The organism is Janthinobacterium psychrotolerans, assembly GCF_001677885.1.
Lineage (GTDB): Bacteria > Pseudomonadota > Gammaproteobacteria > Burkholderiales > Burkholderiaceae_D > Janthinobacterium > Janthinobacterium psychrotolerans.
This window is the reverse complement of the sequence record NZ_LOCQ01000045.1, coordinates 57,107-109,739: the sequence shown is the minus strand read 5'-3', so window position 1 is coordinate 109,739 and position 52,633 is coordinate 57,107. Positions and strand designations below refer to the sequence as shown.

General features: G+C 62.9%; 42 protein-coding genes, 1 tRNA gene and 2 pseudogenes (1 of these 45 only partly in view). 37 read left to right on the top strand and 8 right to left on the bottom strand.

Annotation, left to right across the window (positions count from 1 at the left end; translation table 11 throughout):
* Positions 1-491: 491 nt before the first annotated feature.
* From ASR47_RS26420 to ASR47_RS05660, 3 genes and pseudogenes are all read right to left on the bottom strand, one after another.
* Positions 492-620: pseudogene (locus tag ASR47_RS26420) on the bottom strand (Fe-Mn family superoxide dismutase); the annotation flags it as partial.
* Between the two features lie 205 nt (positions 621-825).
* Complete coding sequence (gene sodB, locus ASR47_RS05665) at positions 826-1,404, bottom strand: superoxide dismutase [Fe] (RefSeq protein ID WP_065306773.1); 579 nt, start codon at positions 1,402-1,404, stop codon at positions 826-828.
* A 145-nt stretch (positions 1,405-1,549) separates the two neighbouring features.
* Positions 1,550-2,569: a LacI family DNA-binding transcriptional regulator gene (locus ASR47_RS05660; protein WP_065306772.1), complete on the bottom strand. Its 1,020-nt coding sequence runs from the start codon at positions 2,567-2,569 to the stop codon at positions 1,550-1,552.
* A 408-nt stretch (positions 2,570-2,977) separates the two neighbouring features.
* Between ASR47_RS05660 and ASR47_RS05655 the strand changes: the two genes are divergently transcribed.
* The 6 genes from ASR47_RS05655 to ASR47_RS05630 all read left to right on the top strand — a co-directional run bounded on the left by ASR47_RS05655 (position 2,978) and on the right by ASR47_RS05630 (position 11,136).
* On the top strand, positions 2,978-4,264 hold the full coding sequence (locus tag ASR47_RS05655; protein ID WP_082988762.1) for an ABC transporter substrate-binding protein: 1,287 nt from the start codon (positions 2,978-2,980) through the stop codon (positions 4,262-4,264).
* Positions 4,265-4,273: 9 nt separating this feature from the next.
* Entirely contained in the window at positions 4,274-5,269 is a 996-nt protein-coding gene (locus tag ASR47_RS05650; RefSeq protein WP_245714267.1) for a carbohydrate ABC transporter permease, read from the top strand.
* Positions 5,266-6,111: a carbohydrate ABC transporter permease gene (locus ASR47_RS05645; RefSeq protein WP_171898897.1), complete on the top strand. Its 846-nt coding sequence runs from the start codon at positions 5,266-5,268 to the stop codon at positions 6,109-6,111. Before ASR47_RS05650 ends, ASR47_RS05645 begins: the two co-directional genes overlap by 4 nt.
* Positions 6,112-6,150: 39 nt before the next feature.
* Positions 6,151-7,521, top strand: coding sequence for a GH1 family beta-glucosidase (locus tag ASR47_RS05640; RefSeq protein WP_065306784.1), 1,371 nt, complete (start codon positions 6,151-6,153; stop codon positions 7,519-7,521).
* A 1-nt stretch (position 7,522) separates the two neighbouring features.
* Positions 7,523-8,563: an ABC transporter ATP-binding protein gene (locus ASR47_RS05635; RefSeq protein ID WP_065306770.1), complete on the top strand. Its 1,041-nt coding sequence runs from the start codon at positions 7,523-7,525 to the stop codon at positions 8,561-8,563.
* A gap of 110 nt (positions 8,564-8,673) precedes the next feature.
* A complete protein-coding gene (locus tag ASR47_RS05630; RefSeq protein ID WP_065306769.1) occupies positions 8,674-11,136 on the top strand; it encodes a TonB-dependent receptor in 2,463 nt (820 codons plus the stop codon).
* A 28-nt stretch (positions 11,137-11,164) separates the two neighbouring features.
* On the opposite strand, the pseudogene ASR47_RS05625 reads toward ASR47_RS05630, so the two are convergent.
* The 3 genes and pseudogenes from ASR47_RS05625 to xseA form a co-directional block, all read right to left on the bottom strand.
* A pseudogene (locus ASR47_RS05625) lies at positions 11,165-11,608 on the bottom strand (MocR-like pyridoxine biosynthesis transcription factor PdxR); the annotation flags it as partial.
* Positions 11,609-12,829, bottom strand: a complete 1,221-nt coding sequence (locus ASR47_RS26905; protein WP_150127698.1) for a hypothetical protein — start codon at positions 12,827-12,829, stop codon at positions 11,609-11,611.
* 78 nt (positions 12,830-12,907) lie between these two features.
* Entirely contained in the window at positions 12,908-14,275 is a 1,368-nt protein-coding gene (gene xseA, locus ASR47_RS05620; protein ID WP_065306767.1) for an exodeoxyribonuclease VII large subunit, read from the bottom strand.
* A gap of 660 nt (positions 14,276-14,935) precedes the next feature.
* Between xseA and ASR47_RS27375 the strand changes: the two genes are divergently transcribed.
* The 8 genes from ASR47_RS27375 (at position 14,936) to ASR47_RS05590 (ending at position 21,867) form a co-directional block, all read left to right on the top strand.
* Positions 14,936-15,286, top strand: coding sequence for a hypothetical protein (locus tag ASR47_RS27375; protein WP_171898896.1), 351 nt, complete (start codon positions 14,936-14,938; stop codon positions 15,284-15,286).
* A gap of 269 nt (positions 15,287-15,555) precedes the next feature.
* On the top strand, positions 15,556-16,158 hold the full coding sequence (locus tag ASR47_RS05615) for a MotA/TolQ/ExbB proton channel family protein (protein ID WP_065306766.1): 603 nt from the start codon (positions 15,556-15,558) through the stop codon (positions 16,156-16,158).
* A complete protein-coding gene (locus ASR47_RS05610; RefSeq protein ID WP_065306765.1) occupies positions 16,155-16,598 on the top strand; it encodes an ExbD/TolR family protein in 444 nt (147 codons plus the stop codon). Before ASR47_RS05615 ends, ASR47_RS05610 begins: the two co-directional genes overlap by 4 nt.
* Positions 16,599-16,723: 125 nt before the next feature.
* On the top strand, positions 16,724-17,773 hold the full coding sequence (lpxK, locus tag ASR47_RS05605; protein ID WP_065306764.1) for a tetraacyldisaccharide 4'-kinase: 1,050 nt from the start codon (positions 16,724-16,726) through the stop codon (positions 17,771-17,773).
* Positions 17,754-17,930 carry a Trm112 family protein gene (locus ASR47_RS26415; protein WP_082988760.1) on the top strand — a complete coding sequence of 59 codons (177 nt, stop codon included), beginning with the start codon at positions 17,754-17,756 and terminating at the stop codon, positions 17,928-17,930. Before lpxK ends, ASR47_RS26415 begins: the two co-directional genes overlap by 20 nt.
* A 3-nt stretch (positions 17,931-17,933) precedes the next feature.
* Entirely contained in the window at positions 17,934-18,695 is a 762-nt protein-coding gene (kdsB, locus tag ASR47_RS05600) for a 3-deoxy-manno-octulosonate cytidylyltransferase (protein ID WP_065306763.1), read from the top strand.
* Between the two features lie 239 nt (positions 18,696-18,934).
* A complete protein-coding gene (gene adk / locus ASR47_RS05595) occupies positions 18,935-19,591 on the top strand; it encodes an adenylate kinase (RefSeq protein ID WP_065306762.1) in 657 nt (218 codons plus the stop codon).
* Between the two features lie 155 nt (positions 19,592-19,746).
* Positions 19,747-21,867, top strand: a complete 2,121-nt coding sequence (locus ASR47_RS05590) for a sodium-translocating pyrophosphatase (RefSeq protein WP_065306761.1) — start codon at positions 19,747-19,749, stop codon at positions 21,865-21,867.
* Position 21,868: 1 nt separating this feature from the next.
* Here ASR47_RS05590 and ASR47_RS05585 read toward each other — a convergent pair whose 3' ends face one another.
* Complete coding sequence (locus ASR47_RS05585) at positions 21,869-23,896, bottom strand: TonB-dependent receptor domain-containing protein (RefSeq protein ID WP_065306760.1); 2,028 nt, start codon at positions 23,894-23,896, stop codon at positions 21,869-21,871.
* Between the two features lie 290 nt (positions 23,897-24,186).
* Between ASR47_RS05585 and ASR47_RS05580 the strand changes: the two genes are divergently transcribed.
* The 10 genes from ASR47_RS05580 to ASR47_RS05540 all read left to right on the top strand — a co-directional run bounded on the left by ASR47_RS05580 (position 24,187) and on the right by ASR47_RS05540 (position 37,183).
* Positions 24,187-24,612 carry a hypothetical protein gene (locus ASR47_RS05580; RefSeq protein WP_065306759.1) on the top strand — a complete coding sequence of 142 codons (426 nt, stop codon included), beginning with the start codon at positions 24,187-24,189 and terminating at the stop codon, positions 24,610-24,612.
* Between the two features lie 112 nt (positions 24,613-24,724).
* Complete coding sequence (locus ASR47_RS05575) at positions 24,725-25,975, top strand: hypothetical protein (protein WP_065306758.1); 1,251 nt, start codon at positions 24,725-24,727, stop codon at positions 25,973-25,975.
* A gap of 38 nt (positions 25,976-26,013) precedes the next feature.
* Complete coding sequence (locus tag ASR47_RS28130; protein WP_281218419.1) at positions 26,014-26,142, top strand: hypothetical protein; 129 nt, start codon at positions 26,014-26,016, stop codon at positions 26,140-26,142.
* Positions 26,143-26,244: 102 nt separating this feature from the next.
* Positions 26,245-27,003, top strand: a complete 759-nt coding sequence (locus ASR47_RS05570) for a 3-hydroxyacyl-CoA dehydrogenase (RefSeq protein WP_065306757.1) — start codon at positions 26,245-26,247, stop codon at positions 27,001-27,003.
* 60 nt (positions 27,004-27,063) lie between these two features.
* Positions 27,064-28,839: a gamma-glutamyltransferase gene (ggt, locus tag ASR47_RS05565; protein ID WP_065306756.1), complete on the top strand. Its 1,776-nt coding sequence runs from the start codon at positions 27,064-27,066 to the stop codon at positions 28,837-28,839.
* Positions 28,840-28,922: 83 nt separating this feature from the next.
* Complete coding sequence (locus tag ASR47_RS05560) at positions 28,923-30,095, top strand: patatin-like phospholipase family protein (RefSeq protein WP_065306755.1); 1,173 nt, start codon at positions 28,923-28,925, stop codon at positions 30,093-30,095.
* Between the two features lie 72 nt (positions 30,096-30,167).
* A complete protein-coding gene (locus tag ASR47_RS05555) occupies positions 30,168-34,394 on the top strand; it encodes a two-component regulator propeller domain-containing protein (protein WP_245714266.1) in 4,227 nt (1,408 codons plus the stop codon).
* Between the two features lie 91 nt (positions 34,395-34,485).
* Positions 34,486-35,193 carry a response regulator gene (locus tag ASR47_RS05550; RefSeq protein ID WP_065306754.1) on the top strand — a complete coding sequence of 236 codons (708 nt, stop codon included), beginning with the start codon at positions 34,486-34,488 and terminating at the stop codon, positions 35,191-35,193.
* A gap of 107 nt (positions 35,194-35,300) precedes the next feature.
* Positions 35,301-36,050 (top strand): PEP_CTERM-anchored TLD domain-containing protein, encoded by a 750-nt coding sequence (locus tag ASR47_RS05545; RefSeq protein ID WP_245714265.1) that lies wholly within the window; start codon positions 35,301-35,303, stop codon positions 36,048-36,050.
* Positions 36,047-37,183, top strand: coding sequence for an acyltransferase family protein (locus ASR47_RS05540; protein WP_065306753.1), 1,137 nt, complete (start codon positions 36,047-36,049; stop codon positions 37,181-37,183). Before ASR47_RS05545 ends, ASR47_RS05540 begins: the two co-directional genes overlap by 4 nt.
* A 27-nt stretch (positions 37,184-37,210) precedes the next feature.
* Here ASR47_RS05540 and ASR47_RS05535 read toward each other — a convergent pair.
* Positions 37,211-37,285, bottom strand: a tRNA-Arg gene (locus ASR47_RS05535).
* A 183-nt stretch (positions 37,286-37,468) separates the two neighbouring features.
* On the opposite strand from ASR47_RS05535, the gene ASR47_RS05530 reads away from it, so the two are divergent.
* From ASR47_RS05530 to ASR47_RS05470, 13 genes are all read left to right on the top strand, one after another.
* Positions 37,469-39,358 (top strand): ATP-binding cassette domain-containing protein, encoded by a 1,890-nt coding sequence (locus ASR47_RS05530; protein WP_065306752.1) that lies wholly within the window; start codon positions 37,469-37,471, stop codon positions 39,356-39,358.
* 165 nt (positions 39,359-39,523) lie between these two features.
* Positions 39,524-40,186 carry a CAAX prenyl protease-related protein gene (locus tag ASR47_RS05525; protein ID WP_065306751.1) on the top strand — a complete coding sequence of 221 codons (663 nt, stop codon included), beginning with the start codon at positions 39,524-39,526 and terminating at the stop codon, positions 40,184-40,186.
* Positions 40,187-40,225: 39 nt separating this feature from the next.
* On the top strand, positions 40,226-41,464 hold the full coding sequence (epsL, locus tag ASR47_RS05520) for an XrtB/PEP-CTERM-associated polysaccharide biosynthesis outer membrane protein EpsL (protein ID WP_082988759.1): 1,239 nt from the start codon (positions 40,226-40,228) through the stop codon (positions 41,462-41,464).
* A gap of 9 nt (positions 41,465-41,473) precedes the next feature.
* Positions 41,474-42,856 carry an undecaprenyl-phosphate glucose phosphotransferase gene (locus tag ASR47_RS05515; protein ID WP_065306780.1) on the top strand — a complete coding sequence of 461 codons (1,383 nt, stop codon included), beginning with the start codon at positions 41,474-41,476 and terminating at the stop codon, positions 42,854-42,856.
* Positions 42,857-43,402: 546 nt separating this feature from the next.
* Complete coding sequence (locus tag ASR47_RS05510; RefSeq protein ID WP_065306750.1) at positions 43,403-44,353, top strand: EpsD family peptidyl-prolyl cis-trans isomerase; 951 nt, start codon at positions 43,403-43,405, stop codon at positions 44,351-44,353.
* A gap of 53 nt (positions 44,354-44,406) precedes the next feature.
* Positions 44,407-45,195, top strand: a complete 789-nt coding sequence (gene epsE / locus ASR47_RS05505; protein ID WP_065306749.1) for a polysaccharide export protein EpsE — start codon at positions 44,407-44,409, stop codon at positions 45,193-45,195.
* Positions 45,196-45,237: 42 nt separating this feature from the next.
* Positions 45,238-46,644 (top strand): chain length determinant protein EpsF, encoded by a 1,407-nt coding sequence (epsF, locus tag ASR47_RS05500; protein WP_065306748.1) that lies wholly within the window; start codon positions 45,238-45,240, stop codon positions 46,642-46,644.
* A gap of 13 nt (positions 46,645-46,657) precedes the next feature.
* The gene (epsG, locus tag ASR47_RS05495; protein WP_065306779.1) at positions 46,658-47,533 is read left to right on the top strand and encodes a chain length determinant protein tyrosine kinase EpsG; all 876 of its coding nucleotides are present in this window, start codon (positions 46,658-46,660) and stop codon (positions 47,531-47,533) included.
* Complete coding sequence (xrtB, locus tag ASR47_RS05490) at positions 47,533-48,441, top strand: exosortase B (RefSeq protein ID WP_065306747.1); 909 nt, start codon at positions 47,533-47,535, stop codon at positions 48,439-48,441. The genes epsG and xrtB overlap by 1 nt, the downstream gene beginning before the upstream one ends.
* Positions 48,438-49,124: an exosortase-associated protein EpsI, B-type gene (gene epsI, locus ASR47_RS05485; RefSeq protein WP_065306746.1), complete on the top strand. Its 687-nt coding sequence runs from the start codon at positions 48,438-48,440 to the stop codon at positions 49,122-49,124. The genes xrtB and epsI overlap by 4 nt, the downstream gene beginning before the upstream one ends.
* 47 nt (positions 49,125-49,171) lie before the next feature.
* Positions 49,172-50,719 carry a lipopolysaccharide biosynthesis protein gene (locus ASR47_RS05480; RefSeq protein WP_065306745.1) on the top strand — a complete coding sequence of 516 codons (1,548 nt, stop codon included), beginning with the start codon at positions 49,172-49,174 and terminating at the stop codon, positions 50,717-50,719.
* Positions 50,720-50,729: 10 nt separating this feature from the next.
* On the top strand, positions 50,730-52,148 hold the full coding sequence (locus ASR47_RS05475) for an O-antigen ligase family protein (RefSeq protein ID WP_065306744.1): 1,419 nt from the start codon (positions 50,730-50,732) through the stop codon (positions 52,146-52,148).
* Positions 52,148-52,633: the 5' portion of a glycosyltransferase family 2 protein gene (locus ASR47_RS05470; RefSeq protein WP_065306743.1), read on the top strand. The gene runs 459 nt beyond the window's last position; the window shows 486 of its 945 coding nt (coding positions 1-486); it begins with the start codon at positions 52,148-52,150; its stop codon lies off the right edge, out of view. The genes ASR47_RS05475 and ASR47_RS05470 overlap by 1 nt, the downstream gene beginning before the upstream one ends.

Sequence of the window (52,633 nt, the reverse complement as noted above, 5' to 3'; positions counted from 1 at the left end):
AGCCAAAAAGGAGAGAAATATCGACCCATCGTGACCGCACCGACTACAATTTAACCGCGTAACACCATCTCATGCGCAAGTGGGCACGATAGACCGGAATGGGTGGGCGCGTTCACCGAAATACGCAGAAAGCCGCCATTCCTCAATGGACCGGGACTTTTTCCTGCTTCATAAGCACGTCAACGAAATAAGTCATCACCCAAGTCGCCAGCCCAGGCTCCCCGGGCCAAGCGGGCCTGAAAAATGTCGAGGGCAAGGCGCGGCGACGCAGACAGTACGCATGTACGGCAAGGAAGCCGCAACGCCGCCATCGGCATTTTCTCGGGCCCGCGTCTCCGGCCCGCCGTTTTTAAATCTTTCAATCTCCAAGACGAAAAAAAGAAGCCAGTGCCAAAGGCAAAGACTTCTTTTTCCAGCAACCGCAAAAGCCGGCGAGCCAGGCTCTTACGATTCCGTATCAGCTACTGAGTGACGTTGACAGAAACAATCGCTTACGCGAAGTTCCCGGCAACGAATTCCCAGTTCACCAGGCCCCAGAACGTTTCCACGTATTTGGCGCGCAGGTTGCGGTAGTCGATGTAGTAGGCATGTTCCCAAACGTCGCAAGTGAGCAGTGTACGGCAAGGAAGCCGCAACGCCGCCATCGGCATTTTCTCGGGCCCGCGTCTCCGGCCCGCCGTTTTTAAATCTTTCAATCTCCAAGACGAAAAAAAAGAAGCCAGTGCCAAAGGCAAAGACTTCTTTTTCCAGCAACCGCAAAAGCCGGCGAGCCAGGCTCTTACGATTCCGTATCAGCTACTGAGTGACGTTGACAGAAACAATCGCTTACGCGAAGTTCCCGGCAACGAATTCCCAGTTCACCAGGCCCCAGAACGTTTCCACGTATTTGGCGCGCAGGTTGCGGTAGTCGATGTAGTAGGCATGTTCCCAAACGTCGCAAGTGAGCAGTGGCTTGTCGCCGGTGGTCAACGGGCAGCCGGCGTTCGAGGTGTTGACGATATCAACCGAGCCGTCCGCTTTCTGCACCAGCCAGGTCCAGCCGGAACCGAAGTTGCCGACGCACGACTTGGTGAATTCTTCCTTGAACTTGTCGAACGACGACCATTTGGCGTTGATCGCGTCAGCCACGGCACCGGTAGGTGCGCCGCCGCCGGCTGGCTTCATGCCGTTCCAGTAGAAGGTGTGGTTCCATACTTGCGCCGCATTGTTGAAGATGCCGCCCGACGATTTCTTGATGATCTCTTCCAGCGACAGGTTCTCGAACTCGGTACCCTTGATCAGGTTGTTCAAGTTGGTGACATACGCCTGGTGGTGCTTGGCATAGTGGTATTCCAGCGTTTCTTTCGAGATGTGCGGCGCCAGGGCGTCCATTGCGTACGGCAGTGGTGGCAGGGTATGTTCCATGTGATGTCCTTTATGGTGGTTGTTCGGGTTATCCGGCCTGGGCCGGACAGTCGAGCCAGTTATTCTTGCTGAACGAGCCACTATTGTAAAGCGGATGCGCCTTTGCTGCTGCCGGCCGCACCGTAATGGTGTGTCAGCGCATGGATCAGCGCACCCTGCGCGTGGTTTCGCGCACCACCAGTTCCAGCGGCGGAATGGCTGCCTGCACGGCCTCGCCGTTGATCAGGGCCAGCAGCGCCTCGGTGGCGATGCGGCCGATGTCGTACAGCGGCTGGCGGATGGTGGTCAAGGGCGGCGTGGTGTAGGACGAGCCGGGCAGGTCATCGAAGCCCACCAGCGAGATATCGTCGGGCACGCGGATGCCCTTGCGGTACAGGCACAGGCGCACGCCATAGGCGGACAGGTCGTTGGCGGCGAACACGGCCGTGAACTGCTGCTGCGTGTCGAACAGATGGTTCATGGCCAGCATGCCGCTCGCTTCATGGAAATCTCCCTCCGCCATCAGCTTCGGGTCGAGCGCGATATCGGCCTCGCGCAGCGCCTTTTCGTAGCCGGTCAGGCGCTCGGCGGCGTCGCTGTTGTTGGAGGGCCCGGCGACAAAGGCGATGCGGCGGTGGCCCAGTTCGATCAGGTGGCGCACCGCCAGGTAGGCGCCGTATTCGTTGTCCATCTTGAAGCCGATCGCATTGTGCGTGGCGATCTGGCGGCCGGTCGAGACGATCGGGCGCTGCTGGGAAAAATCGAGCACGCTCTGGTCCGAAATGCGGCCCGACAGCAAAATGATGCCGTCGACCTTGCGCGCCAGCAGCAATCGGATGCGGTCTTCCTCTTCCTGCGCGTTCCAGTGGCCGCTGACGATCACCGACGCGTAGCCCGTGCCTTTCAGACCGTCGTCGACGCCGCGCAGGCTTTCGTCGAAGAACGGGCTGGAGATATCCTGCACCACGATGCCGATCGTCATCGAGCGGCCCTTCTTCAAACCCTGCGCCATCTGGTTGGGCGCGAACTTCATGTGGGCGATCGCCGCCAGCACCGCGTCGCGCTTGTCGTCCGAGACCCTGGCCGTGCCGTTCAGGATGCGCGACACGGTGCTGGGCGACACGCCGGCCTGGCGCGCCACATCGAGCAGGGTGGAGGGAGGGGCGGCGTGGTGGGTGTCGTTCAAGGTCTATCCTGGATCAAAGATGCCGGCTTTCAGTGCTCTGAAAACCTTTTCAACGCAAGATTACCATAAATGTGCCAGAGGGCTGTAGGTCGGATTAGGCCCTTCGGGGCCGTAGTCCGACAACACCACAGGCTGCGTCAACAATGTGGTCGGATTACGCGGCTTTGCCGCTAATCCGACCTGCGCTGCACTTTTTTGAAAACGTTTTCACAAAAAGCCACAGAAATTTGAAGCGCTGTTTCAGCCGTGTTTCATAGGAGAACAGTCCCTTTCGGCGGCATGCAAATCTTGGCCTTTGAAATAAAAGACAACTTTTTCGGTTGACTTCATTTTCTTTGCGGTGTTAAATGGACGCATGTTGTGAAAACGTTTTCAAGATAGAAGACGCTCAAAAACGGAGACGAAACAATGAAGTCAATCACCCTGGGCGCGGCCGCACTGGCCACGTCGCTGCTGGGCACCTGCGCCACTGCGGCAGCACCGGCCACGCCGGCTGGCGCGCCGCCCGCGCTGGCGCCCGCCACCATCACCGTCGCTTCCTTCCCCGACCTGGACCGCGCCGTGAAAACCGCCTTGCCGCTGTGGGAAAAGCTGTACCCGCAGGTAAAGGTCAAGCTGGTCAGCCTGCAGATCGACGACCATCACAATTCGATGACCACGGCGCTGGCCGCCGGCGCGCGCCTGCCTGACGTGATGGCGATCGACTTTCGCTACGTGGGCAGCTTCGCCGAATCGAAAGGCATGGAAGACCTCTTGCTGCCACCATACGGGGCAGGGCAGTACCGCGACCAGTTCGTGCCGTTCACCTTTGTGCAGGCGACCAGTTCGCGCGGCACCCTGGGCGCCATGCCGGCCGACCTGGGGCCGGGCACCCTGTTCTACCGCAAGGACCTGATGGACAGGGCCGGCATCAAGGAGGCCGACCTGACGCAGTCGTGGGAGTCGTATATCGCCGCCGGCAAGAAGCTCAAGGCCGCCACCGGCACTTATTTGCTGGCCGGCGCCAGCGACCTGGCCGACATTTATATTCGCGCCAACCTGAAGGACGGCGAAGGCATTTATTTTGGCGACAAGGGCCAGGTGCTGGTCGACTCGCCCCGTTTCGTCAAGGCTTTCGAACTGGCGAAAGCTGCGCGGGTTGCCGGCATCGATGCGCGCACCGTGGCCTGGACCGGCGAATGGGCCGAAGGCTTCAAGCGCGACAAGGTGGCCAGCCAGATGATGGGTTCGTGGCTGAGCGGCCACCTGGCCAAGTGGCTGGCGCCCGATTCGAAAGGCCAGTGGCGCGCGGCGAATCTGCCGGCCGGCGCGCTGGCGTCCTACGGCGGCTCGTTCTACGGCATCCCGAAAAAAGCGGCGAACAAAGCCCAGGCCTGGGAATTCATCAAGTTCATGACAGTCAACAAGGAGATCCAGCTGCACTCCTTGAAAGAGATCGGCGCCTTTCCGGCCCTGAAGGCCGCCTATGCGGACCCGATGATGGACGAGCCGCAAGCGTATTTCGGCGGCCAGAAAACGCGGCTGCTGGCGCGCGAGACGGCGGCGAAAATCCCCGTCATCCGGGTCGACAAGTTCGACGCCGTGGCGCGCGATATCGTCAATATGGAGCTCGAAAGCGTGCTGGCGCAGAACAAGGATATCAAGACCGCGCTGGCCGACGCCAAGGCCCTGATCACGCACCGCGCGCGCCGCTAGGGAACCGTCATGAGTCTGCATAGTTCATCGGCCATGGCGGCGCAAGAGGCGCCGTCCGAAGCGCGGCCGCAGCCCAAGCGCTTCAACATGAAGAAGTGGGCGCCGTATATCTTTATCAGCCCCTTCTTTATTTTGTTCGCCATTTTCAGCCTGTTTCCGCTGCTGTTTTCCATCTACCTGTCGTTCAACCAGTGGGAAGCGGCCAGCGGCGTCGAGGCGATGGAATGGGTGGGGCTGGACAACTACAAGTATGCGCTGAGCGACCCGTGGTTTTTGCGCTCGCTGGGCAATACCGTGTGGCTGGCGCTGGCCTCGGGCGTGCCGCAGCACCTGGTGGCGATCCCGCTGGCGGCATTCATCCACAACAGCTTCAAGCGCTCGCGCAACCTGGTGATCGGGATTTACTTTTTACCGTTCATTACCTCCAGCGTGGCCATTGCCATGGTGTTCAACACCCTGTTCTCGCGCGACTATGGCCAGATCAATGTGCTGATTCAATGGTGCGCCAGCCTGCCGCTGGTCGGCGGCCTGTTTCCAAGCGAATCGATCGACTGGCTGGGCAGTTCGCTGTTCATCAAGCCGGCCGTCGCCTTCGTGATTTTCTGGCGCTATCTGGGCTGGAACCTGGTGCTGTATCTGTCGGCGCTGCAGGTGATCCCGAAGGACCTGTACGAGGCGGCCACGATAGACGGCGCGTCGAAACGCCAGCAGTTCTGGTACATCACTTTGCCGCAATTGAAACCCATGATCTACCTGGCCGTCACGCTCACCATCATGGGCAACCTGCAACTGTTCGAGGAACCGTTCGTGCTGGTGGCCGAGTCCAGCGGCGTGAGCCAGTCGGTGATGACGACCGCCATCTTTGTCTACAAGACAGCGTTTTCCTCGGGTGACTTCGGCACGGCGTCGGCGATTTCCTGGCTGCTGTTTTTGATCATTGCCAGCACCACCTGGGTCAACAACCGCGTCTTCAGCCGCAATGAACGCAAAGAGGCAAACCGATGAGCGCAAACAGCATTTCCGCGACGGCGGCCAGCGCGCGCTGGTCGGCCTATGCCATGGTGGGCATCGGCGCCATGATCATGGTCGCGCCGTTCTACTTCATGTTCGTGTTCGCCACGCACACCAGCGCCGAAATCTACAGCCTGCCGCCGCCGCGCTGGTTCGGCACGGCTCTGCTGAACAACCTGGAACTGTTGCAGGAGCGCCTGCCGTTCTGGCGCAATATCGGCATCAGCCTGTACGTGGCGCTGATGACGACGGCGCTGACCTTGTTTTTCTGTTCGCTGGCCGGCTATGCGTTCGCCATGTACGAGTTCCGTTTCAAGCGCCCGCTGTTTACCCTGGTGATGGCCTCGATGATCATTCCGTCGTTCATGAACATGATTCCGACCTTCATGCTGATGGATTTCCTGGGCTGGCTGGACCAGCCGCGCGCCCTCTATGTGCCGGGCGCGGCCGGCGCGCTGGGCATCTTTTTGATGCGCCAATATATCGGCACGGCGATTCCGAAGGACCTGATCGAGGCGGCGCGCATCGACGGCTGTGGCGAGTTCGCCATCTACTGGCGCGTGGTGCTGCCGCTGATCGGGCCGGCCATGGGCACCCTGGGCCTGATCACCTTTATCAATTCCTGGAACAACTTCATCACGCCGCTGGTGGTGATGCGCTCGGTCGAGAACTACACCATACCGCTGGCGTTGCGCAGCATGCAGGCGCCGAACAACACGGAGTGGGGCGCCCTGATGACAGGCGCGGCAATCGCCGTGCTGCCGCTGCTGCTGATGTTTTTTGTCGCTTCAAAACGTTTGATCGAGGGACTGACCCAGGGCGCAGTCAAGGGTTGAACCTCGGTTTATTAACCTTCACCACCAACACATATGATCATGCACAACGACGATTTGGACACTAACTTTCCGGCCACCTTTACCTGGGGCGTGGCCACCAGCGCCTACCAGATCGAAGGCGCGGCCGCCATCGATGGCCGCGGCCCGTCAATCTGGGACACCTTCAGCCATACCGAGGGCAAGATCACCGACGGCAGCAATGGCGACGTGGCCTGCGACCATTACCACCGCTATGCCGAGGACGTCGAGCTGATCGCCAACCTGGGCGTCAATGCCTACCGTTTTTCCATGTCCTGGTCGCGCGTGCAGCCAACCGGTTCGGGCGCCTGGAACGAAGCCGGCTTCGACTTCTATGCGCGACTGCTCGACGCGCTGGCTACCAAGGGACTCGACGCCCACCTGACCCTGTACCACTGGGATTTGCCGCAAGCCCTGCAGGACGAGGGCGGCTGGCTCAATCGCGCCACCTGCTATCACTTTGCCGCCTATGCCGCCGAAGTGGCGCGCCGCTTTGGCCACCGCGTGACCAGCATCGCCACCCATAACGAGCCGTGGTGCACGGCGGTGCTCGGCCACGGCACGGGCCAGTTCGCGCCCGGCATGGCCGACCCGGCCGCCGCCGTGCAGGTGTCGCACCATCTGCTGCTGTCGCACGGCCTGGCCATGCAGGCGATGCGCGCCGTGGCGCCGTCGGCCATGCTGGGCATCGTGCTCAATCAGTGGACGGCTACGCCGGCCACCGACAGCGCGCGTGACCGCGACCTGGCCGAACTCGAATATGCGCGCTCGGTGCAGTGGTATATGGACGCCATCTTCAAGGGCCGCTACCCGGCGCTGGCCCTGAAACATGTCGACGCTTCAGCTTTGTCGATCTTTGAAAACGATTTCAAAGAGATCCAGCAGCCCATCGATTTCCTGGGCGTGAACTACTACACGCGCGCCTTTGTCAGCGGCGAGACGCCGCCGCGCAAGCCCGAGTGCAAGCTGGGCGTGAACGACATGGGCTGGGAAACCTATCCGCAAGGGCTGACCGAACTGCTGGTGGGCCTGCACCGCGAATACCCGCTGCCGCCGGTCTACATCACCGAAAACGGCATGGCGGTCGCCGACAAGCTCGATGGCGGCAAGGTCCACGACCAGCCGCGCATCGAGTACGTGCAGCTGCACCTGGACGCCTTGCGCGCCGTGATCGCCCAGGGCATCGACGTGCGCGGCTATTTCTACTGGAGCCTGCTGGACAACTTCGAATGGAATTCGGGCTATGCCAAGCGCTTCGGCATGGTGTATGTCGACTACGCCACCCAGCAGCGCAGCCTGAAGGACAGCGCCCTGTGGTACCGCGACTTTATCGCCACGCACAAGGCCAGCCATGCGAGCTCGCCGGCACTGGCTGCGGCGGGAGGGCACTGAGATGGCCGCCATCTCGCTGCGCGGCATCCGCAAGACCTACGGCGATGGTCCGGAAATCGTCAAGGGCCTCGACCTCGATATTCATGACGGCGAATTTATGGTCTTTGTCGGCCCGTCCGGCTGCGGCAAGTCGACCCTGCTGCGCATGATCGCCGGCCTGGAAGACATCAGCGCCGGCCAGCTGCGCATCGGCGACATGCTGGCCAACGATGTGCCGCCGGCCGAGCGCGGCATCGCCATGGTGTTCCAGAGCTATGCGCTGTACCCGCACATGACGGCGCGCGAGAACATGGGTTTTGCGCTCAAGCTCGCTGGCAAGCCTGACGGCGAGGTGCGCGCCGCCGTCGACAAGGTGGCGGCCATATTGCAGATTACGCATCTGCTGGAGCGCAAGCCGAAGGCCTTGTCGGGTGGCGAGCGCCAGCGCGTGGCGATCGGCCGCTCCATCGTGCGCCAGCCCAAGGTGTTTTTGTTCGACGAGCCGCTGTCCAACCTCGATGCATCCCTGCGCGTGCAGACCCGCATCGAGCTGGCCAAGCTGCACCAGGAGCTGGGCACGACGATGATCTACGTGACCCATGACCAGGTCGAGGCGATGACCCTCGGCGACCGGGTCGCCGTGTTCCATGGCGGCCACCTGGAGCAGGTCGGCGCGCCCCTGGAGCTGTACCGCCATCCGGCCAGCCAGTTCGTGGCCGGCTTTATCGGCGCGCTGCGCATGAACTTCCTGCCGTGCGCCGCCGTGCCGCAGCTGGCCGCGCAACTGGGCGGCGAGCCAGGCATGCTGGTCGGCATCCGTCCCGAGCATCTGCGCCTGGCAGCTCGCGGCGACGGTTACGGCGCCACAGTCACCCTGATCGAGCAGCTCGGTGACGCGCAGATCGTCCACGCGACGGTGGACGGCAGCGGCCATGCCCTGGCCATCAAGCTGCATGGCGAGACCCGCCATGCGCTGGCACAAGGCAGCGCCATCGGTTTCGTGCCGGAAGCAGGGCACGCTTTCCTGTTCGATGCCGGCGGCCGCGCCGTGGCCCGGCACTGAAGCGATGGAGGCGTCATGAATTCAAGCTGACAACGGCTTTGAAAAGAAAGGCAATGGCCGCAGAGCCATGCCATCATTATCCAACCAGTGGCAGGTAGAGGAGACACATCATGAAACAACCAGCACGCAACACCATCGCCAGCAGCCTGGCCCACGTCACATTCGCCCAACTGATTTTGCTGGGCAGCGGCGCCGCCATGGCCCAGCAGGCCGATACAGCAGCAGCGCCAGCGGCGGCAGCCGACACCGCGGCGGCGCCGATGGAGCGCATCGTCGTCACGGCCACGCGCCGCAATACCTTTGTCCAGGAGACGCCGCTGGCCGTCACGGCCTTCAACCAGGACACCTTGCAGAACAACCAGGTCAAGGACCTGGCCTCGCTGGCCACCATGGTGCCGAGCCTGGTGGTCGAACAGCATGGCGACTCGGGCGGCGTGCACGTCTACATGCGCGGCGTGGGCTCGGCCAACCACACGGAGCTGGGCGACCCGGCCGTCGCGTTCTATGTCGACGGCGTATATTCGCCGCGTCCGCAAGGCGCCACGGCGCTGATGTATGACCTGTCGCACGTCGAGGTGGCGCGCGGTCCGCAAGGCACGCTGAACGGCCGCAACTCCACCGCCGGCGCCGTCAATCTGGTCTCGGCCGCGCCGAATACCACCAAGCTGATGGGTTCGGCCGGCATCACGGTCGGCGACTACCGCCACCTGCAGACGCAGGCCATGCTCAATATCCCGTTTTCCGACGACGTGGCGCTGCGCATCGCCGCCATCAAGGACAGCCACGACGGCACGGTGGATTTCCGCCGCGGCTCGAACGTGATGCCGGGCGCGGCCAAGTATGGCGCCGGCGACCAGATGGGCGTGCGCGCCTCGCTGCTGTGGAAGATCACGCCGCAGCTGCGCGGCACCTTTATCGCCGACTACTTCCTCGACGAAGGCGCCGGCAATGTCTACCTGGCGGCCGAACCGAAACCGGGCGAAAAACTGCGCTCGGCCCTGATCGACACGCCGGGCACCCTGGACCAGTCGATCCTGACCTACAAGGGCAAGCTCAATTACAAGCCGACCGACGCGCTCGACTTCACTTACCTGGGCAGCTGGAGCCGCTACAAGCGCCAGAACAGCAACGATGCCGATGCCGGCCTGTTCCCAGGCTTCAAGTCGGAAAACCGTACCGACTGGGCGCAGTTCGACAGCTATTCGCACGAGCTGCAGGCGCGCTCGGACGACGAGGCGCCGTTCCAGTGGGTGGCCGGCGTGTTCCTGTTCAACGAAAAGAACAAGGTGCGCTTCGATATCGACCGCAGCCAGATTTCGCAGGCGGCGGTGCAGCAGGATATCGCCAACGGCGCCGTGATTTTCGTCCAGCCCACCGTCGGCCAGTATGCCTCGTCGATGTCCTTTATCCAGGGCAACCGCCAGCTGAAATCGAAAGCCGTGTTCGGCCAGGTCAGCCAGCAGGTGACCGACCAGATCAAGCTGACGGCCGGCGCGCGCTATACCAAGGACCATAAATTCGATATCGGCGGCCAGAACTGGGCCTGCCCGAACTGGCCGGCCAATACGCCGCTGGGCACCACCGTGCTGACGCCCGACCAGATGGCGCAACTGGTCCGGCCGGGCACGGGCCTGGCCAACACGCACAATATCGGACCGGGCGGCGCCATCACGGCGGCCAGCTGCGGCAATACGCCGGGCGACAACTCGGCCGACCTGAAGTACGGCCAGGCCACCTGGCTGGGCCGCATCGAATACAAGCTGCGTCCCGATATTTTGCTGTTCGGTTCCGTGACCACCGGTTTCCATTCGCCGGCCATCGGCGACGGCGGCGCGACCACCAAGCCTGAAAAACTGACCAGCTATGAAATCGGTTTCAAATCCGATCTGCTGAACCGCCAGCTGACCCTGAACCTCGACGCCTTTTTGATGAAGTACAAGGACAAGCTCGAATCGCAAGTGGTCAACAGCGTGCTGGCCAACTTCAACGCCGCCGGCGCCACCGTCAAGGGCCTGGAAGCGGAATGGGTCTGGCGTCCGACCAATGTCGACCGCCTGACCGGCAACGCCACCTGGCTCAAAGCCGTGTATGACGATTTCCTGTCCTGCGACGTCGACGCGGCGCGCGCCCGGGGCCAGGTTTGCGGCAGCACCGCGCCGCTGGTGAACGTGGGCGGCAGCACCATGAAGCACGCGCCGAAGTTCGCCACGACGGTCCAGTACGAGCATGACTTTAACGTGGCCGGCGGCCAGCTGACGCCGCGCGCCTCGGTGCACTACGAAACCATGACCTATGTCGGCGCCGGGGCATTCAACGGCGACGTGCCGGGCCACGCCGGCGTCAAGCGCCAGGAGGCCTACACCACGCTGGACCTGAGCCTGCGCTACCAGCCGGCCAACAAGGCCTACACGGTCGAAGCGTTCGTGCAGAACGCCACTGACAAGGCGGTCAAGCTCGACGTCAATGAAATCTGCACCGACGTGGGCATGCCTTGCCAGCCGACGCAGCAGATCTACGGCGCCTTCTACAACGCGCCGCGCACCTTTGGCGCACGGGTCTCGATGAAGTTTTAAGCAGCAAAGGGCAGGGTAGCGCAGGTCTTCAGCAGCATGTTTTGGCCGGGTGGCGACACCCGGCCTTTTTTAGTTTGCGCAGCACTTGCGCCAGTGTGACGACGGCCAGCTCCAGTTCATGCGGCGCGTGGGCGGCAAAGCCCATCAGGAAACCGGCGCGCTGCGCGCTGGCCGCATGCAGCGGCGTCATGCCCAGCAGGTCGATGCCGGCCCGCCGCGCCGCTGCCACCGCCTGCGCTTCGTCGATGCCGCCCATGAGCAGGCAGGGCATCTGCATGCCGCCGTCGGGCACCCGTGGTTCAAGGAACTCGGCCAGGTGTTCCCGCACCAGCTGCGCCAGCACGTCGCGCCGCCGCGCATAGACGGCGCGCATGGTGCGCACATGGGCGCCGAAGTGGCCGCCGTCGATAAAGCGCGCCAGGAACATTTGCGCGATTGTGGCGCTGTGTCCGTCAAGCAGGGTGCGCGCTAATCAATCTTCCTTTTTTTGAAGGTTTATTATTCTCAATAACGTATCTATTTTGTCTGATATTTGAGGTTCAAAGCCTGCAGGATTTGCTTTTGAGAATGCACTTTCACTTGTAATATTCCAGTTTTCAAAAATATCTATCAACTCTTTTCGGTCTACTGAGTTTCCGTATATTTCCAGGTATAGCTTCCCAAAATTGATGGCGTGAGCCCTATCGGAACGTTTTATGGATTCATGCATATATGCATTACTAACTGTGAAAGCATGCTTCGCCCATAATCCTAACACGCTAAGTATAATCAGTCCTTTGAAGGTTACAAATAAAAGTGCTTGCCACGGTAAACTTTCCAGTGAAGCTCCTAACCCTGCTCCGTATAAAGATATCGCTGTTGCTGATATTATAGCTGCGGATAACACTAGAATTCCTTGTATGCCCCAGTTGAAAGCTTTTTTTCTATAAAGAATTTCACGATCGTCTAAAACTTTTAAAGCTTCTGCAACATATTCAGGAACTTTTATTTCTATTCTTTCTTGCACTTGTTTTCTCGTTTCCTCCTCAAACTCGAAAATTCTCTCTGCAAGCTCTTTTTCTTTCTTCTCAATCTCTTTTAATTTTGAGTTTAACTTTGACTCTTCCTCTGTTGCTAAGCTGGAATAGTGTGCTATTTTTATTTTTGACTCATGCTCTAAGTTTTCCAGCATAGTTTCTCTTGTTTTTATGGCATCATCCAAATCTATGAGAAGTCGTTTTCTGTCTTCAAATAATGAAATCGATGCATCATCAGCCCTGCTTCGTGTTTCGTTGAATTCATTCTCTGTAGTGCGAACGTAATCAATCCATAATTTCTTCCGCTCAAGTGGGAGAGATTTTGCAACACCAATTCTATATTTGTAAGATGGAGCGGAGTCTATTATTTTTTTTATTAACTCGTTGTTTGAATGGCTAAGAATGCTTGCTATTTGAGATGGTTGTATTAAGCTCAAAAAATGTAGAAGTGAATCTTTGCTAAAAATCTTTAATATTTTAATTATTTGTGCTATTGATAATAGCGAGAGCATTCTTGATGCTAGGTTATGATTTAATGATTCTATTATTCTATTGGTTGTGCTTGTGTTGTTCTTTGTTAGAGCTATAATGAATTCATGGTCTGGTAGATTGATCAGCTCATTCTGTAAGTCGGAGTTCTTTAATATATTCAATTCTTCCAATTCACGATTTGCCATTTTAAAATCTTTCTTTTTTTTTAAGAATATTTTTCAAAAATTAAATTTTTGAAAATAATATTATTATATTAATAATTTTTATGGCATTTTCAGACTCGTCTGCACGCTGGCAATGGCCACGTGAGCGCTGCCGTCGGCCAGGCGCACATGGATGGCCTGGCGCGCCTGCAGCTGCGCCGGCGAGCGCACGATCTGGCCTTTTTCGTCGCGCACGATGGCGTAGCCGCGCTCGAGGGTGCGCTGCGGATTGAGCAGTTCGAGCTGCGCCGCCAGCGCGCCCAACTGGTGGCGCCGCCGCGCCAGCAGCTGATCGATGGCCGCGCCGCTACGGCGCTGGGCTTCCTGCAGGCGCGCGCGTGGCACCGTCACGTCGGGGCGCAGGGCGGCCCAGCGGTGGCGCAGGCGGTCCAGCGCGTGGAGCGACTGGTTCAGCGGCGCGCGCGTGGCGTGCGTCATGGCGGTCGACAGGGCCAGCAGCTGCAGGCGCTGCTGCCGCAGTTGCGCTTTCGGGTTGAGCAGGCGGCGGCTGTGGCGGTCCAGTGTTTGCGCCGCGTCGTCGAGGCGCCGGCGCATGGCGCGGCGCAGGTCGGTCGCATCGGCGCGCAATGAGGCCAGCCAGTCGGCGCGCGGCGTGGCGGCCAGTTCGGCGGCGGCCGTCGGCGTGGCGGCGCGCAGGTCGGCGGCGAAATCGGCGATCGTGAAATCGGTCTCGTGGCCGACGCCGCTGATCACCGGCATGCTGCAGCCGGCGATCGCATGGGCCACGCCTTCATCGTTGAACGACCATAAATCCTCGATGCTGCCGCCGCCACGGCATACCAGCAGCACGTCGCATTCGGCGCGCTGCGAGGCGGTGCGGATGGCCTGGGCGATTTTTTCCGGCGCCAGCTGGCCCTGCACCGGCGTCGGGTAGAGAATGATCGCTACATGCGGCGCGCGCCGCTGCAGGGCCGTCAGCACGTCGCGCAGGGCGGCCGCCTGCGGGCTGGTGACGATGCCGATGCTGCGCGCGAACATCGGGATGGCGCGCTTGCGATCAAGATCGAACAGGCCTTGCGCCGACAACTTGTCTTTCAGGCGCTGGAAGGCTTCATACAGGGCGCCGACGCCGGCGCGGCGAATCGCTTCCACATTGATCTGGTAGTCGCCGCGCGCGCCGTACAGGGTGACCAGGGCGCGCACTTCGACCTTGTCGCCTTCGCGCGGGGTAAAGCCGGCGTACTGGGCGCGGCCACGGAACATCACGGCGCGCACCTGGGCCGCGTCGTCCTTGAGGGTGAAATACCAGTGGCCGGAACTGGCGCGCGTGAAGTTGGAAATCTCGCCCGCGATCCAGGTCAGCGGAAACGAGCGTTCGAGCAGGCGCGCGACGGCCTGGTTCAGGGCGGTCACGGTCAGTACGGAGGGGGCGGCAAAGCCGCTGTCTGGAGCAGGTTCGTTCATCATGGTCGGGCGTTCCACAGGGGCGGGCAGGCTAGCTGTCCACATCTTATCGGCGAGGTCATGCTTATGTCATATATCAGGCAAAACAACAAGTTTTATTTCCAAGTCATTGATTTTATGGTGCTTTTAACCATGCCTGATTTGCGTGCAGCAGGAAAAAGTCCTTATGGATCAAGTACATCAGCAACACGGGCGGCAGTTACGCACAAAGTTATCCACAGAAATTGTGCGAAACTATCGGGCGCGCATAACGGCGCCCTGGCCAGGCCGGGCCGGGGTCGAAAAACTGGCTGCCATATTTTTGCGCATGGAAATAAAACCCTTGTGTATCAATGACTTGAGCGGACATGCATGGCCTTGCGCACAATCTTATCCACAAAAAATGTGCAGAACTTGTGCGCGCCACCGATTTTACCTTGCCTGGCTGCGCCAAGGCGCGCTTGCCTGATTTTTGTACAATGTAAGAATAGTCTTACAAATCAAGGACATGAAAACAGGGCTGGCGGCTTGCGCACAATCTTATCCACAGAATATGGGGAGAACCGCCCGTATCGTTTTCGGGAACGCCGCTGTTTTTTCTAGTTGCATGAAGGAAATTAACTGCCATATTTTTAGGCATTTTAAAAAAACCCTTTAAAATCAAAGGCATTACATAGAGCCAAGATGTTTGCTCACAATCTTATCCACATTTTTTGTGCGGAACTGCCGCCGCGGTGGAAAACGGCCCTGGACGCGCGCTTTCCAGCCCGGGATGGCGCACCTTCGGCGCTGTGCCTGTTTTTTAAGCGGTTCAATAAAAACGATATAAATCAATGTACTTGGCGTCTAACTTTGCGCTTGCACACAATCTTGTCCACAGATTGTGTGCAGAACTTGTGGCGCCGCTGCGGCCTCGTTTTGGCAGGCGCTGCGACATTTTTAATCATCGAAAAATTATCCTTTAAAATCAATGGCTTGACATTCATTCACGGCTTTTCGCACAATCTTGTCCACAGTAATTGTGCAGAACTTTGATTTTATGATTTATTTGACATTGACTCCTTGTGAATAGCTGCTATGCCTGTATTTTGCGCAGCGAATGAATTATCCATGAAATCAATGACTTGGCCTGTATCGATGCCGCTTGCACACAATCTTATCCACACAATATGTGCAAAACCCGAGCAGCTGGTCGGTGCGGTGCTGCGGCGAGCGCCACTTGCCGACTGCGCTGCAACGCGCTACATTGCGCCATTCGCCGTTTGGCCTCCGCTTCACACCATTCATTCTTTCCGGGAGTTCCTTTGCTCGCTATATTCCAAGCCGCCGGCTGGCCTGCCTGGCTGTTGTTGATCGCTTCCATCGTCGCGCTGGCCCTGATCATCGAGCGCCTGCTGTATCTGCGCCGTCCGCGCATCCTGCCGCGCAAGCTGTTCGATGAAGTGGTGCAGGTTTATCGCAGCGGCAAGATCACCCCCGACACGATCGCCAAGCTGGAAGCCAATTCGCCGCTGGGCGTGGTGCTGGCCGCCGCGCTGCGCAATGTCGACGCGCCGCGCGAGGTGATGAAGGAATCGATCGAAGAGGCCGGCGGCGGCGTGGCCCACGCACTGGAACGCTTTCTGACCACCCTGGGCACGATCGCCACCCTGGCGCCGCTGATGGGCCTGTTCGGCACCGTGATCGGCATGATCGAAATTTTTGCCTCGCCCGGCGCCACCGCCTCGAACGCGGCCCTGTCGCACGGTATTTCGGTGGCCCTGTATAACACCGCCTTCGGCCTGGCCATCGCCATGCCGGCGCTGATCTTCTACCGCCACTTCCGCGCCCTGGTCGACAGTTTCGTGATCGACATGGAGCAGCAGGCGGTCAAGTTCGTCGACCTCGTGCACAGTGGCCGCCAATGAATTTTCGTAAAGGCAAGGGGAGGGAAGACCCCGAAATCAATCTGATCCCGTTTATCGACGTGCTGCTGGTGATCCTGATCTTCCTGATGGTCAGCACCACCTACAGCAAATTTACGGAGCTGCAGATCACCTTGCCGACGGCCAACGCCGAGCAGGCCAAGGACAAGCCACGGCAGATCGACGTCACCATCGACGCCAAGGGCAACTACACGGTCAACCTGCAGCCGGTGTCGTTCCGCGACGTGGCCGGCCTGGCCGACGCGCTGCAGGATGCGGCCAAAAAAGCCAACGGCGGCAAGGCGCCCGCGCAAACGCCGGTGGTGGTGGTCAACGCCGACCAGCTCGCCATGCACCAGATGGTGATACACGTGATGGAAGCGGCGCGCCTGGCCGGCTATGAAAAGCTGACCTTTGCGGCCCAGGCCGGTGGAACCAAATAACGCTCGCTGCTGCCCGTAGGTCGGGTTAGCCGGCACGGCGTAACCCGACAACACCGTTGGCTGCACATGTCGGATTACGCTGCGCCTGGCGGCACAGCTAATCCGACCTACATCACTCATACTTCATGCCCCAACCAGCAAAAATCGAAACTACCTTGACCCGCGCCTGGCTCAAACGCGGCCCTCTGGCCTGCGCCTTGTGGCCCGTGTCGCTGCTGTTCGGCGCCCTGAGCGCCATGCGGCGCGGCCTGTACCGCGCAAACCTGTTGAAATCGCAGCGCCTGCCCGTGCCCGTGATTGTAGTCGGCAATATCTTTATCGGCGGCACCGGCAAGACCCCGCTGACGATCTGGCTGGTGCAGGCGCTGCGCGAAGCGGGCCTGCATCCAGGCGTGATCTCGCGCGGCCATGGCAGTGCCGACCGCGCGCCGCGCGCCGTCACCAGCGGCTCCACGCCGCAGCAGGTCGGCGACGAGCCGCTGCTGATCTTCCAGCGTGGCGCTTGCCCGGTGATGGTGGGGCGCGACCGCGCGCAAGCGGGCCGGGCGCTGCTGGCGGCCCATCCCGAGGTCGACGTGCTGGTCACCGACGACGGCCTGCAGCATTACGCCTTGCGGCGCGACGTGGAAATCGTGCTGTTCGACGGGCGTGGCGTCGGCAATGGCTGGCTGCTGCCGGCCGGCCCCCTGCGCGAGCCGCCGCGCCGGCGCCGCGATGTAACGGTGATCAACACGGCCGAGCTATCACCAAAGCTGGCGGCCACCGTGGCGCCAAATCAGGGCCTGGTGGTGCAGATGCGCCTGGCCGGCGGCGTGGCCGAACAGCTGCTCGACCGCCGCCAGCAACAGCCGCTGGAACAACTCGCAAGCAGTGGCCGGCGCATCGTGGCGGCCGCCGGCATCGGCAATCCGCAGCGCTTTTTCAGCATGCTGCGCCAGGCCGGATTGCGCTTCGGCGAGCTGCCCTTGCCCGACCATCATGATTTCCTCGACCAGCCCTTTGCCGCACTCGACACCGATGTGATCTTGATCACGGAGAAGGATGCAGTAAAATGTGCGCAAATTGAACATCTCAAAGACGACCCGAGACTGTGGGTCGTCCCGGTCAGCGCGCATATAGACAGTGCGCTGGCCCAACAAATTGTGGAGAAATGTCGTGGACGCTCGACTGCTTGATATCCTGGTCTGCCCTGTTTGCAAGGGCCCGCTTGAACACGATAAAAAGGCGCAGGAACTGATCTGCCGCCCTGACCGCCTTGCCTATCCCATCCGTGACGGCATCCCCATCATGTGGGCCGACGAAGCGCGCACCTTGCAAGACGCCGTGGAATAAACGATGTCCTTCGTCGTCATCATCCCCGCCCGCCTGGCCTCGACCCGGCTGCCCAACAAGCCGCTGGCCGACCTGGGCGGCAAGCCGATGGTGGTGCGCGTGGCCGAGCAGGCTGCCTTGTCGGGCGCGGCGCGCGTGATCGTCGCCACCGACCACGAGGACATCCGCGCCGCCTGCGCCGCGCATGGGGTGGAGGCGTGCATGACGCGTGGCGACCATCCGTCGGGTACCGACCGCATCGCCGAAGTGGCGCAGCTGCTGCGCTTGCCGATGGACGCGGTGGTGGTCAACCTGCAGGGCGACGAGCCGCTGATCGACCCGCGCCTGCTGGCCGCCTGCGCCGCGCAGATACGCCCCGGTGTGCCGATGGCGACCTGCGCCCATCGCCTGCACGAGGTGGCGGACGCCTTCAACCCGAACGTGGTCAAGGTGGTGCTCGACAAGGCGAACCGCGCGCTGTATTTTTCGCGCGCCACCATTCCTTGGCACCGCGACCGCTTCGCGCAGTCGCGCGACAGCTTGCCGCCAGATTACGCGCCGCTGCGCCATATCGGCTTGTATGCCTACAGCAATGCCTTCCTGCAGTCCTATCCCGCACTGGAAGCGTCGCCGCTGGAACAGATCGAAGCCCTGGAGCAGCTGCGCGTGCTGTGGCATGGCCATGCGATCGCCGTGCACGTGACCGACACCGCACCGGCGGCCGGCGTCGATACGCCGCAAGACCTGGCCCGGGTGCAGGCGCATTACCGGGTCGACGGCAGCTAGGCATTACCCGCAAAATGGCAGGCGTGCAAATATAATTTGTACTTTTGCGACAAATACCACATTTTCAAACGCCAACTTTCATAATTGCTGGCTTCGATCAATCTGCCCATGCCAAATTGCTACCAAACTGGCGTTCCGGCGATTTTTTGTGGTAAGTTTCGTAGGGAAAGATAGTCAAGACTGCACCATCTAATAATAATTACACGTACCCATCCAAAATCTGTTTTTTAGGAACTTCAATGCGTCTCATACTGTTAGGAGCACCCGGTGCCGGCAAGGGCACCCAAGCTAACTTCATCAAAGAAAAATACAATATTCCGCAAATTTCCACGGGCGACATGCTGCGCGCGGCGATCAAGGCCGGCACCGAACTGGGCCTGGCTGCCAAAAAAGTCATGGATGCGGGCGGCCTGGTGTCGGACGACATCATGATCGGCCTGGTCAAGAACCGCCTGCAGGACGCCGATTGCGCCAATGGCTATCTGTTCGACGGTTTTCCGCGCACCATCGCGCAAGCGGACGCCATGAAAGACGCCGGCATCAATGTCGACTACGTGCTGGAAATCGACGTGCCGGACGAGTCCATCATCGAGCGCATGGATGGCCGCCGCAGCCACCCCGGTTCGGGCCGCGTCTACCATGTCAAGTTCAATCCGCCCAAGGTCGACGGCGTCGATGACGTCACCGGCGAGCCTTTGATCCAGCGCGACGACGACAAGGCGGAAACCGTCAAGAAACGCCTGGACGTGTACCACAATCAGACCAAGGTCCTGCTCGGCTACTACAACGAGTGGGCGCAGTCCGGCCTGCCGGGCGCACCGAAATACCGCCGCATCGCCGGCGTCGGCCCGGTCGAGCAAATCCGCGACAGCGCATTTGCCGCCCTGGCGGAATAAGGCAGCACAAAAAGCGGACACGAGTGTCCGCTTTTTTCATGGTGATTGGCTGCCCCCGTTTTCAGCAGTGTTTTTTTGCAGCTCGTGTTTTCCTGGCTGCGGGTCTTGCCCGCGGCTGTAGGCAATAACGTCGTATAAAAACAGAAGGAGACGATATGGCAGCCAGTCTGTGGTTTGCGGTAGCCTGCGGCGTGGTCGCAGTCATTTACGGTTTGCTCTCGCGCAGCTGGATCCTGCGACAGGACCCGGGTAACGCGCGCATGCAGGAAATCGCGCTGGCCATCGAGCAGGGCGCGGCCGCCTACCTGGCGCGCCAGTACCGCACCATCGCCATTGTCGGCGTGGTGCTGCTGGTCGCCATCTATGCCCTGTTGGGTGTGCACACGGCCCTCGGTTTCCTGATCGGCGCCGTGCTGTCTGGCGCCTGCGGCTTTATCGGCATGAATGTGTCGGTGCGCGCCAATGTGCGCACGGCGCAGGCGGCCACCCTGGGCATCAACCAGGCCCTGAACGTGGCCTTCAAGGGCGGCGCGATCACCGGCATGCTGGTGGTGGGGCTGGGCCTGTTGGGCGTGACCCTGTTCTACTGGCTGCTGGCCTCGACCGGCGCGGCCGGGCTGTCACAGCATGATCTGATCAAGCCCCTGATCGGCCTGGCCTTCGGCGCCTCGCTCATTTCCATCTTCGCACGCCTGGGCGGCGGCATCTTTACCAAGGGCGCCGACGTCGGCGCCGACCTGGTCGGCAAGGTCGAGGCGGGCATCCCCGAAGATGACCCGCGCAACCCGGCCGTGATCGCCGACAATGTTGGCGACAATGTCGGCGACTGCGCCGGCATGGCGGCCGACCTGTTCGAAACCTATGTCGTGACCCTGATCGCCACCATGCTGCTGGGCGCGCTGCTGCTTGGGGAGGCCTCCAGCACGGCCATCGTCTATCCCCTGCTGCTGGGTGCGGTATCGATCCTGGCGTCCATCGTCGGCTGCTCGATGGTGAAAACCGCGCCCGGCAAGAAAATCATGTCGGCCCTGTACACAGGGCTGTGGTGGGCGGCCGGGCTGTCGCTGGTCGGCTTTGCGGTGGTCACCTGGCTGCTGTGGCCAAGCGACGCCATGCGCTACAAGATGATGGGTTCGAGCGTGGTCGGCATCGTGCTGACCGGCCTGATGGTCTACATCACCGAATACTACACCGGCACCGACTTCAAGCCGGTGCGCCATATCGCCGAAGCGTCGACCACCGGCCACGGCACCAATATCATCGCCGGTCTCGGCGTATCGATGAAGTCGACCGCGTATCCGGTGCTGGCCGTGTGCGTGGCGATCCTGGTGTCGTATCAGCTGGGCGGCCTGTACGGGATTGCGATTGCGGCCACGGCCATGCTGTCGATGGCCGGCATTATCGTCGCGCTCGACGCCTATGGCCCGATCACCGACAACGCGGGCGGCATCGCCGAAATGTCGGGCCTGCCCGACTCGGTGCGCGCGATTACCGATCCATTGGATGCGGTGGGCAACACCACCAAGGCCGTCACCAAGGGTTATGCCATCGGCTCGGCCGGCCTGGCCGCGCTGGTGCTGTTTGCCGACTACACGCATGCGCTCGAATCGGTGGGCCAGCACATCACGTTTGATCTGTCGAACCCGATGGTGATCGTCGGCCTGTTTATCGGCGGCCTGATCCCCTACCTGTTCGGCGCGATGGCGATGGAAGCGGTGGGGCGCGCGGCCGGCGCCGTGGTGGTGGAAGTGCGGCGCCAGTTCCGCGACATCAAGGGCATCATGGAAGGCACGGCGCGGCCCGAATACGACAAGGCGGTCGACATGCTGACGGCCTCGGCGATCCGCGAGATGATCGTGCCGTCCCTGCTGCCGGTGGTGGTGCCGGTGGTGGTCGGCATGCTGCTGGGGCCGGCCGCACTGGGAGGCTTGCTGATGGGCACGATCGTGACGGGCCTGTTCGTGGCCATTTCCATGACCACCGGCGGCGGCGCCTGGGACAATGCCAAGAAATATATCGAAGACGGCCATTTTGGCGGCAAGGGTTCCGACGCACACAAGGCGGCCGTCACCGGCGACACCGTCGGCGACCCCTACAAGGACACGGCCGGGCCGGCCGTCAATCCCCTGATCAAGATCATCAATATCGTGGCGCTGCTGCTGGTGCCGCTGCTGCCGGCCACCGGCTGGCTGGCCGTCAGTGCGCCGGCGCCCGTGACAGCTGCCGCGCCACCGATACTGGCGCCGGCCACGCCAGCGCCAGTGACGCCAAACTAGCTTAGAAGCGCGAAGTCAGGCCGACAAACAGGCGCCGTCCCGGCACATAGTAGTCGACCTGGCCATCGGCCATCGGCCCTTTCTTGAGCAGGTTTTCCACGCCGCCGCGCACGGTACAGTGCGGTGTTGCCTTGTACGACACCACCGCGTCGACTATCGTATAGGCCTTGTTGGCCAGCGCGCCCGCATCGAGTTCCTTGCCGGTGTACTGCGCCGACACTTCGCCGAACAGCCGGGGGCTCACTTGCCAGCCCAGCGCCGAATACCACGACAGTTTCGGCGTCGACAGCAGGTTGGCGCCGGTGGTGAGGTTTTTCGCCTCGCGCATATAGGTGACATTGTTGCGCCAGCTGAGGCTTTTCGCCAGCGGAGCGGTCAAGGTGCCTTCCAGGCCGCTGGTGCGCGCTTTCTGGATATTGGTCATGCGGGTCCACCAGATGCCCTGGAACTTGCCCAGCGGCGCGTAATCGATCTTGTTCTTGAAGTCGGTATGGAAATACGTCAGGCCGATATCCCAGCCGCTGTTTTCATAGGCCACGCCGATCTCGCCGGCGGTGCTGGTTTCCGGCTTCAGGTCGGCATTGCCGGCCATATAGCAGGTGCCGCTGACATAGCCGAGCGGACGCAGGCTGGTGCAGCCGCGTCCACCGGAATTGGTGGCGGCCGACGGCGAGTTTTCCTTCAGACTCGGTGCGCGGAAACCCTGCGACACGCCGCCTTTGATGGTCCAGGCGGGAAGCGGGTGGTACACCAGGTACAGGCGCGGACTGTAATGGTTGCCGAACTTGCTGTGGTGGTCGAGCCGCAGGCCGGCCGTGGCCGTCAGGTCTTCGCGCAGGAACAGCTGATCTTCCGCGAACAGGGCCGAGGTGGTGCCCGACAGCGACGCGCCCGTCACCGGATTGCCCAGGTAGTCCAGCGCAATGGTGCCGATGGTGTCGGTATTGGTCAGCTCCTGGTGCTTCCACTGGCCGCCCATCACCAGCAATTGCTCGACGCCCCAGTCCAGGCGTTTTTCCAGGGTCGCGTCGAGCGTGCTGTCCTTCGATTTCGCGACCACGCCGGTGACCTGGTTGTCGTAGTCGTTGTGGTACAGATTGACCCTTGCCTTGCCGAACTCCAGCTTGCCTTCGTAGCCGAGGCTGATACTCTTGCGTATCAGCTTGCTGGCGCCCCAGGCATAGAACAGCGGATCGCCGTCGGCGTCCAGCGCCGGCGAGTCACTGGCTTCCTGGCGGCCAAGGCTGGCGTCGAGCGACAGGCTGTGCCGCTGGTTCAGGGCCCAGTTCAGCTGGCCCGTGATGCTCTGGTTGCGCTCGCCGCCGATGCCGCCCGCGTTCCTGATGATTTTCTCGTCGGCGTTCTGTTTCGACTGCGCCACACCCAGGCGCATGCCGATGGTGTCCGACAGCGGCCCGGCCAGGTTCAGTCCCAGCTGGTGCGCCGCGCCGCGGCCGCTGTCCTGCGGTTCGATATGGTTGGCGGTGGCCGAACCGTTCCATTTGCCCGGTATTTTGCGCGTGATGATATTGATCACGCCGCCCATCGCGTCCGAGCCGTACAGCGACGACATCGGGCCGCGCACCACCTCGATGCGCTCGATCATCTCGGGCGAAATCCAGTTCAGGTCCTGGCGCCCCAGGTCGGGGCGGTAGGCGGTGTCGGCCGAACTGCCCATGCGCTTGCCGTCGACCAGGATCAGCGTGTATTTGTCGGGCAGGCCGCGCAGCTTGATTTTCGACTCTTCGCCGACCGGGCTAGTGCCGCCCGTGACGCCGGGAATGCGGCGCAGCAGGGTATTGAGGTCAACCACGGGCTGGCGTTCGATTTCCTCGCGCGTGATGACGCTGATGCTGGCCGGCGCATCCTTGATATCGATGGCCGAACCCGAGGCGGTCACCACCACGGTGGCCAGGGTTGGGTCGGCTGCGGCCGGCGCGCCTTCGGCCCAGGCGCTGCCGACAGCCAGCGACAGCAAGCCGGGCAACAACATGGTGAAAGAGGGGGAGGCGGTACTGCGCTTGAGCATATGAAATGTTCCAGGAAAAGGTTATTCCTGGCTGCCTGCGGGTGGCTTGGAGATCGAAGGATGGTCGCATTCAAATAATGCGAATAAGAATCGTTCACAGTATAGTGCCAGGCTGGCAATAAAGAAAGAGCATGCTGGCAATAAAAACAATGTTGCAGCTTTTTTAGGCCGGCGCGCTGGCAGGCAGGGTGACCAGGCCGCGCCGGCAAACGTAAAAAAGCGTTACCTTCACTGGCATCTGGCGCGGCGCGGACCGATAATGCAGGCATGACCGCTTGCGGGAGTACCACATGAAATCCGTGCTATTACTTTGTTTGTTTGCCGGCAGCGGCGCCTGGGCCGCCGGCCAGGAAGCCGTCAGCGTCCCGGCGCCCGCCGCCGGTCTGCCGGTCTGCCGCCTCGACCCGCAGGACCCGGCCAGGCTGGCCGTCGAGCCCTGCGCCACCGCGCCGCCGGTGGCGCCGCGGCGCGCCGTGCCGCAGGTGATCGGCCGCATGCCGGCCACGCAGATGCCGCCGCCGGTGATCCGCCATGAAACCGTGCCGCCGGCCACCCATGCGCCGGTGCCGGGCGCGCCGCTGCCGGTCAATTCCTGCGACAGCGGCGGCTGCCGCGATGCCTCGGGCATGCGCCATGACGGCGGCGTCGGCAATGCCACGCTCGATGCGAATGGCCGTGTCTGCCACCGCAATGGCGCTTTCCTGCAGTGTTTTTAAGGCGGTTGCAAGAACCGGGTCGGGATATTTCAGGTTTTGTTTGTGTACATCATAAGACATCAAAAGTGTCAATTTTATAATGTGATGACACACAAACTTCCCGGTATCGCCCATGAACCTCGACCGCCTTCGCTGGCAGCTGCTGCTTTTCTCCCTGTGCGTGGCGGTGCTGCTGGCCGCGCTTTTCCTGGCCGGTGGCACGCTGCTGGCCCAGATGTACCACGGCCAGTCGCTGCCGGCCCTGAACCGGCTGCTGGCGCGCGCCGGCCGGCATCCGCTCGATTTTTACATCGACAAGTTTGACACCGTGCTGGCTTTTTGCCTGATCCTGTGGACGATCTTCAGTGCGACCGCCGCGCTGGCCGTGCATCGTTTGCAGCGCCCATGCAAGCGGGGCAGTGACTGGCTCGATTACCTGATCTTTGCCTTCTACACGGCGGCCTTCCTGGTTCTCCTGGCGTATTTCGGCAGCGAGGAGCGCTGGTATGTGATCGACCGCATCATGGCCTACGAAGGCCGGCCGCCCTTCCTGCACCGCGTGCTGTTCATCTTCCCGGCGCAACTGATGCAATACGCCGTGCCGCAGCTGGGCGCCATCCAGGCCTACCTCGGCGCGCAGCTGCTGGCCGTGGTGTTGTTGCTGTGGGCGGTACGCCGCCTGGCCAGCCTGTTCATCCGGCGCGACCTGGCGTTTATCGGCCAGGCGCTGGTGCTGTGCATGTGGGCGCCGACCCTCAGTTACTACACCTTTTACGATATCGGCATCATCTTTGTGTTTGCCTTTTGCCTCTATCATCTGTTGCTGCGCGAATGGCTGCCCTATCTGCTGATGCTGGTGGTGGGCACCTTCAATCACGAGATCACGCTGTTCCTGGTGGTGGTCAGCGGCTTGGTGTTTCTTGGCACCATGCGCTTGCGCACGCTGGCCGGCTTGCTTGCCCTGCAATTGGCCTTGTACGCACTGGCGCGCCTGCTGCTGTTCCATCTGCTGCCCACCTATCAGGCCTGGGAAAGTGGCAAGCCGATGTTCAATCTCCATCTGCTGCAAAACGAACCGCGCGTCCTGTTCTACAGCCTGGCGCCCTTGCTGCTGTGGTATGCGCTGGCAGCCACCGGCTATCGCCACGCGCCGCAACCGCTGCGCCGTTGTCTCATATTGTTGCCTTGCCTGCTGGTGATGACGACGGTCGTGGGGCAATTCAACGAGTCGCGCCAGTTCGACGCTTTTATTCCGGTCGCCATGGCACTGATGCTGTGCTCGCTTGGCGCACGCCTGGGGGTTGCCGCAGTGCCCTCGCCGCTTGAGGACAGCGGCTGGCGCCCGGCCAGCTTGCCGGTGCCGGCCGCCAGGCAGTCACCTTGACTGATCAGCGATGAAGCTGGAAAAACTGCAGATCAGTCATGGCCTATCCGGCCATGACGGTCATCACCATGGCGCTGGTTACCGTGCTCGGTTGCGTGCTGCCGCAGGAGGTGCTGATGACGCCGAAAACGCCTGGCATGGTCTTGCAGCGTTCAATCTTGCCGTAATGCTGGCCATGGCGCAAAAAGTCGCTACAATTGATGTCGACATGACGTTAACGTAAACGTAAATTAGCGTCAATGCGATCATCAAACCCATCAGGAGACTTCATGCAAATTCAGGACAATGTATTCATCATCACCGGCGGCGCTTCGGGCCTGGGCGCGGCCACGGCGCGCATGCTCACGCAAGCTGGCGCCAAGGTCGTGCTGGCCGACCTGCAGGTCGAGGCGGGCCAGGCGCTGGCGACCGAATTGAACGGCGTGTTCGTGCAGTGCGACGTGACGTCCGAGGAAGACGGCCTGGCGGTGGTGGCGGCGGCGACCGAACTCGGTACCCTGCGCGGCCTGGTCAACTGCGCCGGCGTGGCACCGGCCGTGAAAACCGTCGGCAAGGATGGCGCGCACCCGCTGGCGCTGTTCCAGAAAGTGGTCAACATCAACCTGGTGGGCACCTTCAATATGTGCCGCCTGGCGGCCGACGCGATGGCCAAGCTCGATGCGACCGGTGAAGGCGAGCGCGGCATCATCATCAATACCGCCTCGGTGGCGGCATTCGACGGCCAGATCGGCCAGGCCGCGTATGCCTCGTCGAAGGCGGCGGTGGTGGGATTGACCCTGCCGATGGCGCGCGACCTGTCGCGCAGCGGCATCCGCGTGATGACCGTGGCGCCCGGCATTTTCGAAACCCCGATGCTGCTCGGCATGCCGGCCGAAGTGCAGGATGCGCTGGGCAAGATGGTGCCGTTCCCTTCGCGCCTGGGCAAGCCCGGCGAATATGCGCAGCTGGTCAAAGCCATCGTTGAAAACGTCATGCTCAATGGCGAAACCATCCGCCTCGATGGTGCGATCAGGATGCAGCCGAAATAAGCGTACCTGGCGGGCTGGGCCATTGCTGTAGGATATCCGTATCGATTGATCGGAGCATCCATGTACAGTTTCAAGCCGCTGGCCTTGCGCCTTGCCCTGCTGGCCGCCTTGTGCGCCAGCCCCGCCTTTGCCGAGGTGCCGCAAAAAGCGCCCGAAATCGCCACCGCGTATGCGGAAAAGCCGGGCTGGACGGCCAAACAGTTCATGGTGGCGGCCGCCAATCCGCTGGCCGCCGATGCCGGTTACCGGATGCTGAAACAGGGCGGCGGCGCGATCGATGCGGCCATCGCCACCCAGCTGGTGCTGACCCTGGTCGAGCCGCAGTCGTCGGGCATTGGCGGCGGCGCCTTTTTGCTGTATGCCGACGGCCAGCAGGTGCAGGCGTTTGACGGGCGTGAAACGGCGCCGGCCGGCGCCGATGACACCCTGTTCCAGAACCCCGACGGCAGCCCCGTCTCGCGCGCCACCGGCGTGGTCGGCGGGCGTTCCGTCGGCGCGCCCGGCGTGCTGCGCATGCTCGAACTGGCCCACAAGCAGCATGGCAAGCTGGCCTGGGCCACGCTGTTCGGCCCGGCCATCAAGCTGTCGCAGGACGGCTTTCCCGTCAGCCAGCGCCTGCATGGCCTCTTGAAATGGGACCAGGCCCTCAAGCGCGACCCGGTCGCGGCCGCGTATTTTTATGATAACGATGGCCAGCCCCTGCCGATTGGCTATACGCTGAAAAACCCGGAATTGGCGCGCACCCTGCGCGAGATCGCCGCCGGCGGCGCCGACGCGTTCTACCACGGCCGCATCGCGCGCGACATTGCCGCCAAGGTGGCCTCGCACCCGACCAATCCGGGCAAGCTGACGGTGCGCGATATCGCCGGCTACCAGGCAAAAGTGCGCACGCCCGTGTGCAGCCACTACAAGGCCTGGACCGTGTGCGGCATGCCGCCGCCGTCGTCGGGCGGCATCGCCATCGCGCAGATGCTGGGCATTCTTGAAACCAGGGATATCAGCCGCTTTCCGCCGGTCGGCGGCGTGCCCGACGCGCGCGCCATCCACCTGTTCACGGAGGCGGGGCGCCTGGCGTATGCCGACCGCAACCGCTACGTGGCCGATACCGACTTCGTGCCGCTGCCGGGCGCCGGCATCGCCGCCTTGCTCGACAAGACCTACCTGGCGCAACGCGCGGGCCTGATCGGCGACAAATCCATGCGCCGCGCCGAGGCCGGCACGCCGCCCGGCATGCAGGTGGCGTGGGGCCTGGACAACGCCCTGCAGCGCCCGTCGACGTCGCACCTGGTGGCGGTCGATGCGTTTGGCGGCGGCCTGTCCATGACCACCAGCGTGGAAGACGCGTTCGGCGCGCGCCAGATGGTCGACGGTTTTTTGCTCAACAACCAGCTGACCGATTTTTCGTTCGATGCGCGTGACGCCAGTGGCCCGGTCGCCAACCGGGTCGAGCCTGGCAAGCGCCCGCGCAGCGCCATGTCGCCCACGCTGGTGTTCGAAAAGGGCACGCAGAAGCTGGTGCTGGCGACCGGTTCGCCGGGCGGCTCGTCCATCATCAACTATGTGGCCAAGGTGCTGGTCGGCACCATGGACTGGGGCCTGAACGTGCAGCAGGCGATCAGCCTGCCAAACTTCGGCAGCCGCAACGGCCCGACCGAACTGGAACAAGGCCGCATCCCGGCCGCGCAAGTCGATGCGCTGCGCGCCATGGGCCACGAGGTGCGCATCAGCGAACAGAATTCGGGCCTGCAGGGCATCATGCGCCTGAACGCGCACGGCCAGGATTTCTGGTTCGGCGGCGCCGATCCGCGGCGCGAAGGCATGGTGCGGGGCGACTGAGAGAACCAGCCGATAGGGCGGCGCAACAACAGTGCGGTGATGAACTTTTCCACAAAGCATCTTGAGCCTGCTAATCTGCCGGCATGGGAACGGAAAACAATAAAACAGGCTTGATACTGTCAGGCGGTGGGGCACGCGCGGCCTACCAGGTGGGGGTGTTGCAAGCGATATCGGCGATCCTGCTGGAAGCGGGCTGGGCGCCCGAGCGCAACCCCTTCGACATTATCTGCGGCACCTCGGCCGGCGCCATCAACGCCACCGCGCTGGCCTGCCGCGCCGATCACTTCGGCGAGGGCGTGCAAAAACTGCTCGACGTGTGGGAGCACATCAAGGTCGAGCAGGTCTACCGCGCCGATTCGCTGGGCGTGATCCGTTCGGGCGCGCGCTGGCTCTCGCTGCTGTCGTTCGGCTGGCTGCTGCGCCAGTGGCATGCGTCGCCGCCCAGCTCCCTGCTCGACAATACCCCGCTGGTCAGCCTGCTGCACCGCATGCTCGACCTGCCGCGCCTGGACGCTGCGCTGGCCGACGGCCGCCTGCATGCGCTGGCCGTCACCGCCTCGTCGTATTCGGGCAGCCGGCACATGACGTTCTACCAGACCGGCGCCGAGATCGCGCCGTGGGTGCGCACCCAGCGCCTGGCATTGCAGGACCAGATCGGCGTTGAGCATCTGCTGGCCTCGGCCGCGATTCCGTTCATCTTTCCGGCCGTGCCCCTGTATATCGGCGGCCAGCGCGAGTATTGCGGCGACGGTTCGATGCGCCAGCTGGCGCCCATTTCGCCAGCCATCCACCTGGGCGCGAACAAGGTGCTGGTGGTGGGCGCCGGGCGCATGACGGAGCCGGCGCCGGGCAAGGCCGATGCGGCGCGCTACCCGAGCCTGGCGCAGATCGCCGGCCATGCGCTGTCGTCGATCTTCCTCGACGGCCTGGCGGTCGATATCGAACGCCTGAACCGCATCAACCTGACCTTGTCGATGCTGCCGCCCGAATTGCTGGGCAAGACGGCATTGCGGCCGGTCGAGCTGCTGGTGATCGCGCCGTCCGAGCGTCTCGACGCGATCGCCAGCCGCCATATCGGCAGCTTGCCGCGGCCGATACGCACCATGTTGTCGGGCATCGGCGCGGCCGAAGCGCGCGGCGCGGCGCTGGCCTCGTATTTATTGTTCGAATCGACGTATACTGGCGAGCTGATTCGTCTTGGACAGCGCGATACGCAGGCCCGCAAGGACGATGTACTGGCGTTTTTCGCCGCCTGACGCGCCACGGTGCGTTTTTTTGACTGGACGATCGTGCGGGGATTTCGACGGCTTTTGAGTGTGGCGTGGTGTGTGTGGCTGCTGGCGGTCGGCTGCATGGAGGCGCAGGCGGCGCCGGCGCGCACCTTGCGTTTCGACCAGCTCAGCGTCGAACACGGCCTGGCGCAGGAATCGGTGCTGGCCATCGCCCAGGACGCGCAAGGCTTCATGTGGTTCGGCAGCCAGTCGGGCCTGAGCCGCTACGATGGCTACCGGGTGGTGGTCTACAAGAATATCGAGGGCGACGCCACCAGCCTGGCCGACAACTGGGTCGGCGTGCTGCATGTCGACCGTGGCGGCCAACTGTGGATCGGCACCGACAATGGCCTGGACCGTTTTGATTCGGCCAGCCAGACCTTTATCCATTACCGCGCCCCGGGCAAAGGCAAGCGCGGCAATGGCGGCCGGCACATCAACGCCATCCTCGACGACGGCGTGCACGGTTTCTGGATCGGCACCAATGACGGCTTGCAGCATTTCGACCGGACCACTGGCGCCTTTCGCAGCTGGCACCATGAAGAGGGCAATCCCGACAGCCTGGCCGACAATGAAATCAAGAGCCTGGCGCTCGACGCCCAGGGCCGCCTGTGGATCGGCACGGTGACGGGCCTGGACATGCTGGCGCCGGGCCAGGCGGGCCAGGCAGGCAGCGCGCGCTTCGAACACTACGTGATCGACCCGTCGCCGGCCTCGAAATACAATCTGATCCATGCGCTGATGGTCGACCGCGAGCAGAACCTGTGGATCGGCACGCGCGCCGGCGCCGAGCGCTGGCGCCTGGGCGCCAGGGGCCAGCCGCCGGTCTCGCGCCAGCGCCTGGGGCCGCAGCAGGACTTCGCCGCCTTGCGCGTGTCGAGCCTGTACCAGGACGTCGACGGCACGGTCTGGCTGGGCAGCAATGCCGATGGCCTGCTGCGCTGGCAGCGCGAGAGCGATACCTTTTTGCAGTTCCGCCACCAGACCGGCGACAAGGTCAGCGTGGCCGACAACCAGCTGGCCTCCTTGTTCCGCGACCGCGCCGGTACCTTGTGGGTCGGCACCTGGTACAACGGCGTGAGCCGGGTCGACCTGGGCAGCGGCGGTTTTTCGCGCATGGTGCGCGCGCCCGGCGACCTGGCCGCGCTGGCCGACCGCAAGGTGCGCGCGCTGGCCGATGCCGGTGCCGGCAAGCTGTGGCTGGCCACCAGCCGTGGCCTGAAGCTGTATGACACGCGCGACGGCGCCACCGAACTGTTCGATTTCCAGACCACGCCCGGCGTGTCGCGCGACGAGCAGGTCACTTCGCTGTATGCGCGCGGCGACGGTGCGCTGTGGGTGGGGGGAAGTTCGGGCCTGCACCGTTTTGATTTGGCCACGCGGCGCTTTACCACCACCCGCTTTGCCTTGGGCGACCCGAACAGCGACACCATCCGCAATGTGGCGGCCGAACGCAGCGGCAAGCTGTGGGTTTCCACGCGCGGCGGCGTGCACCATTTCGATCCGGCCAGCGGCCAGTTCACCACCTACCGCCACGATCCTGTCAGGCCCGACAGCCTGTCCGACAACACCGTGCGGCCGGTGCTGGAAGACCGCCAGGGCCGCATCTGGATCGGCACCTTCCATGGCCTCGACCTGCTCGACCGCGCGAGCGGCACTTTCCGCCATTTCCGCCACGATGCGAAGGATGCGTCCAGCCTCAGCCACGACGAAGTGCATTTTTTGCATGAGGACCGGCGTGGCGTGCTGTGGGTGGGCACGGCCAGTGGCCTGAACCGCATGGACGTCGACGCCCGGGGCGCAGTGCGTTTTCGCCGCTTCCTGCGCAAGGACGGCATGGCCGACGACGCGATTGCCAGCATCCTTGGCGACGACCGGGACCAGCTGTGGCTGAGCACCAACAGCGGCATCACCCGGCTCGACATGCGCAGTGGGCAGTTTCGCAACTACGACAGCGCCGACGGCACCGCCGAAGGCTCCTACTTCGACGGCGCGGCGCTGCGGGCCGATGACGGCACCATGTATTTTGGCGGCTTCAACGGCATGACCGCCTTCGTGCCGGCCGAGATCCACGACAACCGGGTGCCGCCGCTGGTGGCCATCACCGAACTGCAGGTGTTCAACAAACCCGTGCTGGTAGGGCGTGGCGAGTTTGCCCACCTGCTGCGCACGGCCATCGACCACACGCGCAGCCTGACCCTGACCAGCCGCGAGAGCGTGTTTTCGCTGGAGTTCTCGGCCCTGCATTTCGCCGCGCCGCAGCGCAATATGTTCGCCTACCGGCTGGAAGGGTTTGACCGGGACTGGGTCATGACGGACGCCGGCCGGCGCTTTGCCACCTACACCAATCTCGACCCGGGCGAGTATGTATTTCGCGTCAAGGCGGCCAACAAGGACGGTGTCTGGAACGAGGCCGGCACCACGCTGGCCATCACCATCCTGCCGCCGATGTGGAAGACCTGGTGGTTCCGTACCCTGGGCCTGGCCTTGCTGCTGGGCGCCATCTACGGCGCCTACCGCCAGCGCATGGGCGCGGTGCGGCGCCAGCAGGGCAAGCTGGAAAAACTGGTCAGCGCGCGCACGGCCGAAGTGTCGCAAAAAAACCTGGAATTGCAAGGCAAGGAGATCGAGGTGCGGGCCCAGGCCGACGAGCTGGCGCTGGCCAACGCCAGCCTGACGCAGAACGAGGAAAGCCTGCGCCTGGCCAAGCGCAAGGCCGAAGACGCCACGCGGCAGAAATCGGAATTTCTGGCCAACATGAGCCACGAGATGCGCACCCCGCTGGCCGGCGTGATCGGCATGCTGGGCTTTGCCTTGCGCGACGGCCAGCTGCACGAAGCGACGCGCGAACAGATCCTGCGCGGCCAGGCCAATGCCCAGTCGCTGCTGGCCATCATCAATGACCTGCTCGATTTTTCGAAGATCGAAGCGGGCAAGCTGACCATGGAACACATCGATTTCGCGCTTGGCGCGACGATCGAAAACGTGGCCAGCCTGTTCGAGGAGCAGGCGGCCGCGCGCAGCATCGGCTTTGCCGTCGAGCTGGCGCCCGATTTGCCCGGCTTCGTGGTGGGCGACCCGACGCGCTTGCGCCAGGTGCTGGTCAACCTGGTCGGCAACGCCTTCAAGTTCACCCGGCGCGGCGGCGTGCGCGTGCGTGTCGAACGGGCCGGCCTGGCGCCGGCCGGCGACGGCGCGCCACGCGCCAGTCTGATCCGCTTTACCGTCAGCGACAGCGGCATCGGCATCGAAGCCGACGCGATGGAGCGCCTGTTCGAAAAATTCGAGCAGGCCGACGCCAGCACCACGCGCCGCTACGGCGGCACGGGGCTGGGCCTGGCGATCTGCCGCCAGCTGGTCGAGCTGATGGGCGGCGATATCGCCGTTTCCAGCGTGCCGGAGCAGGGCAGCACCTTCATGTTTACCGTGCCGCTGGCCGACGGCGTGGCGCCGCCTCTGGTGCCGCAGGTGGCGCTCGAACCGCACAGCCACCAGCTGCGCGTGCTGTGCGCCGAGGATTTTCCGACCAACCAGATCATCATCCGCGTGATGCTCGAAGACCTCGGCCACCGGGTCGAGGTGGTGGCCAATGGCGTGCTGGCGCTGGCCGCCTGCGCGCAGACGCGCTATGACCTGGTGCTGATGGACGGGCGCATGCCCGAGATGGATGGCGCCACGGCCACCCGCTGGATACGCGCCGGCGGCCTGCCGGAGCAGCCGGTGTGCGACCAGCAGGTGATGATCGTCGCGCTGACGGCCAACGCCAGCGAGGAAGACCGCAGCCGCTACCTGGGCGCCGGCATGGACGATTTCCTCAGCAAACCGATCGACGAGACGGCGCTGCATTGCCTGCTGGGCCGTGCGATCGCGCGCCAGCTGGCGCGCGGCCATCTGCTGCCGCGCCTGCCATCGAGGCCGCCACCGCTGCTGGCGCGCGGCCAGACCGAACTCAATGCCCTGTTCGGCGTGGCGCCGGCCACCGTTCCTCCCGTGGCAGGGCAGGGCGCGCGCGGCGACAACTTGCAGCGTCGCCTGCGCGACGCCTTTGCGCACGACCTGGCCGGCCGGCTGGCCGAGCTCGACGCGGCCCTGGCCGCGCGCGACAGCGACAGCGCCGGGCGCTTGCTGCATGGTTTCAAGGGCAGCGCCGCCTATCTCGACGAAGCCGCCTTGCACCTGCTGTGCACCGAACTGGAGGAAGCGGCCGATGGCGGCCATTGGGCGCGCGTGGCGCTGGAGTTGCCGCGCCTGCACGCCCTGCTGGCCGAGATCGCCGCCAGGTGAGATGTATTTAAAGCAATTGCTGCGGCGGCAGCGATGAAGTTCGGTAGAATAAGTATCAGGCGTGTTACACGCGCCAGTGACGGAGGCGGCAATGAAAGTACTGGTGGTCGATGATGATGTGGTCTCGCGCATGGTGCTGATGCACCTGATCGACAGTTGCGGCGTGCACGATATCGTGGAAGCGGAGGATGGCGCCGCCGCCTGGGAGCAGCTCGAAGGCGGGCTGCGCCCGTCGCTGTGCTTTTGCGACCTGCGCATGCCGCGCCTGTCCGGCATGGAGCTGCTGCAAAAGGTACGCGCCGACAGCGCGCTCGACGCCATGCCGCTGGTGCTGGTGTCGTCGGCCAGCGACCACGATACCGTGCGTGACGCGGTGCGGGCCGGCGCCGCCGGCTATATCGTCAAGCCGTTCCAGCAGGAACAGGTACGCGAGCATCTCGATGCCTGTTTCACCGCCGATGACGTGCCCGAGGCCGAAGCGCCCGGCTTGACCCTGCGGCGGCTCGGTATCGATGCCGAACGCCTGCTGGCCTATCTGGCCGGCTTCCGGGAGCAGGCCGGTGCCTGCGCCAGCGAGGTCGAAACACTGCTGGCACGCGGCGAGCCAGCGCTGGCGCGCCAGCAGGTCGAGCGCCTGCACCTGGGCTGTACTACCCTCGGCCTGCATGGCGCGGCCGGCAGCCTGGCCGCCGTGCTGCAGGCGCCGGCGCTGGACGGCGCGACGCTACGGCAGGCGCTTGCCGCCCTGGGGCGCAGTGCGGCCTGGCAAGCGCGCCTGCTGCAGGCGGCGTGCACCTGAGGCGTGGTATTTTGTCCACGTTAATGTCGCCGAATCAATATAATTAAGATATCACATTGTGTTATATTGTTATGCTTTTGCATGTGCGGTATTTACTCCAGGGGACAATGATGCAACAAGCAAACAAGAAGTCCGTGCCGGCCGCTGCCGCCGTGCTGCTGATTGCGGCCACGACGGCCGTCGCCACCCCTGCCGCCATGGCGCAGTCCTTGTTGAACAATGCGCAGCAGGCCCAACTGGCCGGCTGGCTGGGCGAAGGACCGCTGGACCTGACCGCCATCTACACCAAGGCCGCCGGTGACACGTCGCGCGACTTCCACCTGGCCAGCGACGGCAAGGGCCGCACCTTCTCCGTCATGGAAGCGAGCAATGGCAGCGGCCAGACCTGGCTGGTGGGCGGCTACAATCCGCAAAGCTGGAATTCCAGCAGCGGCTTCAATGTGACCCAGGACGATCGCGCGCGCACGGCGTTCCTGTTCAACCTGACCACCGGCGTCATGCTGCCGCAGCTTAAGCAATATTTCAGTGGAGATACGATAGGCAGCCGGCAGACCTTCAACGATATCGGCTACGGCCCCACCTTCGGCAGCGGGCACGACCTGTATGTGCCGTCCGACCTGACGCATGGCGGCTATTCCTTGCTGTACACCTATAATTACCTGAACCAGCCGCCAGGCAATATCAGCCTGGTCGATGGCTCCGTGTTTACGGCACCGAACATTACTTACGGCGCCATGCAGGTCTTCAGCATCAGCGCGGTGCCGGAACCGGCGAGCTGGGGCATGCTGCTGCTGGGCCTGGCCTCGCTGGCAGGCGCGCGCCGCGCCCGCGCCTGCCGAGGCGGCCTGAGACGATGATCAAGTCTTTCGAAGGCAGCCGTGGCGTGGCCGCCTTGCTGGTGGCACTGTTCCACCTGAAGCTATTTGCCCCGCAACTGGCGCTGATACGCAACGGCTACCTGCTGGTCGACCTGTTCTTTGTCATGAGCGGTTTCCTGATGTGCCTGCTGTACAGCCAGAAGCTCGAACGGCCCGGGGCCATGCCGCCGTTCCTGCTGCGCCGCTTCGGCCGCCTGTTCCCCCTGCTGGTATTTGCCAGTGTGGCCTATGTGCTGGTGCTCAATCTGAAAAGCGCACTGCGCAACCTGGCCATGGCCCATGGCTACCTGGCCAGCCACGGTACGCCGGCCATGCTGGCCCAGGACTGGCCCACCTGGGGCGAAGTCGCCTCGACCCTGACCCTGACGCATGGCATGGGCCTGTTCGACCACCTGATCCTCAATCCCGTCAGCTGGAGCATCAGCGTCGAATTTTATGCCTATGTGCTGTTCGCAACGCTGTGCCTGCTGTTCCGCGCCCGCCTGCGCACAGCGGCGTTTCTTTTGTTCGCCATCGTTGCCGGGGCGCTGCTGGCCTGGGCCGGCGTCGTCTGGCGTGATTGCCTGGCTGCCGGCCGCTGCCTGGACGTGACATATGACTTCGGCTATGCGCGCTGCGTTGCCGGCTTCATGCTCGGCGCCCTGATGGTGCACCTGCGCCTGTACCTTGACCGCTGCGGCGCCCGCTTGCGCGACGGCATGGACAGCGCTCCGGTGCAGCTGGCCTTGCTGGCCCTGCCGGGCGCCGGCCTGTTGCTGGTCGAGGCCTGGCCGGCGCTGGGCTTTGCTTTCCCGGCCCTGTTCGCGCTACTGATCCTGTCGCTGTGCCGCGACCGCGGGCCGCTGTCGCGCCTGCTTGCCGGCCGCCCTTTCCAGCTGCTGGGCGAGCGCTCGTATTCGGTCTACATGCTGCATCCGGTGCTGTTGCTGCTGATGGAGCCGCTGCTGCGCCGCGACCATGGTGTCGCCGCAAGTGTGGCCATGATGGCCGGCTATGTCGTGCTGCTGGTGTGGCTGTCGGGCCATACCCTGGCGTGGATAGAGCAGCCTTGCCGCGACTGGTTCAACGGCTTGCTGATGCGCAGGCGCAACAAGCTGCAAGCGCTGCCGTGACTGCGGCGCGCGGATAAAACCGCGGCTTGGTCCCCCCGACTGGAATCGAACCAGTATCCCACGCTTAGGAGGCATGTGCACTATCCATTGTGCTACGGGGAGGACGCTGGCTTCGCCGATGTGGCGAAGCGAGCGCAATTATAGCCGACACTGCGCAAGTTATCGCAAGATCTGCCTATGCTGGCGCGACTATCGGTACAATGCGTGCTTCATTCATCCACATCGGCGGCTGTTTTGTCTGCTTGACGGCAGGCAAGCGACGGCGCCCGAGCACCTTTACTCATTATGGCTGTCATTTCTCTTTCATCGGCGCAACTTGCGTTCGGTCACGTCGCGCTGCTCGATCACGCGGAATTTTCACTGGAAACCTCGGAACGCGTCGGCCTGATCGGCCGCAACGGCACCGGCAAATCGTCGCTGCTGAAAGTCATCTCGGGCAAGTTCAAGCTCGACGATGGCCTGCTGGTGATGCAACAAGGCATCAAGATCGCCTACGTCGAGCAGGAGCCGCAATTCGACCCCGAGATGTCGGTGTTCGACGCCGTCGCCTCGGGCATGGGCGAGTCGCAGGCGTGGCTGAAGGAATATGACGCGCTCACGGGGCAGTTCGGCCAGGGCAATGACGACGAGCTGATGGAGCGCATGCACGACATCCAGGTCAAGCTCGACGCGGCCGACGCCTGGAGCTTGCCGAACAAGGTGGAAACCGTGCTCGACCGCCTGAACCTGACCGGCGACATGCTGATGAAGACCTTGTCAGGCGGCATGCAAAAGCGCGTGGCGCTGGCGCGCGCGCTGGTCTCGGCGCCCGACGTGCTGCTGCTCGACGAGCCGACCAACCATCTCGATTTCACCTCGATTTTGTGGCTCGAAGGCCTGCTGCGCGACTTCCGTGGCAGCGTGCTGTTCATTACCCACGACCGCTCCTTCCTCGATAATGTGTCGACGCGGATTATCGAACTTGACCGTGGACGCTTGCTGTCCTACCCGGGCAACTTCACCACCTACCAGACCCGCAAGGCCGAGCAGCTGGAAAACGAAGAGGTGGAAAACGCCAAGTTCGACAAATTCCTGGCGCAGGAAGAAGTGTGGATCCGCAAGGGCGTCAAGGCGCGCCGCGTGCGCGACGAAGGCCGCGTGCGCCGCCTCGAAGCGTTGCGCCTGACGCGCAATGCGCGCCGTGACCAGCAGGGCCAGGTCAAGCTGGAAGTCGGTTCGAGCGAGCGCTCGGGCAAGATCGTGGCCGAGCTGGAAAATGTCAGCAAGCGCTTTGGCGACCGCGTGATCATCGACAACTTCACCGGCACCATCCTGCGCGGCGACAAGGTCGGCCTGATCGGTGCCAACGGCGCCGGCAAGACCACCTTGCTCAAGATGATCCTCGGCGAGCTGGCGCCCGATACCGGATCGGCCAAGCTCGGCACCAAGCTGCAAGTGGCGTACTTCGACCAGATGCGTACCCAGCTCAATGAAGAAGCGAGCCTGATCGAAACCATTTCGCCGGGCAGCGACTGGGTCGAAGTGAACGGCCAGCGCAAGCACTCGATGAGCTACCTGAACGATTTCCTGTTCTCGCCCGAGCGCGCGCGCTCGCCGGTCAAGACCCTGTCCGGTGGCGAGCGCAACCGCTTGCTGCTGGCGCGCCTGTTCGCCAAGCCGGCCAACTGCCTGGTGCTCGATGAACCGACCAACGATCTCGATATCGACACGCTGGAGCTGCTGGAAGAATTGCTGGAAGACTACAAGGGCACCGTGTTCCTGGTCAGCCACGACCGCACCTTCCTCGACAACGTCGTCACGCAGGTGGTCGTTGCCGAAGGCGCCGGCAAGTGGCGCGAATTCGTCGGCGGCTATACCGACTGGGAGCGCGTGCGCACCTTGCCGGTGGCGAGCTCGCCGGCCAGCAAGCCGGCCGCCAAGGCCGAGGCGGCGGCGCCTGCGGCCAAGAAAAAGCTCAGCTATAAAGAGCAGCGCGAGCTCGAAGAGTTGCCGAAACTGATCGCCAAGCTGGAAGACGAGCAGTCGGTGCTGGCGGCCGAGCTGTCGCATCCCGACTTCTACAAGAAGACGCCGGCCGAAGGCAAGCGCCTGAACGCGCGCGTGGCCGAGATCGAAGGCGAATTGCTCGATGCCCTTGAAAAATGGGAGCAGATCGAAGCGCGCGCAAACAGTTAATATTTATTTATCCCTTGTTGTAATTCAGAGCACGATTTTTTGCCTGTAAACGGTCGTGCTTGATATAATTATTTTTTTTACACGAGGGATGCATGTTTGCATTCAAAAGCACGCAGCCCGGGCTCTGGTGCCTGGCGCGTTCCATGCCTCCCCGCGTGCGCCGCCATGGCTGAGCGCGCGGTCCTGCCACGGGTGGCGCCCTTCCTGGCCTATCTGTTCTTTATCTTTCTCGCCGATATGCTGGGCCGCCTGGGCCATGCGCCGCAAGAGCTGCGCTGGCTGTACGCGCTCAAGACAGGCGTCGTGCCGGGCCTGCTGCTGTATTGGCGCCGCCACTACACCGAACTGGCCGGGTTCGCGCTCGCTGCGCGCGCCATCGCGCTGGCCTTGCTGACCGGGACTGTTGTTTTTTTGCTGTGGATACAACTCGACGCAAGTTGGATGAGCATCGGCAAGGCGGTCGGTTTCGATCCGCGTGACGATGGCCGCATCGACTGGCGCCTGGTGCTGCTGCGCATCGCCAGCGCCGCGCTGGTGGTGCCCGTCATGGAAGAGCTGTTCTGGCGTTCCTTCCTGCTGCGCTGGATCGATGCCGCCGATTTCCTCGCGCGCGCGCCGCGCCTGGCCAGCGCCAGGGCATTTGTCGTCAGCGTGCTGCTGTTCGGGATTGAACACCATCTGTGGCTGGCCGGCATGGTGGCCGGCGCCGCCTACACGCTGTTGTACATGCATAGCGGCTCGCTATGGTCGCCGATCCTCGCGCACGGCGTGACGAATGGCGTACTGGGAGTCTGGATAATTTCTGGTGGGTACTGGAATTACTGGTAGTATTGTTTGTCAACTGATAACTTGTCAGAGATGAAATCCATGTTGAATTTTTTACATAAAAAAGCAGTCGCCAGCGCCTTCCCTGCGGCGCCGTCCATGGGGGCCGTGGTGTTGCTGCTCGGCACGTTTGCCAGCCCCTGCGCGCTGGCCGACATCAGCGATACGATCAAGCCATACGTTGCCACCACGTACGCCTATGACGACAACCTGATGCGCCTGCCGGACCAGCTGGTGGGCTTTGACGGGCCGCGTTCGGATACCTCGCGGCTGCTGCAGGCCGGCTTTTTGTTCAACCGTCCCATCGGCCGGCAGATACTGACGGGCCAGGCCAAATGGTCGAAGGTCAGTTTCAACCGCTTCAGGCAGTTCGACTATGACGGCAAGGATTTTCTGGCCGATCTGGAATGGCATATCGGCAATCACCTGGAAGGCCATGCGGGCGCCAGCTATGCGCAAACCCTGACGCCATTCAGCGACTTCCAGAGCACGGTGCGCAATCTGCGTACCGAACTGCGCCAGTATGTCGATGGCGCCTGGCGCTTCCATCCCAGCTGGCGCGTGCGCAGCGGCTACACACGCGAACGCTATACCTATGACTTGCCGGCACAGGCATTTTCCAACTGGACCGAAGAGGCGGCCGAACTGGGGCTGGACTACCTGGCGCCCAGTGGCAGCCGCGTGGGCCTGCAGCTGCGCAATCTCGACGGCAGCTATCCCAACCGCGCCGGCAATACCGCTGCCGTGTTTGGCAATGGCTATCGCCAGGATGAAATCAAGGCCAATATCTATTGGACGCTGAGCGGCGTCACGCAGATCGAGTTTCTTGGCGGCTGGGTACGCCACCGCAACAAGATGCTGTCCGGCCGTGACAGCAGCGGCAAAAACGGCCGCCTCAGCGTGTATTGGCAGCCACTGGGCAAGGTGCGCTTCACCGGCATGGCCTGGCGTGAATTCGGTTCGGTCGACAATTCCCTCGTCACCAGCAGCCTCAATACGGGCGCCAGCCTGGGCAGCGTCTGGACGGTCACCTCCAAGGTCAGCGCCGAAGCGCAGCTGCGCCGCGTACGGCGCGATTTTTCCGCCGTCAGCGGCTTCGCCTTGCCCGGCGACGGCCGCGACACCACCAGCACCGCCTCGCTGGGCCTGTCCTATGCGCCGCATCCCAAGGTGCAACTGGGCGCGCGCCTGTTCCACGAACGGCGCAGCGGTGTGTCCATCGTCGATAGCGGCAATTATCGCGCCAAAGGCATTTCTTTCAATGGCAGTGTACAGTTTTAAACCATGAACATGACGGTCAACGACATTCCTCTGATTTCCTTCTTTCAACGGGTGCTCGACCCGCTGGTCATCATGGGGCTGCTGTACCTGCTGGCAGTGGCCTCGGGTTCGCCGTTTACCGGGTATATGCTGGTGCTGATGATACTGGCGATCTTCATTTCGTCGACCGTGTTCCATCACATCGATCCCTACCGCACCTGGCGCAGCGGACGCATGCTGGCCTATGCGCGCGATATCCTGATCGGCTGGACCATCACCGCCCTGATCCTGGTCTTTCTCGGCTCGGCCTCCGGCCTGGCCTATCATTTCGATACCGAAGTGGTGCTGGCCTGGTTCGTCCTGACGCCATTCGTGTTGCTCGCTGGCCACCTGGCGGCGCGCAAGTTCAGCTTCAGTCCCGATGGCGACAGCGAAGTGCGCTCGGTGGTGATCATCGGCGCCAACGACGCCAGCCTGAAATTTGCCGCCACGATTGCGCGCAATCCGAATCTGTTCATGAACGTGCACGGCTTTTTCGATGACCGCACCGATGACCGATGGCCCGACAAAATGCGTGAGCCGATGCTGGGACGCATGAACGATATCGCTGCCTATGTGCGCGAACACCATATCAAGATGATTTTCATCAGCCAGCCGATTTCGGCGCAGCCGCGCATCCGCAAGATGCTCGACGACCTCGAAGATACGACCGCCTCCGTCTATTTTTTGCCTGATATCTATATTTTCGACCTGATGCAGGCGCGTTTCGACAATGTCGGCGGCATGCCCGTGATCGCCATCCGCGAGTCGCCCTTTACCGGTTACAACAGCATGATCAAGCGCGGCAGCGATATCGTGCTCGGCTTGCTGATCCAGGTCATGCTGCTGCCACTGATGCTGCTGATCGCCATCGCCGTCAAGCTCAGCTCGAAAGGACCGGTGATTTTCCGCCAGCGCCGCTATGGCCTGTATGGCGAAGAGATTGTCGTCTACAAGTTTCGCTCGATGACGGTACGCGAGGATGGCGACACGGTGGTGCAGGCGACCAGGAACGACCAGCGGGTGACCCGCGTCGGCGCTTTCCTGCGCCGCAGCTCGCTCGACGAATTGCCGCAGTTTTTCAACGTCCTGCAGGGGCGCATGAGCATCGTCGGGCCGCGCCCGCATGCGGTGGTGCACAACGAGCAATACCGCAAGCTGATCAAGGGCTACATGCTGCGCCACAAGGTCAAGCCCGGCATCACGGGCTGGGCGCAAGTGAACGGCTTGCGCGGCGAGACCGAGACGCTCGACAAGATGGAGGCGCGCATCCACTTCGACCTCGATTACCTGCGCAACTGGTCGCTGTGGCTCGATTTGTGGATTATCGTGCGTACCGTGAAAGTGGTGCTGGCGCGTGACAATGCCCACTGAGGCGCGCGCCGGCCGTTGCAGGATGGCGCGATTGCCAAAAATAGCGTTTGAATTAACGTTGTGCAGTATTAATACGCGTTAAAATAGTGCATCGTGCTGCCGAGTACGCCGTCGCCCAGCGACAGGCGCGCCCAGCGCGTGATTGCCTCTCCGCCCGTTGCGGTAACTGCCTTTCCCTGGAAAGGCTGCGATCATGTTCTTCCTCTTCCGGCCTTGCCCCAGCCGGTGTTGCGTTACCGTAAATGGTAGCAAGACAACGCGACTCATCATCAACAAGTATGGTTCCAGCGTCTGATGCATAATCATTTGCAATCAAAAAGACGGTGGAAAAAGTTGTTTTTTTATCTTATCAGTAGATATTTATACAAACATTCTGCTTGTTGAGTCTTGGCGTGTGTATTATATTTACAAGATTGTTAATTGTTTGATGTATATCCATGTATTAGAGGAAACATTCGGCCACCGCCGCGCCGTACGCCTGCGCCAGGTCGGCAGCCGAGTCCCCCCGCTGAGGTATCCATTTGTATTGCTTGCCAAGGAGCACACTTGAAGCATTTTGCCCACTCCCTTCGCGCCCCCCTTGCGCCACGCCTGCTGTGCGCCGCGCTGGTGTTGCTGGCCGCCGCCGGCCTGTCCGCCTGCGGCGACAAGGATAAAAAGCCCGGCCAGTCGCTGGCCAGCGTCAATGGCAAGGAAATCACCATCCTGCAGCTCAATGAAGAGCTGCAGCGGGCCGGCGTGCAGTCGGCCCAGCAGGCGGCCGCCAGCAAGCAGTTGCTCGAGTCGCTGATCGACCGCCAGCTGCTGCAAAACGAAGCGGAAAAGGAAAAAGTCGATCGCGATCCGAAAGTCATGCAGGCGGTGGAGCGGGCCAAGGCGCTGATCCTGGCCCAGGCCTACATGCAAAAGCGCATCGGCGCCGCCGTGCGCCCGGGCAAGGCCGAAGTCGAAGCGTACTTCACGCAACATCCGCAGTTCTTCACCCAGCGCAAGCAGTTCGACATGCGCCAGCTGATCCTGCCGACCAGCGCGCTCAACGACGAATTGAAGGCCGTCATCGATGGCGCCAGGTCGCTCGAAGCTGTGGCGCAATGGCTCGATGGCCGCAAGATCGCCTACGCCCGCAGCCAGGTGTCGCGCACCAGCGCCGACCTGGCGCCGGAGCTGAGCGGCAAGCTGGCGGCGATGCCGAAAGGCCAGTTGTTCATCGTGCGCGAAGGCGAGCGCAGCCTGCTCGTGTCGCTGGCCGATGTGAAGGACACGCCGGTGGGCCTGGAGGCGGCCACGCCGCAAATCGAGCAATTCCTCGCCAACAAGAAAAGCAAGGATGCCGCCGACGCCGAACTGAAACGCCTGCGCGCCAGCGCCAGGATCGAGTATTTCAACAAGGATGCGGCCGCTACCGCCGCGGCTCCGGCGGGTGCGCCAGCGGCGCCGGCAGCTCCGGCAGGCAGCACCAATGAAGCCAATGAACGTGGCGTGGCCGGCTTGAAATAAGCGCAGGCCATTTCGTGGTTCAACAACAGCACTAACCTGGGATATCAGTAATCATGAAACGACTCGCAAACTGGATGATGGCGGCTTTTTTGTTCCTGGCCGCCGGCCTGGCCTCGGCCGCCGACGTGCCGCTCGGCGCCGGTGACGTGCTGAAGATTTCCGTCTACGGCAATCCCGACCTGGGCCTGGAGACGCGCGTGAGCGAGGCAGGCCAGATTACCTTCCCGCTGGTGGGCGCGGTCGATGTCGGCGGCCTGTCGGCCTCGGCGGCGGAAAAGAAACTCGGCGGCCTGCTCGAGAGCGGCGGCTTCCTGCGCAAGGCGCAGGTCAACATCATCGTCACCAGCCTGCAAAGCCAGCAGGCGTCGGTGCTGGGCCAGGTCAACCGCCCGGGCCGCTATCCGCTGGAAGGCAAGCGTAGCGTGATGGACATGCTGGCCATGGCCGGCGGCATGAATCCGGAGGGCGCCGACCAGATCAGCCTGATCCGCAAGCGCGGGGGCAGCACCTCGCGCGAGGTGATCGACATTCTCGACATCGTGCGCAATGGCGACCTGAAAGGCGATGCCGAGGTGGCCGGCAACGACATCATCTATGTCGAACGCGCGCCGCGCTTCTATATCTACGGCGAAGTGCAGCGCCCGGGCGCCTTCCGCCTGGAGCGCAACATGACCGTGGTGCAGGCGCTGGCCGCCGGCGGCGGCCTGACCCAGCGCGGCACCGAACGCGGCGTGCGCATCAAGCGCCGCAATGCGGCCGGCCAGGTCGAAGTGATCCAGGCCAAGCACGACGACCTGCTGCTGGTCGACGATGTCGTGTATGTCCAGGAAAGCCTGTTCTAGGCGCGCCTTTGCGCCATATTTTCCAGTATTGAAAGCCTTGCCATGAATCTCTCCCAACTTTTGCTGATCCTGCGGGCACGCAAGAAAATTGTCTTGCTGGCCCTGATGATCACCGTCGCGCTGGCGCTGGGCGTCAGCCTGGTCCTGCCAAAGACCTACAAGGCCACCAGCACCTTGCTGATGAACTACAAGGGCATCGATCCGCTGACCGGCGTGACCCTGCCGGGCCAGCTGCTGCCAGGCTACATGGCGACCCAGGTGGACATTATCGGCAGCAAGAACGTGGCGCTGCGCGTGGTCGACCAGCTCGAACTGGCCCGCAGCCCGGCCGTTATTGCCCAGTTCAACGAAGCGGCGAAAGGCAAGGGCACGGTACGCGACTGGCTGGCCGATCTGCTGCTGAAAAAACTCGAAGTGATGCCGTCGCGCGAAAGCAGCGTGGTCGACATCAGCTTCAAGGGCGCCGACCCGCAATTCGTGGCGGCCGTGTCGAATGCGTTTGCCGAGCAATACCAGAAGGTCAGCATCCAGCTCAAGGTCGATCCGATGCGCAAGGCGACCACCTACTTCGACGACCAGACCAAATTGCTGCGCGATAACGTGGAGCAGGCGCAAAGCCGCTTGTCGAAATACCAGCAGGACAATGGCATCGTCAGTCTCGACAACCGCCTGGACGTGGAATCGAACCGCCTGAACGACCTGTCGGCGCAGCTTGTGATCGCCCAGTCGCAGGCGATCGAAGCGACCTCGCGCCAGCGCATGGCGTCGGGCGGCAACACCTCCGAATCGCCCGATGTGGCCTCGAACCCGCTGATCCAGAGCCTCAAATTGGGCCTGGGCAATGCCGAAGGCAAGCTGGCCGAACTGGGCCAGCGCCTGGACCGCAACCACCCGCAATATCAAAGCGCCAAGGCCGAAGTGGACAAGCTGCGCCGCGACCTGGCCGAGCAGACCCGCGCCGCCTCGCTAAGCGTGGGCAACAATGCACAAATTCTGCAGCAGCGCGAAGCGTCGATCCGCGCCGCACTGGCCGCGCAAAAGGCCAAGGTGCTGGAACTGAACCGCACCCGCGATGAAATGGGCGTGATGAGCAAGGACGTGGAAAGCGCCCAGCGCGCCTTCGACGTGACTTCGCAGCGCCTGTCGCAAACGCGCATCGAAGGCCAGGCCGAACAGTCCGATATCGCCATACTCAATCCTGCCGTCGCGCCGATCCAGCCGGACAGCCCGAATATTGCGCGCAACGTGCTGCTGTCGGTTTTCCTCGGTATCATGCTCGGCTGCGGCATCGCCCTGCTGGCCGAATTGCTGGACCGCCGCATCCGTTCGGACCAGGACCTGAGCGACGTGCTGCAGATTCCGGTCTTCGGCGTGGTCGACTGGAAACCGAAACAGCGCCGCATGCGCGGCTTGCGTGGTTTGCTGCCGCGCCGCCTGCGCCTCAATTGAGATGGAAACCGTCATGACATCAAGTGCACATGTATTCAATAGTACGCCGCAGCCCAGCGGCGCCGGCTCCAGCATCGGCGGCCTGCTGCTCGAATCGGGCAAGATCACGCCGGAAAACGCCGAGCGCGTGCTGCGCATGCAAAAGGAGCTGGGCATCCGTTTCGGCGAAGCGGCGCAGCGCCTGGGCCTGATCACCGAAGCGGACATCCAGCAGGTGCTGGCGCGCCAGTTCGACTATCCCTACCTGCAGCCGGGCGCCGGCAAGTATCCGCCCGAACTGGTGGCCGCCTACCAGCCGTTCAGCTCGCAAGTGGAAACCCTGCGCGCCGTGCGCAGCCAGCTGATGCTGCGCTGGTTTGCCCGTGGCAGCAAGTCGCTGGTGGTGCTGGGCATGGAGCCGGGCGACGGCGCCAGCCTGTTCGCGGCCAACCTGGCGGTGGTGTTTTCGCAGCTGGGCGAGCACACCTTGCTGGTCGACGCCAACCTGCGCAAGCCGCGCCAGCATGAAATCTTCGACCTGAAAACGCGCCAGGGCCTGTCCGACGTATTGGCCGGACGCGCCGAACTCGACATCGTCGCCAAGGTGGAATCGTTTGTCGCCCTGTCGGTGCTGGCGGCCGGCACCTTGCCGCCGAATCCGCAGGAATTGCTCAGCCGTAGTTCCTTCGTCACGCTCAACAAGCAACTGGAGAGCCGCTATGACGCGGTGCTCTACGATGTGCCGGCCTATGCCACCGGTTCCGACGCGATCGCGGTGGCCGCGCGCGCCGGCGGTGTGCTGCTGGTGGCGCGCAAGAACAAGACGCCGATGGCCGAGGTGGCCGCCATGTCCGAGCAGATGACGCAAAGCGGCGCCCAGGTGGTCGGTGCCGTGATGGTCGACTTTTGATGGCGGCTCCCGGTCACGCGAGGCCGCCGGCCCGGGCCGGGCGCGCGCTGTTGCCTGACTGGCTGCCGCTGGCGGCCGGCTTCCTGGCCATGCTGCTGCCCAGCCTGGTCGGCCTGTTTCGCGGCATCTGGTCCACCGAAGAGCAGGCGCATGGCCCGATCATCCTGGCGCTGTCGCTGTGGCTGATCTACCGCAAGTGGCCCGAGATGCTGGCGCGCAGCAGCGGGGCGCCCGCCAGCCGCGCCGGCTGGCCGCTGCTGGCAGCGTGCCTGCTGCTGTACGTGCTGGGCCGCTCGCAGCAAATCCTGTCGCTCGAACTCCTGGCCCTGGTCGGCAGTGGCCTGGCGCTGCTGCTGATCAAGCGCGGCAGTGGCGCCGCCCGCGTGCTGTGGTTTCCCTTCTTTTTCATGCTGTTCATGGTGCCCTTGCCGCTGCCGCTGGTGACCACCCTGACCATGCCGATGAAAATGGCCGTGTCGTATGTGACCGAACACCTGCTTTTCCTGGCCGGCTATCCGATCGCGCGCAGCGGCGTGATCCTGCAGATCGGCCAGTACCAGCTGCTGGTGGCCGATGCCTGCGCCGGCCTGCAGACCCTGCTCACGCTCGAAGCGCTGGGCCTGTTTTACCTGAACCTGGTGCGCCATACCTCGCCGTTTCGCAATATCGTGCTGGCGCTGCTGATCGTGCCCATTTCCTTTACCGCCAACGTCATCCGCGTGATGGTGCTGACCCTGATTACCTATTATTTTGGCGATGCGGCCGGCCAGGGCTTCCTGCACGGCTTTGCCGGCATGGTGCTGTTCATCAGCGCGCTGCTGCTGATCCTCGGCATGGATTCCTTGCTGCAATGGATCGTCAGGAAGCGTGACGGCGGCCGCACGCCGGCCGCGGGAGTGGCGCCATGAATGCCGCCTTGCGCATGAACTTGCTGCTGGGCGCCTTGCTGCTGGGCGCCGCCATCCTCAGCCGCGCCGTGGCGCCGGGCGTGAAGATGTCGGACCAGCGGCCCAGTTTTTCACTGGAAACGGCGATACCGCAGGCGTTCGGCGAATGGCGCCTCGACACCTCGATCGTGCCGCTGCAGGTCGATCCGGAAACCCAGTCGCGCCTGAACAAGATCTACAACCAGACCCTGTCGCGCACCTATGTCAATGCGCGCGGCGAACGGGTGATGCTGTCGATCGCCTATGGCGGCGACCAGAGCGACAACATGAGCGTGCACAAGCCCGAGGTTTGCTACGCCGCGCAGGGCTTCCAGGTCGAGCGCGACGAATACGGCGAGCTGGCGTCGCCCTACGGCCAGTTGCCGGTCAAGCGCCTGCTGGCGGTGACGGGCAACCGCAGCGAACCGATCACGTACTGGATTACGGTTGGCAACAAGATCAGCAAGGTCGGCCTGCAACAACGGCTTGAACAATTGCGCTACGGGCTGACGGGCACCGTCGCCGACGCCATGCTGTTTCGCGTTTCCAATATCGACACCGACTTGCCGCACGCGTATCAGTTGCAGGCCAATTTCGTCAACAGCCTGCTGGCGAGCATGCCGCCGGCACAGCGCAGCCGCCTGATCGGCACGCCGCCGGGTTGATGCAGGACCCGGAAGCGCGCCGCGCCTCCGGGCAGATAGTGAGAATCATGGGCAGCGATATCAATCAAAAAAGCGTCAGCGCCGTCAAATGGGCGGCCATGGGCACGGTCGCCATGTTCGGCCTGCAGCTGGTCACGCAGGTGCTGCTGGCGCGCCTGCTGGGACCGGAAAGCTACGGCTTGTTCGCGATGGGCTTGCTCGTCATGACGTTCAGCAATTTCCTCGCCGACTTCGGCTTTTCCTGGGGCCTGGTGCAGAACCAGACCCTGAGCGAGGAAGACGTGCGCTTTACCGTGACCTGGCAGGCCATCACGGGGCTGGCGGCGATGGCCTTGCTGTTTTTCATCGCGCCGTGGGTCGCGGTCTACTTCAAGGAGCCGCGCATCGCGCCCGTGATCGCCTGGATGAGCCTGACCTGCGTGCTCAATGCGCTGACCGCCACCGGCAGCGGCCTGCTGCGCCGCCAGCTCGATTTCCGCGCACTCAACATCATCCAGCTGTCCAGCTATATCGTCGGCTACCTGCTGATCGGCCTGTCGATGGCGTATGCCGGCGCCGGCGTGTGGACGCTGGTGGCGGCCTGGCTGGGCCAGGCGGCCACGGCGCTGCTGCTGACCTACGCGCGCACGCGCTTTTCGCTGCGACCGCTGCTGTGGTACGAGGGCGCGCGCCGCTCGACCCATGTGGGCCTGACGGTGTTCGTGACCAATCTGTGCAACTGGTTCCTGAACAACCTGGACCGGGTCTTCCTGGGCCGTTTCTTGAGCGCCCATGCGGTCGGCGTGTATGCGGTCGGCTACAACCTGGCCAATACGCCCAACGGGCTGTTCCTGAATGCCTTGCAGCCGGCCTTTCTCGCCACCGGCGCCAAGCTGCAGGATGACCTGCCGCGCCTGCGCGACATGTATCTGTCGGTGCTGGCGACCATCTGGATCGTCATCCTGCCGCTGTTCGTGCTGCTGGCGGTGACGGCGCCGGCGCTGATCGGCGTGTTGTACGGCAAGGTCTGGCAGGAATCGGGCATCGTGCTGGCGATCCTGGCGCTGGCCATGCCGGCCTATATCACCTGGGGCATGTCGACGCCCATCCTGTGGAATACCGGCGGCAAGCATCTGGAAAGCCTGTTGCAGCTCCCCTTGATCGCGGCCGCCGGGGCCGCGCTGTTCCTGTTGGCGGGGCAGGGCGCGGCGGTGGTGGCGGTGATCGCTGCGGCGACCTTGCTGGCGCGCGCACTGGTCATCGGCACGGCGGCCTGCCGACGCCTGCAGCTGGGCCTGCGCCAGCTGGCGCCGCTGGCCGCGCGCGCCGTCGCCATGGCGCTGCTGGCCGGCGCCGGCAGCTGGGGCGGCATCTTGCTCGGCGCCATGGCCGCCAGCCATCCGCTGGCCGCCTTCCTCGGCGGGGCTGTTGCGGGCGGCGCCGTGTTGCTGGTGGCCGTGCTGGCCTGGCCGCCGCTGCTGGGCGAGCGCGTGGTGGGCATGCTGGGCCGCTTCAGTCCGCCACTGCCGGCCAGCGCCATCCGCTATTTGCGCGCCCGCTGCGGCGTGGACGAGCATCCGATCAAACGCGACAACGACGTGGGTGAAATGACATGAGTGAAACGACATGAGTGAAATCGTATTTGGCCTGATCGCGCTGGTCGCCGCGCTGGTGGTGGTGTTCGTCATCGCCTTGAGCATTCATTGGGGCAGCAAGCGCGCGACCGGCCTGGTGCCCTATGTGTTTTATCCGGTGTTGCTGTCGATCGCCGTCACCGCCATATTGTCGAACCGCGATTTTTCGGTCAGCGAAGTGTTACTGGGGGTCAAGACGGTGGTACGCCACCCGGCCAGTGTCTGGCTTGGCCGGTTCACCTCGCTGTTCGTGATCTTTGCCTGCGGCGAGCGCATCCTGCACCGCATGATGGCGCGCGAAAAAACCCAGCCGATGCCGATGTTGCTGTTCTGGGCGTTCACCTTGTATTTCCTGAGCAATATCGTCAGTCCGGGCCTGTTTGGCCTGCACACGGAAATCTCGCACGAGTACCTGTACATGTTCCTGGCCGGCTGTGCCGCCATGCTGATGACGCCGAAGGAGGTGGGCATGAGCATTGTTGCCATGCGCAACGCCAACCTGCTGTTCCTGTTGCTCAGCGCAGCCGTGCTGGCCTGGAAACCGAACCTGGTCATCGTCAGGAACTACCATGGCCTGCTGCCTTTTCTTACCGTGCGCTATGCCGGCCTGGCCAGCCATGCCAACGTGCTCGCGCCGATGGTGGTGGTGTTCCTGCTGTGCCTGTGGCACAAGCCGTATGCATGGCGTCCGCTGAACCTGTTCGCCTGGGCCGTGGGCCTGGCCAGCCTGCTGCTGGCGCAATCGAAAACCAACTGGATCGCCTGCATCCTGTGCTTTGCCTGTATCGCCTATTTCGGTTTCCGCGAACAGATCAGGGAGCGCCTGTTCGACTACCGCCGGCCGCAACTGTCGATCGTCGCCATCTTCTGTTTCATCCTGCTGTGCACGATGGCCATGCTGGTGGTGATGTTCGGCGGCATCGACGCCAAGCTGGCGCGCTTTGCTTCGAGCAGCGAAGGGTTTGAATTGCTGAGCCTGACAGGGCGCGACCTGATCTGGCAGGTGGCGGTGCAGGAATGGTACAAGAATCCCGTGTTCGGCTACGGCCTGTTGCTGTGGGATGAGGCATTTCGCGCCAGCATCGGCATGCCCTACGCGACGCATGCGCACAGCCAGTTTTACCAGAGCCTGGCCAGCGCCGGCACCATTGGCGCGATTGGCCTGGTGCTGTATGTGGTGGTGCTGCTGTACGCGTCGGCGCGCACCGCCAGGGCCAGCTCCGGCATGTCGATGGCGCTGTTCGTGCTGATCGCCAGCCGTTCGTTCAGCGAGGTGCCGCTGTCGCTGTCCGGCTTTGCCGCCGAAGCGCTGACGCATGTGCTGCTGCTCATTATCGTCACCGCCTATTATCCAGTGGCCGACAAGCAGGCGCTCAGGGCGCGCAAGACCCGCATGCCGGGGATGGCGTAATGCTGTGTTCGGTCATTATTGCGCTGTATAACAAGGCCGCCTATATCGAGGCGACACTGGCGTCGGTGCTGGCCCAGACGCACGCCGACTGGGAAGTGGTGGTGGTCGATGACGGCTCCACCGATGATGGCGCGGCGCGCGTGCAGGCCTGCCGCGATCCGCGCGTGCGCCTGGTGCGCCAGGCCAACGGCGGCGTGTCGCGCGCGCGCAACCGCGGCATTGCCGAGGCGCGGGGCGAACTCGTGTGTTTCCTCGACGCCGACGACTGGTACGCGCCCGACTACCTGCGCACGCAAGTGGCGATGGCGCAGGCCTATCCTGGCGAGTCCTACTTTGCCACCGGTTTCCAGGGCGTCACCCCTGGCAGCCAGGCGCGCCTGGCCGAGGCGCCGGCCTTGCCGCAGCAGGTCGCGCTGGTCGATGATTTCTTTGCCCGCTGCAATCGCGAATGGCTGACTTTCTTTACCGGCTCGGTCGCCGCCAGG

Excerpts from the sequence above, each read along its gene's own strand:
- sodB (WP_065306773.1), bottom strand. The coding sequence starts at position 1,404 with ATGGAACATACCCTGCCACCACTGCCGTACGCAATGGACGCCCTGGCG.
- ASR47_RS05655 (WP_082988762.1), top strand. The coding sequence starts at position 2,978 with ATGAAGTCAATCACCCTGGGCGCGGCCGCACTGGCCACGTCGCTGCTG.
- ASR47_RS05650 (WP_245714267.1), top strand. The coding sequence starts at position 4,274 with ATGAGTCTGCATAGTTCATCGGCCATGGCGGCGCAAGAGGCGCCGTCC.
- ASR47_RS05645 (WP_171898897.1), top strand. The coding sequence starts at position 5,266 with ATGAGCGCAAACAGCATTTCCGCGACGGCGGCCAGCGCGCGCTGGTCG.
- ASR47_RS05640 (WP_065306784.1), top strand. The coding sequence starts at position 6,151 with ATGCACAACGACGATTTGGACACTAACTTTCCGGCCACCTTTACCTGG.
- ASR47_RS05635 (WP_065306770.1), top strand. The coding sequence starts at position 7,523 with ATGGCCGCCATCTCGCTGCGCGGCATCCGCAAGACCTACGGCGATGGT.
- ASR47_RS05630 (WP_065306769.1), top strand. The coding sequence starts at position 8,674 with ATGAAACAACCAGCACGCAACACCATCGCCAGCAGCCTGGCCCACGTC.
- ASR47_RS26905 (WP_150127698.1), bottom strand. The coding sequence starts at position 12,829 with ATGGCAAATCGTGAATTGGAAGAATTGAATATATTAAAGAACTCCGAC.
- xseA (WP_065306767.1), bottom strand. The coding sequence starts at position 14,275 with ATGATGAACGAACCTGCTCCAGACAGCGGCTTTGCCGCCCCCTCCGTA.
- ASR47_RS27375 (WP_171898896.1), top strand. The coding sequence starts at position 14,936 with ATGTTTGCTCACAATCTTATCCACATTTTTTGTGCGGAACTGCCGCCG.
- ASR47_RS05610 (WP_065306765.1), top strand. The coding sequence starts at position 16,155 with ATGAATTTTCGTAAAGGCAAGGGGAGGGAAGACCCCGAAATCAATCTG.
- lpxK (WP_065306764.1), top strand. The coding sequence starts at position 16,724 with ATGCCCCAACCAGCAAAAATCGAAACTACCTTGACCCGCGCCTGGCTC.
- kdsB (WP_065306763.1), top strand. The coding sequence starts at position 17,934 with ATGTCCTTCGTCGTCATCATCCCCGCCCGCCTGGCCTCGACCCGGCTG.
- adk (WP_065306762.1), top strand. The coding sequence starts at position 18,935 with ATGCGTCTCATACTGTTAGGAGCACCCGGTGCCGGCAAGGGCACCCAA.
- ASR47_RS05590 (WP_065306761.1), top strand. The coding sequence starts at position 19,747 with ATGGCAGCCAGTCTGTGGTTTGCGGTAGCCTGCGGCGTGGTCGCAGTC.
- ASR47_RS05585 (WP_065306760.1), bottom strand. The coding sequence starts at position 23,896 with ATGCTCAAGCGCAGTACCGCCTCCCCCTCTTTCACCATGTTGTTGCCC.
- ASR47_RS05580 (WP_065306759.1), top strand. The coding sequence starts at position 24,187 with ATGAAATCCGTGCTATTACTTTGTTTGTTTGCCGGCAGCGGCGCCTGG.
- ASR47_RS05575 (WP_065306758.1), top strand. The coding sequence starts at position 24,725 with ATGAACCTCGACCGCCTTCGCTGGCAGCTGCTGCTTTTCTCCCTGTGC.
- ASR47_RS28130 (WP_281218419.1), top strand. The coding sequence starts at position 26,014 with ATGGCCTATCCGGCCATGACGGTCATCACCATGGCGCTGGTTACCGTG.
- ASR47_RS05570 (WP_065306757.1), top strand. The coding sequence starts at position 26,245 with ATGCAAATTCAGGACAATGTATTCATCATCACCGGCGGCGCTTCGGGC.
- ggt (WP_065306756.1), top strand. The coding sequence starts at position 27,064 with ATGTACAGTTTCAAGCCGCTGGCCTTGCGCCTTGCCCTGCTGGCCGCC.
- ASR47_RS05560 (WP_065306755.1), top strand. The coding sequence starts at position 28,923 with ATGGGAACGGAAAACAATAAAACAGGCTTGATACTGTCAGGCGGTGGG.
- ASR47_RS05550 (WP_065306754.1), top strand. The coding sequence starts at position 34,486 with ATGAAAGTACTGGTGGTCGATGATGATGTGGTCTCGCGCATGGTGCTG.
- ASR47_RS05545 (WP_245714265.1), top strand. The coding sequence starts at position 35,301 with ATGATGCAACAAGCAAACAAGAAGTCCGTGCCGGCCGCTGCCGCCGTG.
- ASR47_RS05540 (WP_065306753.1), top strand. The coding sequence starts at position 36,047 with ATGATCAAGTCTTTCGAAGGCAGCCGTGGCGTGGCCGCCTTGCTGGTG.
- ASR47_RS05530 (WP_065306752.1), top strand. The coding sequence starts at position 37,469 with ATGGCTGTCATTTCTCTTTCATCGGCGCAACTTGCGTTCGGTCACGTC.
- ASR47_RS05525 (WP_065306751.1), top strand. The coding sequence starts at position 39,524 with ATGGCTGAGCGCGCGGTCCTGCCACGGGTGGCGCCCTTCCTGGCCTAT.
- epsL (WP_082988759.1), top strand. The coding sequence starts at position 40,226 with ATGTTGAATTTTTTACATAAAAAAGCAGTCGCCAGCGCCTTCCCTGCG.
- ASR47_RS05515 (WP_065306780.1), top strand. The coding sequence starts at position 41,474 with ATGACGGTCAACGACATTCCTCTGATTTCCTTCTTTCAACGGGTGCTC.
- epsE (WP_065306749.1), top strand. The coding sequence starts at position 44,407 with ATGAAACGACTCGCAAACTGGATGATGGCGGCTTTTTTGTTCCTGGCC.
- epsF (WP_065306748.1), top strand. The coding sequence starts at position 45,238 with ATGAATCTCTCCCAACTTTTGCTGATCCTGCGGGCACGCAAGAAAATT.
- epsG (WP_065306779.1), top strand. The coding sequence starts at position 46,658 with ATGACATCAAGTGCACATGTATTCAATAGTACGCCGCAGCCCAGCGGC.
- xrtB (WP_065306747.1), top strand. The coding sequence starts at position 47,533 with ATGGCGGCTCCCGGTCACGCGAGGCCGCCGGCCCGGGCCGGGCGCGCG.
- epsI (WP_065306746.1), top strand. The coding sequence starts at position 48,438 with ATGAATGCCGCCTTGCGCATGAACTTGCTGCTGGGCGCCTTGCTGCTG.
- ASR47_RS05480 (WP_065306745.1), top strand. The coding sequence starts at position 49,172 with ATGGGCAGCGATATCAATCAAAAAAGCGTCAGCGCCGTCAAATGGGCG.
- ASR47_RS05475 (WP_065306744.1), top strand. The coding sequence starts at position 50,730 with ATGAGTGAAATCGTATTTGGCCTGATCGCGCTGGTCGCCGCGCTGGTG.